The 54902-nt window shown below is 62.3% G+C and carries 58 protein-coding genes (2 of these 58 cut by a window edge); 22 read left to right on the forward strand and 36 right to left on the reverse strand.

From position 1 onward, the window contains the following. The 5 genes from ACX3M4_RS18220 to rph form a co-directional block, all read right to left on the reverse strand. A protein-coding gene (locus ACX3M4_RS18220) for a DUF2852 domain-containing protein (protein WP_459354404.1) crosses the window boundary here: on the reverse strand, window positions 1-288 show its 5' portion. Its footprint begins 135 nt before the window's first position; the window shows 288 of its 423 coding nt (coding positions 1-288); it begins with the start codon at window positions 286-288; its stop codon lies off the left edge, out of view. Between the two features lie 206 nt (window positions 289-494). Further along, window positions 495-2054 carry a polyhydroxyalkanoate depolymerase gene (gene phaZ, locus ACX3M4_RS18225; protein ID WP_459359457.1) on the reverse strand — a complete coding sequence of 520 codons (1560 nt, stop codon included), beginning with the start codon at window positions 2052-2054 and terminating at the stop codon, window positions 495-497. A 329-nt stretch (window positions 2055-2383) separates the two neighbouring features. Then, window positions 2384-3547, reverse strand: coding sequence for a radical SAM family heme chaperone HemW (hemW, locus tag ACX3M4_RS18230; RefSeq protein ID WP_459354405.1), 1164 nt, complete (start codon window positions 3545-3547; stop codon window positions 2384-2386). A gap of 3 nt (window positions 3548-3550) precedes the next feature. Further along, on the reverse strand, window positions 3551-4189 hold the full coding sequence (gene rdgB / locus ACX3M4_RS18235; RefSeq protein WP_459354406.1) for an RdgB/HAM1 family non-canonical purine NTP pyrophosphatase: 639 nt from the start codon (window positions 4187-4189) through the stop codon (window positions 3551-3553). Window positions 4190-4200: 11 nt separating this feature from the next. Beyond that, window positions 4201-4914, reverse strand: coding sequence for a ribonuclease PH (gene rph / locus ACX3M4_RS18240; RefSeq protein WP_459354407.1), 714 nt, complete (start codon window positions 4912-4914; stop codon window positions 4201-4203). Between the two features lie 175 nt (window positions 4915-5089). On the opposite strand from rph, the gene hrcA reads away from it, so the two are divergent. From hrcA to ACX3M4_RS18255, 3 genes are all read left to right on the forward strand, one after another. Then, window positions 5090-6172 (forward strand): heat-inducible transcriptional repressor HrcA, encoded by a 1083-nt coding sequence (gene hrcA, locus ACX3M4_RS18245; protein WP_459354408.1) that lies wholly within the window; start codon window positions 5090-5092, stop codon window positions 6170-6172. 63 nt (window positions 6173-6235) lie between these two features. Continuing rightward, the gene (locus ACX3M4_RS18250; protein ID WP_459354409.1) at window positions 6236-7039 is read left to right on the forward strand and encodes a HesA/MoeB/ThiF family protein; all 804 of its coding nucleotides are present in this window, start codon (window positions 6236-6238) and stop codon (window positions 7037-7039) included. Window positions 7040-7381: 342 nt separating this feature from the next. Then, window positions 7382-8332, forward strand: a complete 951-nt coding sequence (locus ACX3M4_RS18255) for an IS110 family RNA-guided transposase (protein ID WP_459354410.1) — start codon at window positions 7382-7384, stop codon at window positions 8330-8332. Between the two features lie 99 nt (window positions 8333-8431). Here the strand turns inward: ACX3M4_RS18255 and secB are convergent, their stop codons facing one another. Then, window positions 8432-8935, reverse strand: coding sequence for a protein-export chaperone SecB (gene secB, locus ACX3M4_RS18260; RefSeq protein WP_459354411.1), 504 nt, complete (start codon window positions 8933-8935; stop codon window positions 8432-8434). A 197-nt stretch (window positions 8936-9132) separates the two neighbouring features. On the opposite strand from secB, the gene ACX3M4_RS18265 reads away from it, so the two are divergent. The 4 genes from ACX3M4_RS18265 to ACX3M4_RS18280 all read left to right on the forward strand — a co-directional run bounded on the left by ACX3M4_RS18265 (window position 9133) and on the right by ACX3M4_RS18280 (window position 14957). Beyond that, entirely contained in the window at window positions 9133-10545 is a 1413-nt protein-coding gene (locus ACX3M4_RS18265; RefSeq protein WP_459359458.1) for an ActS/PrrB/RegB family redox-sensitive histidine kinase, read from the forward strand. A gap of 15 nt (window positions 10546-10560) precedes the next feature. Next, a complete protein-coding gene (locus ACX3M4_RS18270) occupies window positions 10561-11118 on the forward strand; it encodes an ActR/PrrA/RegA family redox response regulator transcription factor (RefSeq protein WP_459354412.1) in 558 nt (185 codons plus the stop codon). Window positions 11119-11217: 99 nt separating this feature from the next. Further along, window positions 11218-13083: a VHL beta domain-containing protein gene (locus ACX3M4_RS18275; RefSeq protein WP_459354413.1), complete on the forward strand. Its 1866-nt coding sequence runs from the start codon at window positions 11218-11220 to the stop codon at window positions 13081-13083. A 182-nt stretch (window positions 13084-13265) separates the two neighbouring features. Next, window positions 13266-14957, forward strand: coding sequence for a methyl-accepting chemotaxis protein (locus tag ACX3M4_RS18280; protein WP_459354414.1), 1692 nt, complete (start codon window positions 13266-13268; stop codon window positions 14955-14957). A 75-nt stretch (window positions 14958-15032) separates the two neighbouring features. Here the strand turns inward: ACX3M4_RS18280 and ACX3M4_RS18285 are convergent, their stop codons facing one another. Then, window positions 15033-15635: a TetR/AcrR family transcriptional regulator gene (locus ACX3M4_RS18285; protein ID WP_459354415.1), complete on the reverse strand. Its 603-nt coding sequence runs from the start codon at window positions 15633-15635 to the stop codon at window positions 15033-15035. A 146-nt stretch (window positions 15636-15781) separates the two neighbouring features. Here ACX3M4_RS18285 and ACX3M4_RS18290 point away from each other — a divergent pair, with 146 nt between their 5' ends. Further along, window positions 15782-16177: a RidA family protein gene (locus tag ACX3M4_RS18290; RefSeq protein WP_459354416.1), complete on the forward strand. Its 396-nt coding sequence runs from the start codon at window positions 15782-15784 to the stop codon at window positions 16175-16177. A 112-nt stretch (window positions 16178-16289) separates the two neighbouring features. Then, the gene (locus ACX3M4_RS18295) at window positions 16290-17114 is read left to right on the forward strand and encodes an alpha/beta fold hydrolase (protein ID WP_459354417.1); all 825 of its coding nucleotides are present in this window, start codon (window positions 16290-16292) and stop codon (window positions 17112-17114) included. A gap of 33 nt (window positions 17115-17147) precedes the next feature. Here the strand turns inward: ACX3M4_RS18295 and coaA are convergent, their stop codons facing one another. The 8 genes from coaA to hisB all read right to left on the reverse strand — a co-directional run bounded on the left by coaA (window position 17148) and on the right by hisB (window position 22127). Further along, window positions 17148-18113: a type I pantothenate kinase gene (gene coaA / locus ACX3M4_RS18300; RefSeq protein ID WP_459354418.1), complete on the reverse strand. Its 966-nt coding sequence runs from the start codon at window positions 18111-18113 to the stop codon at window positions 17148-17150. 62 nt (window positions 18114-18175) lie between these two features. Beyond that, window positions 18176-18499 carry a phosphoribosyl-ATP diphosphatase gene (locus ACX3M4_RS18305; RefSeq protein ID WP_459354419.1) on the reverse strand — a complete coding sequence of 108 codons (324 nt, stop codon included), beginning with the start codon at window positions 18497-18499 and terminating at the stop codon, window positions 18176-18178. 24 nt (window positions 18500-18523) lie between these two features. Then, window positions 18524-19303: an imidazole glycerol phosphate synthase subunit HisF gene (gene hisF, locus ACX3M4_RS18310; protein ID WP_023002419.1), complete on the reverse strand. Its 780-nt coding sequence runs from the start codon at window positions 19301-19303 to the stop codon at window positions 18524-18526. Then, a complete protein-coding gene (hisA, locus tag ACX3M4_RS18315; protein ID WP_459359459.1) occupies window positions 19300-20043 on the reverse strand; it encodes a 1-(5-phosphoribosyl)-5-[(5-phosphoribosylamino)methylideneamino]imidazole-4-carboxamide isomerase in 744 nt (247 codons plus the stop codon). The genes hisF and hisA overlap by 4 nt, the downstream gene beginning before the upstream one ends. Before the next feature lie 7 nt (window positions 20044-20050). Then, on the reverse strand, window positions 20051-20338 hold the full coding sequence (locus tag ACX3M4_RS18320; RefSeq protein WP_459354420.1) for a DUF1330 domain-containing protein: 288 nt from the start codon (window positions 20336-20338) through the stop codon (window positions 20051-20053). A 22-nt stretch (window positions 20339-20360) separates the two neighbouring features. Beyond that, window positions 20361-21014 carry an imidazole glycerol phosphate synthase subunit HisH gene (gene hisH, locus ACX3M4_RS18325; RefSeq protein WP_459354421.1) on the reverse strand — a complete coding sequence of 218 codons (654 nt, stop codon included), beginning with the start codon at window positions 21012-21014 and terminating at the stop codon, window positions 20361-20363. Continuing rightward, window positions 21011-21514 carry a DUF2628 domain-containing protein gene (locus tag ACX3M4_RS18330; RefSeq protein WP_459354422.1) on the reverse strand — a complete coding sequence of 168 codons (504 nt, stop codon included), beginning with the start codon at window positions 21512-21514 and terminating at the stop codon, window positions 21011-21013. The genes hisH and ACX3M4_RS18330 overlap by 4 nt, the downstream gene beginning before the upstream one ends. Window positions 21515-21533: 19 nt before the next feature. After that, complete coding sequence (gene hisB, locus ACX3M4_RS18335; RefSeq protein WP_459354423.1) at window positions 21534-22127, reverse strand: imidazoleglycerol-phosphate dehydratase HisB; 594 nt, start codon at window positions 22125-22127, stop codon at window positions 21534-21536. 171 nt (window positions 22128-22298) lie between these two features. Here hisB and ACX3M4_RS18340 point away from each other — a divergent pair, with 171 nt between their 5' ends. Then, the gene (locus ACX3M4_RS18340) at window positions 22299-23147 is read left to right on the forward strand and encodes an SDR family NAD(P)-dependent oxidoreductase (protein ID WP_459354424.1); all 849 of its coding nucleotides are present in this window, start codon (window positions 22299-22301) and stop codon (window positions 23145-23147) included. A gap of 66 nt (window positions 23148-23213) precedes the next feature. After that, window positions 23214-23960 (forward strand): orotidine-5'-phosphate decarboxylase, encoded by a 747-nt coding sequence (gene pyrF, locus ACX3M4_RS18345; protein WP_459354425.1) that lies wholly within the window; start codon window positions 23214-23216, stop codon window positions 23958-23960. Between the two features lie 271 nt (window positions 23961-24231). On the opposite strand, the gene ACX3M4_RS18350 is transcribed toward pyrF, so the two are convergent. Next, window positions 24232-25317, reverse strand: coding sequence for an ornithine cyclodeaminase (locus ACX3M4_RS18350; RefSeq protein ID WP_459354426.1), 1086 nt, complete (start codon window positions 25315-25317; stop codon window positions 24232-24234). Between the two features lie 111 nt (window positions 25318-25428). Continuing rightward, on the reverse strand, window positions 25429-26370 hold the full coding sequence (gene rocF, locus ACX3M4_RS18355; RefSeq protein WP_459354427.1) for an arginase: 942 nt from the start codon (window positions 26368-26370) through the stop codon (window positions 25429-25431). 129 nt (window positions 26371-26499) lie between these two features. On the opposite strand from rocF, the gene ACX3M4_RS18360 reads away from it, so the two are divergent. Further along, a complete protein-coding gene (locus ACX3M4_RS18360) occupies window positions 26500-26961 on the forward strand; it encodes an Lrp/AsnC family transcriptional regulator (RefSeq protein ID WP_459354428.1) in 462 nt (153 codons plus the stop codon). Window positions 26962-27105: 144 nt separating this feature from the next. After that, the gene (locus ACX3M4_RS18365) at window positions 27106-28023 is read left to right on the forward strand and encodes a methylated-DNA--[protein]-cysteine S-methyltransferase (RefSeq protein WP_459354429.1); all 918 of its coding nucleotides are present in this window, start codon (window positions 27106-27108) and stop codon (window positions 28021-28023) included. A 302-nt stretch (window positions 28024-28325) separates the two neighbouring features. On the opposite strand, the gene ACX3M4_RS18370 is transcribed toward ACX3M4_RS18365, so the two are convergent. The 6 genes from ACX3M4_RS18370 to ACX3M4_RS18395 form a co-directional block, all read right to left on the reverse strand. Further along, window positions 28326-28694, reverse strand: a complete 369-nt coding sequence (locus ACX3M4_RS18370; protein ID WP_459354430.1) for an endonuclease domain-containing protein — start codon at window positions 28692-28694, stop codon at window positions 28326-28328. A gap of 8 nt (window positions 28695-28702) precedes the next feature. Further along, window positions 28703-29965 (reverse strand): hypothetical protein, encoded by a 1263-nt coding sequence (locus ACX3M4_RS18375; protein ID WP_459354431.1) that lies wholly within the window; start codon window positions 29963-29965, stop codon window positions 28703-28705. Window positions 29966-29997: 32 nt separating this feature from the next. After that, window positions 29998-31314, reverse strand: a complete 1317-nt coding sequence (locus ACX3M4_RS18380; protein WP_459354432.1) for a bifunctional folylpolyglutamate synthase/dihydrofolate synthase — start codon at window positions 31312-31314, stop codon at window positions 29998-30000. Between the two features lie 139 nt (window positions 31315-31453). Further along, window positions 31454-32407: an acetyl-CoA carboxylase, carboxyltransferase subunit beta gene (gene accD, locus ACX3M4_RS18385; protein ID WP_459354433.1), complete on the reverse strand. Its 954-nt coding sequence runs from the start codon at window positions 32405-32407 to the stop codon at window positions 31454-31456. Window positions 32408-32491: 84 nt separating this feature from the next. After that, window positions 32492-33325, reverse strand: a complete 834-nt coding sequence (gene trpA / locus ACX3M4_RS18390; RefSeq protein ID WP_459354434.1) for a tryptophan synthase subunit alpha — start codon at window positions 33323-33325, stop codon at window positions 32492-32494. A 149-nt stretch (window positions 33326-33474) separates the two neighbouring features. After that, the gene (locus ACX3M4_RS18395; RefSeq protein WP_459354435.1) at window positions 33475-33657 is read right to left on the reverse strand and encodes a hypothetical protein; all 183 of its coding nucleotides are present in this window, start codon (window positions 33655-33657) and stop codon (window positions 33475-33477) included. A 222-nt stretch (window positions 33658-33879) separates the two neighbouring features. On the opposite strand from ACX3M4_RS18395, the gene ACX3M4_RS18400 reads away from it, so the two are divergent. Further along, window positions 33880-34131: a hypothetical protein gene (locus ACX3M4_RS18400; protein ID WP_459354436.1), complete on the forward strand. Its 252-nt coding sequence runs from the start codon at window positions 33880-33882 to the stop codon at window positions 34129-34131. A gap of 30 nt (window positions 34132-34161) precedes the next feature. Here the strand turns inward: ACX3M4_RS18400 and ACX3M4_RS18405 are convergent, their stop codons facing one another. The 5 genes from ACX3M4_RS18405 to ACX3M4_RS18425 all read right to left on the reverse strand — a co-directional run bounded on the left by ACX3M4_RS18405 (window position 34162) and on the right by ACX3M4_RS18425 (window position 39513). Beyond that, complete coding sequence (locus ACX3M4_RS18405) at window positions 34162-34332, reverse strand: hypothetical protein (RefSeq protein ID WP_459354437.1); 171 nt, start codon at window positions 34330-34332, stop codon at window positions 34162-34164. A 301-nt stretch (window positions 34333-34633) separates the two neighbouring features. Further along, window positions 34634-35839: a tryptophan synthase subunit beta gene (gene trpB / locus ACX3M4_RS18410; protein ID WP_459359460.1), complete on the reverse strand. Its 1206-nt coding sequence runs from the start codon at window positions 35837-35839 to the stop codon at window positions 34634-34636. Window positions 35840-35872: 33 nt separating this feature from the next. Continuing rightward, complete coding sequence (locus ACX3M4_RS18415; protein WP_459354438.1) at window positions 35873-36529, reverse strand: phosphoribosylanthranilate isomerase; 657 nt, start codon at window positions 36527-36529, stop codon at window positions 35873-35875. A gap of 232 nt (window positions 36530-36761) precedes the next feature. After that, window positions 36762-37049 (reverse strand): GIY-YIG nuclease family protein, encoded by a 288-nt coding sequence (locus ACX3M4_RS18420; RefSeq protein ID WP_459354439.1) that lies wholly within the window; start codon window positions 37047-37049, stop codon window positions 36762-36764. A gap of 181 nt (window positions 37050-37230) precedes the next feature. Further along, window positions 37231-39513 (reverse strand): NADP-dependent malic enzyme, encoded by a 2283-nt coding sequence (locus tag ACX3M4_RS18425; RefSeq protein ID WP_459354440.1) that lies wholly within the window; start codon window positions 39511-39513, stop codon window positions 37231-37233. A gap of 133 nt (window positions 39514-39646) precedes the next feature. Here ACX3M4_RS18425 and mutS point away from each other — a divergent pair, with 133 nt between their 5' ends. After that, entirely contained in the window at window positions 39647-42373 is a 2727-nt protein-coding gene (mutS, locus tag ACX3M4_RS18430; protein ID WP_459354441.1) for a DNA mismatch repair protein MutS, read from the forward strand. 255 nt (window positions 42374-42628) lie between these two features. Further along, entirely contained in the window at window positions 42629-43816 is a 1188-nt protein-coding gene (locus tag ACX3M4_RS18435; RefSeq protein ID WP_459354442.1) for an MFS transporter, read from the forward strand. Window positions 43817-43825: 9 nt separating this feature from the next. On the opposite strand, the gene ACX3M4_RS18440 is transcribed toward ACX3M4_RS18435, so the two are convergent. Beyond that, window positions 43826-44347, reverse strand: a complete 522-nt coding sequence (locus tag ACX3M4_RS18440) for a DUF2244 domain-containing protein (protein WP_459354443.1) — start codon at window positions 44345-44347, stop codon at window positions 43826-43828. A gap of 22 nt (window positions 44348-44369) precedes the next feature. Here ACX3M4_RS18440 and nth point away from each other — a divergent pair, with 22 nt between their 5' ends. Together nth and ACX3M4_RS18450 are read left to right on the forward strand one after the other, a co-directional pair. Continuing rightward, on the forward strand, window positions 44370-45185 hold the full coding sequence (nth, locus tag ACX3M4_RS18445; RefSeq protein ID WP_459354444.1) for an endonuclease III: 816 nt from the start codon (window positions 44370-44372) through the stop codon (window positions 45183-45185). After that, on the forward strand, window positions 45182-45730 hold the full coding sequence (locus tag ACX3M4_RS18450; RefSeq protein WP_459354445.1) for a GNAT family N-acetyltransferase: 549 nt from the start codon (window positions 45182-45184) through the stop codon (window positions 45728-45730). The genes nth and ACX3M4_RS18450 overlap by 4 nt, the downstream gene beginning before the upstream one ends. A 17-nt stretch (window positions 45731-45747) precedes the next feature. On the opposite strand, the gene irrA is transcribed toward ACX3M4_RS18450, so the two are convergent. Next, the gene (irrA, locus tag ACX3M4_RS18455; protein ID WP_459354446.1) at window positions 45748-46182 is read right to left on the reverse strand and encodes an iron response transcriptional regulator IrrA; all 435 of its coding nucleotides are present in this window, start codon (window positions 46180-46182) and stop codon (window positions 45748-45750) included. A 328-nt stretch (window positions 46183-46510) separates the two neighbouring features. Between irrA and fabA the strand changes: the two genes are divergently transcribed. The 3 genes from fabA to fabI all read left to right on the forward strand — a co-directional run bounded on the left by fabA (window position 46511) and on the right by fabI (window position 49199). Further along, window positions 46511-47017: a 3-hydroxyacyl-[acyl-carrier-protein] dehydratase FabA gene (gene fabA / locus ACX3M4_RS18460; protein ID WP_459354447.1), complete on the forward strand. Its 507-nt coding sequence runs from the start codon at window positions 46511-46513 to the stop codon at window positions 47015-47017. Between the two features lie 135 nt (window positions 47018-47152). Further along, window positions 47153-48376, forward strand: coding sequence for a beta-ketoacyl-ACP synthase I (gene fabB, locus ACX3M4_RS18465; protein ID WP_459354448.1), 1224 nt, complete (start codon window positions 47153-47155; stop codon window positions 48374-48376). A 10-nt stretch (window positions 48377-48386) separates the two neighbouring features. Then, a complete protein-coding gene (fabI, locus tag ACX3M4_RS18470; protein WP_459354449.1) occupies window positions 48387-49199 on the forward strand; it encodes an enoyl-ACP reductase FabI in 813 nt (270 codons plus the stop codon). A 154-nt stretch (window positions 49200-49353) separates the two neighbouring features. Here fabI and ACX3M4_RS18475 read toward each other — a convergent pair whose 3' ends face one another. Beyond that, entirely contained in the window at window positions 49354-49851 is a 498-nt protein-coding gene (locus ACX3M4_RS18475; protein WP_459354450.1) for an SH3 domain-containing protein, read from the reverse strand. 287 nt (window positions 49852-50138) lie between these two features. On the opposite strand from ACX3M4_RS18475, the gene ACX3M4_RS18480 reads away from it, so the two are divergent. Further along, entirely contained in the window at window positions 50139-51125 is a 987-nt protein-coding gene (locus ACX3M4_RS18480) for a 2-hydroxyacid dehydrogenase (RefSeq protein WP_459354451.1), read from the forward strand. A 71-nt stretch (window positions 51126-51196) separates the two neighbouring features. Here the strand turns inward: ACX3M4_RS18480 and dnaQ are convergent, their stop codons facing one another. From dnaQ to ACX3M4_RS18505, 5 genes are all read right to left on the reverse strand, one after another. Beyond that, window positions 51197-51910 carry a DNA polymerase III subunit epsilon gene (gene dnaQ / locus ACX3M4_RS18485; RefSeq protein ID WP_459354452.1) on the reverse strand — a complete coding sequence of 238 codons (714 nt, stop codon included), beginning with the start codon at window positions 51908-51910 and terminating at the stop codon, window positions 51197-51199. 97 nt (window positions 51911-52007) lie between these two features. Further along, window positions 52008-52721: a phosphatase PAP2 family protein gene (locus ACX3M4_RS18490; protein WP_459354453.1), complete on the reverse strand. Its 714-nt coding sequence runs from the start codon at window positions 52719-52721 to the stop codon at window positions 52008-52010. 649 nt (window positions 52722-53370) lie between these two features. Then, complete coding sequence (gene coaE, locus ACX3M4_RS18495) at window positions 53371-53958, reverse strand: dephospho-CoA kinase (protein WP_459354454.1); 588 nt, start codon at window positions 53956-53958, stop codon at window positions 53371-53373. Continuing rightward, entirely contained in the window at window positions 53955-54803 is an 849-nt protein-coding gene (locus tag ACX3M4_RS18500) for a shikimate dehydrogenase (RefSeq protein WP_459354455.1), read from the reverse strand. Before ACX3M4_RS18500 ends, coaE begins: the two co-directional genes overlap by 4 nt. Beyond that, on the reverse strand, window positions 54800-54902 hold the 3' portion of the coding sequence (locus tag ACX3M4_RS18505) for a Maf-like protein (protein WP_459354456.1). It continues 491 nt past the right edge of the window; 103 of the gene's 594 nt are visible here — the last part of the coding sequence; the start codon falls outside the window, past its right edge; the stop codon is at window positions 54800-54802. Before ACX3M4_RS18505 ends, ACX3M4_RS18500 begins: the two co-directional genes overlap by 4 nt.

Below are 54902 nucleotides of genomic sequence, written 5' to 3' on the forward strand. Positions count from 1 at the left end.
ACGTTCCTCTTCGAGGCGCTTCAGTTCGCGTTCGCGGTAGTCGTCGAAGGCGACGTTGCCCGTGCGGGCGTAGGCGGAAGTGTTCATCTGTTCGAAGGCTCCCTTCAGCGGGCTGCCCCGCCATTGGTCTTTCGCGTCGCGGAGCATGCCCTCAAAGCGATCGCCCCACAGAATATAGGCAAGCATGGCAAGGCCAAGCGGCCAGAATGCCACGAACCCCAGCACCATCAGGCCGATAGTCACCGGCGTCCAGGCAGGTTTGATCATGCAACTTTTGGTCGTTGTCATTGTCCTATCCATTTAGAGACATCCACGCATTCCAAGTGGGGATTACCGGGCTGACCTTCAAGGATTTGTGACCTTTGTCACAACCGCAGACAGCGAAAACCCGGCCCGCGAAGTCGCGGGCCGGGTCGATAGGTTTTTGATTTCAGCCGGTTAGAGCAGCAATCACATCTTGAGCGAAACCACCCTGTCAGCCGGCGCTGCCCGCGTCAGGACACCGTTTCGGACAGAGCGCGCGCCTGCCCGATCCAGTTGTCCCTGGCAATCCGGCCGCGGAAATCGAGCTTGGAATCGAGAGCCTCGATCTGCTCTGCCGTCAGGCCGGCAATCTGCCAGTAGTGGAAGATGCCGGCTTCGTTCAGGGCCGATTCCAGCTTCGGGCCGACGCCGCTGATCGCTTTCAGGTCGTCCGCGGCGCCGTCCGGCTTGGCAAGCAGGATGCTTTCCAGGGAACCGGCAGTACCGTTCACGGCAGCCATCGCCGGGGCCGCTGCAGGCACTGCTGCCGGTTTCGGGGCCGGTGCTGCAGCTGGCGCCGAAGCGGCGGCCTTGACCGGAGCCGGGCTGCTCTTGCGCAGATCCGTGCGGTTGGAGCGGATGAAGTCCATCACCCGCGGAGCGATTTCCGCCCGCCAGCGCGAACCGTTGAAGACGCCGTAGTGGCCGACATTAGGCTGCTCGTAATGGGCCTTCATGTCGCCGTCGAGGCTCGTGCAGAGCGCATGGGCGGCCTTGGTCTGGCCACGGCCGGTGATGTCGTCCTTCTCGCCTTCCACGGTCAAGAGGGCGCAGCGGGTAATCTTGCTGCAATCCACCAGGCGGCCGTTATGGGTCATGGTGCCGTTGGGCAGGGAATGGTCGATGAAGACGGTTTCCACGGTCTGCAGATAGAACTCGGCGGTCAGATCCATGACGGCGAGATATTCGTCATAGAAGTCGCGGTGCTTTTCGGCGTTGTCGCCGTCGCCTTCCACCAGATGCTGGAAGAATTCCCGGTGGGCCGTCACGTGCCGGTCGAGGTTCATGCTCATGAAGCCGGAGAGCTGCAGGAAGCCCGGATAGACGTCTCGCATGAAGCCCGGATGCGGGAAGGGCACCTTCATGACGACGTTGCTCTTGAACCAGTCGATGCCCTTGGAGACAGCCAGATCGTTGACGGCCGTCGGCGCGACGCGGGTGTCGATCGGGCCGCCCATCAGCGTCATGGTCGAGGGCACATAAGGGTCTTCCCGGTCTTCCATCACCGCGACGGCGGCCAGCACCGGCACGGAGGGCTGGCAGACACCGAGCACATGGGTGTCCGGACCCAGGAAATGCAGCATCGAGATGATATAATCGATATAATCGTCGAGATCGAACTTGCCTTCCTGGATCGGCACCATGCGGGCATCGATCCAGTCGGTGATGTAGACATCCGCGCTCGGCATCAGCGCCTCGACCGTGCCGCGCAGGAGCGTCGCATAGTGGCCGGACATCGGTGCGACGATCAGGATCTTTGGGTCGTTGCGATGCTTGGTGACGCCGCGCTCGAAATGGATCAGATCGCAGAAGGGGCGGTTCCAGACGCAGGTCTCGCGCACCGGCACCCGCACGCCGCCGACAGTCGTTTCCTTGAGACCGAATTCCGGCTTGCCGTAGCGGCGCGTCGTGCGTTCCAGAACTTCGCAGCCCGCGGCGATCGTGCGGCCGTAGCTTGTATGGGTCAGGGGATTGAGCGGGTTCTGGAAATAAAGCCGGGTCATGTCGGCCAAAGCCCTGAACGGCGCCATGGCGGCGTGATTCAGTTCGTAAAGGTGGTAAAACGGCAAAGTCGTTTCTCCTTTGTTGAACCAACCGCTGCCGGTCCCACTGGCATTGTTTTTGAACATTTTTTTCGGCTCGTTGTTGCGCAGCATCTATTGCATTGCAGCAGGATAGCTAGGCAGGATGCTGCCCGCAATACTGCTATTTGTTATGTGAATACGCGCTTAACTGCTCGGGATCGCGGCAGAAGATACTTTCGCGCCGAAGGAATGTGCATCGCAGCAAACGCAATAAAACATTTAAATCAACTTGGTAGCGTTATTTTTATGTCAAAATGTGCGGCACCCGGATGCGCTCAGGCAGCGAGGTCCGCGACCACCGCATCGAGCACAAAAAACCCTTCTCGCGTCGCGCGGATGCGGTTTTCCCCGACTTCTTCCACCATTCCGTGCTCCAGAAGCAGGCCGAGACGGCGCGGATCGATGGTCCGGTGGGCATAGCGCTCGTAGCGCTTGAGATCGATGCCTTCCGTCAGGCGCAGCCCCATCAGCAGGAATTCGTCGCCCTGCTCCTCTTCGGAGAGGCCGGTCTGTTCGACGGCGCTGTGACCGTGGCGCTCGACATTCTCCAGCCAGGTTTCCGGATGACGTTCGGTCGCGGTCGCAAGCCGGTTGACACCGACGCTGATGCGGCCGTGGGCGCCGGGGCCGACGCCGACATAGTCGCCATAGCGCCAATAGACGAGATTGTGCCGGCATTCCGCGCCCGGGCGGGCATGGTTGGAAACCTCGTAAGCCGGGAGCCCCGCCGCCGCCGTCACGTCCTGGGTCAGTTCATAGAATTCGGCCCCGAGATCCGGCTCCGGCATCTTCAGCTTGCCGGCATGATAGAGCGTGTGGAAGGGCGTGCCTTCCTCGATTGTCAGCTGGTAGAGCGACAGGTGATCGGCGGCCAGCGAGATCGCCTCCTTCAGTTCCTGCTCCCAGCCGGCCAGCGTCTGGTTGGGACGCGCATAGATGAGATCGAAGGAAAGGCGCGGGAAGGTTGCCCGTGCGGTCTCGATGGCGCGGCGGGCGGTGTCCACGTCGTGCAGGCGGCCGAGCAGCCTCAGTTCCGTGTCGATCAGCGACTGCACCCCGAGCGAGACCCGGTTGACGCCCGCGGCGCGGTAGCCGCGGAACCGTTCGGCCTCCACCGAGGACGGATTGGCCTCCAGCGAGATCTCGGCATTCTCGTCCATGGACCAGCGGTCGGAGACGGCATTCAGGATGCGTTCGACTGTGGCCGGCTCCATCAGCGACGGCGTGCCGCCACCCAGAAACACCGACTGCACGGTCTTGCCCCTGGTCAGCTCGGCGAAATGCTGAAGCTCGCGTTCAAAGGCCGCGGCAAAACGGGGCTGGTCCACCGGCTGATGGCGCACATGGGAGTTGAAGTCGCAATAGGGGCATTTGGCCGCGCAGAACGGCCAGTGGATATAAATGCCGAAACCCGGTTCGGCCGCCCCCTGAGACGTCATGTCCTATTTCTCCAGGCAGCCTGCCGAAAAGAGCTGGAACGCCCGCGCCCTGTGCGACAGGGCCGGCGTTTCCTTCGACCAGCCGTGTTTTTCTTCCGATGTCATTTCGCCGAAGGTCTTCTCGTGCCCGTCCGGCCGGAACACCGGATCGTAGCCGAAGCCTTGCGTGCCGCGCGGCGGCCAGACGATCTGGCCTTCGACCTCGCCGCGGAAATATTCGGCGTGGCCGTCCGGCCAGGCAAGGCACAGCACAGCCACGAACGAACCGCGGCGCTGCGCGTCTGACGTCGCACCAATGGCCTGGAGCTTTTCTTCAACGGTGCGCATCGCCATGGCGAAGTCCTTTTCGGGACCCGCCCAGCGCGCAGAGTAGATACCCGGATCGCCACCCAGGGCTGCGACGCAGAAGCCGCTGTCGTCGGCAAGCGACGGCAGGCCGGAGGCTTCGGCCGCCGCATGCGCCTTCAGAGCGGCGTTTTCCTCGAACGTGACGCCGGTTTCTTCCGGCTCCGGCAGGTTCAGCTCCCCGGCGGACACCACCTCGAAGCCATAGGGCTCGAGCAATTCATTGATCTCGCGGATCTTGCCCTTGTTGTGGCTGGCGACAACAAGACGGCCCGGTTGCAGCTTGCGGTGGCTCATGCGCAAGGTCCTTAGAGGATGGAAAGTTTCTGCAGGTCGACCAGGCGGCCGATGCCCTGTTTGGCAAGACCCAGCAGCTGCCCGAACTCGTCCTCGGAGAAAGGCGTGCCTTCCGCCGTGCCCTGGATCTCAACGATGCCGCCGGACCCGGTGATGACGAAATTGGCGTCGGTCTCGGCCGTGCTGTCCTCGGCATAGTCGAGATCGAGCACCGGCGTTCCCTGGTAGATGCCGCAGGAGATTGCCGCGATGTGGTCCTTCAACACGGTGCCCTTGACCATGTCGCGGGCCTTCATCCACTCGATGCAGTCCCGCAGCGCCACCCAGGCGCCGGTGATGGAGGCCGTGCGGGTGCCGCCGTCGGCCTGGATCACGTCGCAGTCGACGGTGATCTGGGCTTCGCCCAGCGCCTGCAGGTCGACCACCGCGCGGAGCGAGCGGCCGATGAGCCGCTGGATTTCCTGGGTGCGGCCGGACTGCTTGCCGGCGCTTGCCTCGCGGCGCATGCGCTCGCCCGTGGCACGCGGCAGCATGCCGTATTCCGCCGTTACCCAGCCGCGGTTCTGGCCGCGGAGCCACGGCGGCACCCGCTCTTCCAGGCTGGCGGTGCAAAGAACGTGAGTGTCACCGAACTTCACGAGGCAGGAGCCTTCAGCGTGTTTGGCAACGCCGCGTTCCAGAGTGACGGCGCGGAGCTCGTCGGCGGCGCGTTTGGACGGACGCATGCAAATCCCTTTCGACCTGAAGCTTTCGCGGAAACCGGAGTTTCCCCCGGAGTTTCCCAGCGTATTCGTTGAGGCCTTGTAGACCCCAATTTCGTCCGGCGTAAAGGCCCTGCATGGTGATACTTCACGCAAGCCCCCTTTTGCGCCTATATCATGCAGGAAATCCCCGTTTAACATGGGGCATGGTCAGTCCAACGGAGAAGCATCCTTGAGCCTCAGCGACCTCGACAAGAGATCCCGCGAAATCTTCCGTGCCATCGTCGAGACCTACCTGGAAACCGGCGAGCCTGTCGGATCCCGCAATGTCTCCCGCAATCTTACCATGTCCTTGTCGCCCGCTTCGGTGCGCAACGTGATGTCGGACCTGGAGCATCTGGGCCTGCTGCATTCGCCGCATACCAGCGCCGGCCGCCTGCCGACGGAGATCGGCCTGCGGTTCTTCGTCGACGCGCTCTTGGAAGTCGGCGACCTGACGCAGGACGAGCGGCGCGCCATCGATGCGCAGGTCCGCGCCTCGCAGCGTGCCCAGTCAGCCGAGCAGGTGCTGACCGAAGCCAGCCAGATGCTGTCGGGCCTTTCCATGGGCGCCGGCGTCGTGCTCACCCACAAGACCGACATGCGGCTGAAGCATGTGGAATTCGTGCGCATCGAGCCCCAGAAAGCCCTCGTCGTTCTGGTGAGCGAAGACGGCTCGGTCGAGAACCGGGTGATCGACCTGCCCGCAGACCTGCCGTCCTCGGCCCTGGTGGAAGCGTCGAATTACCTCAACGCCCAGATCAAGGGACGGACCCTCATCGAGATCCGGCGGGAGCTGGAAAAGGTGCGGGACGCGGACCAGGCCGAGCTCGACCAGCTCAGCCAGAAGGTGATCGACGCGGGCCTGGCGGTCTGGGGAGGAGACACCACTTCCGATCCCGGCACGCTTATCGTGCGCGGCCGCTCCAACCTGCTGACCGATCTCGACGCGGCAGGCGACCTGGAACGTATCCGCCTGCTCTTCGACGATCTGGAAACCAAGAAGGACCTGATCCAGCTGCTGGGCCTTGCGGAAAAGGGCGACGGCGTGCGCATCTTCATCGGTTCGGAGAATAATCTCTTTTCGCTCTCCGGCTCGTCGCTGGTGGTCTCGCCTTATCGGGACAGCAACCAGCGCATCGTCGGCGTGCTGGGCGTCATCGGTCCGACGCGGCTGAATTATGCCCGGGTGATCCCGATGGTGGATTACACCGCCCGGCTCGTCAGCCGGATCCTTGGATAGGGCTTGAACACGGGCGGCTTTCCGTCCCAACTACAGCCGACACCAGCCCGAACAGGACCTGACATGCTCTCTGCCGCCGAACTTGAACGCTACGCCCGCCACATCGTCCTCAGGGACATCGGCGGCGCCGGCCAGCAGAAGCTGAAGGCGGCCCGGGTGCTGGTGATCGGGGCCGGCGGGCTCGGTGCGCCGGTGCTGCAATATCTTGCCGCCGCCGGCATCGGCACGCTCGGCATTGTCGACGACGATACGGTGTCGCTCTCCAACCTGCAGCGGCAGGTGATCCACGACACGGAGAAGCTTGGCGAGCCGAAGGTCGCAAGCGCCGCCGAGGCGATCGCCCGGCTCAATCCGAACGTCACGGTCGAGCCGTACCCGACAAGGATTGCAGGCCAGAACGCCATGGCACTCGTCTCCGCCTTTGACCTTGTCGTGGACGGCTCGGACAATTTCGACACGCGGTATCTCGTTTCAGATGCCTGCTTCTTTGCCAAGAAGCCGCTGGTGACGGCGGCAGTGGGCCAATTCGACGGTTCGATCACGACGCTCCGGCCGTTCGAGGAGAACGAAGCTGGCGAGCAGAACCCGACCTATCGCTGCCTCTTCCCGCAAAAACCCCGCGCCGGCCTGCTGCCGACCTGCGCCGAAGCCGGGATCCTGGGGGCGCTCACCGGCATCATCGGCGCCATGCAGGCGATGGAAGTCCTGAAGGAGCTGACCGGGACGGGCGAAGGCCTCGTCGGCCGGATGATGCTCTTCGACGCGCGCACCTTCCGCATGGAAACGATCCGCTACAAACGGTCGCCGAAAAACCCGCTCAGCGGCGATGCCCCGAAGAGCTGGGCGGAGCTGCTGGAAGAGGGGTGAGGCCGCGCTCTCCCCTGTCATCCCCGCACCCGCTATCGCCGGCATAAACTCCAGCGGGACTCAGTAACCTTCATAAATTGCAATAGGTTAAACGCCAAACCCCGGGACTCCCGGGTCTGCGCCTCGCTCCGCCCGGGATTGTTTGTTTGTAGTGGTGTTATTGTGGGGTTGGTCTCCCGGACTGCATTCCGGGAGACCAGTGACAGTCGACCGAGCCGGGATAGGGTTTTCACCCGTTGTCATCAAGGTTCCCTGTCGCTTCCTTTTCCCGCTTGGAGAGTTGGATGGGCCGCTGTGAACACGCCCGCAAACAATCCGAAGCACGAACAAGGTACCACCGACATGACCGTTCTTGAAAGTGCTCCGTCCAATGTGGTCGGCATTGATGTTTCCAAAGACACTTTGGTTGTCTTTGATCAGACCCGCCAGGCGCTGGAGACCGTCAGCAATGAGCCTGAAGCCATCGCCAAACTGGTCGCCTCTTTTGATCCGGGCACACTGGTTGTGTGCGAGCCCACCGGCGGACATGAGGCACCCTTGATCAGTGAGCTGATGGCCCAGGGCGTTGCCTGCCACCGGGCTGACACCCTGAAGGTCCAGGCATTCATCAAATCGTTCGGCCGGCTGGCAAAAACCGATGCCATCGATGCCATGGCTCTTGCGCAATATGGCGAAGAACGCTGGAAACGGCTCCCCCTTTTCCAGCTCAAAGACAAGGCCTTGAGTGAACTGGCCGCACTGGTCGCTCGCCGGGACAGCCTTATGGCCTTCAAGATTGCGGAGACCAACCGCCTGAAGGCCCCTGGTGAGAACAAAATGCTTGCGAGATCCTTCAAGACCGTCATTGCCTGTGTGCAGCGGCAAATCGACCGGATCGACGAGGAGATCGAGAAGCTGATCGCCTCCTCACAAACCCTGACACGCCGCAAGCAGATCTGCTGTTCCTTGCCTGGCGTGGGGGAACGCACAGCCATTGCCTTGCTGGCAACGATGCCGGAACTAGGCAGCCTGACCCGCAAGCAAGCCGCGTCTCTCGCGGGACTGGCGCCGCACCCCAGAGACAGCGGGACGCTTAAAGGCTACCGCAAAATGCGTGGGGGGCGACCCGAAGTCCGAAAAAGCGTCTTTATGGCCGCCTTGGCAGGATCGAGAGCAAAAGGGCCATTAAGTGCTTTCTATCAGAGACTTATCGAAAACGGAAAGAAGCCTATCGTCGCCATTTCCGCTCTCATGAGAAAGATCATCGTCATCCTAAATGCGAGAATCAGAGATGAAATGCACGCAATGAGTTGATGACAGTCTTGCTCGGGCAGTCCATCCGCAAACTGGACAAACATAAAAACCCGCGCCGGTTACCCGGCACGGGTTCAAAACCAGTTATCCTGAAAAACCTCAGTTCGGCTTCTGCTCGCCTGCGGCCTGCTGGGTGGCGGCCTGCTGAGCCATGTTCTGGCGGTAGAGCTGGGCGAAGTCGATCGGGTCGAGCATCAGCGGCGGGAAGCCGCCGTTGCGGGTTGCTTCGGAGAGAATGTTGCGCGCGTAGGGGAAGATCATGCGCGGGCATTCGATCATCACGAAGGGGTGCATGTGCTCCTTCGGCACGCCGGTGATCTTGAAGAGGCCGGCATAGACCAGCTCGACGTTGAACATCACCATGTCCGGGCGCTCTGCCTTTGCATTGAGGGTGAGCATGACCTCGAACTGGTCTTCGCCGATCTGCTGTGCGCCGACATTGACGTTGATGTCGAGCTTGGGCTGATCGCCCTGGGTGAGGGAGCGCGGCGCATTCGGATTTTCGAAAGACAGGTCCTTGATGTACTGGCCAAGGATATGCATGCCCGGCGCAGTCGTGCCTTCCGCCTGCGGCTGTGCGCCGCCGTCATTGGTGTCGGTCATCGTCTCATTCCGTTGCGCGGTGCTGATCTGAAATGAAGAGTTCTTAAATTCCCTCCGGCTGGCCGCCGGCCCGCGTGATCCGGACAACCTTGTTAGCGGCTGGCTACCATTTACGCTCAACCGGCACAAGTGCCACGATCTTGCCAAGGCCGGGATTCCGCTCCAAAAGGGGCCGGGGAGATAACTCGCAAACCATGATGCCCGATCAACCGTCCTCCAATATCACCCTGCCCCACCGGCAGCTGAAACTCGACACGCTGGTGCGCCTGCGCTGGCTGGCCGTCGGCGGCCAGTCCGCCGCGCTGCTGGTGGTGCATGTAGGCCTCGGTTACCCCATGCCCGCCGGCCCGGCCTTCGCCATGGTGGCACTGTCGGCCTGGCTCAATATCTTCCTGAAGATCCGCTGGCCCTCGGCGATGCGCCTGTCGGAACGGGCGGCCACCCTGCAGCTTGCCTATGACATCCTGCAGATGAGCGGGCTCCTGTTCCTGACCGGCGGTCTCGGCAATCCCTTCGCCTTCCTGCTGATGGCGCCGGTGATGGTGTCGGCGACGGGCCTTTCGGCGCGCTATACAGTCATTCTCGGCATCCTGGCAACGACCTGCGCCACCCTGCTCGCCGTCTTCCACCTGCCGCTGCCCTGGCCGGTGGGCGACGACTTTTCGCTGCCCATCGTCTATTCCGTCGGCATCTGGATCGCGCTGGTCTCGACTCTCGGCTTTATGGCGATCTACGCCTTCCGCGTTGCCGAGGAAGCCCGCCAGCTCGCCGATGCGCTGGCCGCGACGGAGCTGGTGCTGGCGCGCGAACAGCATCTCAACGCGCTGGACGGACTGGCGACCGCCGCCGCGCACGAGCTCGGCACGCCGCTCGCCACCATCTATCTCGTCGCCAAGGAGCTTTCGGACGAATTCGACGAAAACGAAAACGGCCATTTGGCCGAGGACCTGGCCCTGATCCACTCCCAGGCCGAGCGCTGCCGCTCCATTCTGCGGCAGCTGACGAGCCTCTCCAGCGACGAGGACCGTACCTACCAGAGCATGCCCGTCTCCCTCTTGATCGAGGACGTCATCGATCCGCACCGGGGCACAGGTGTCGCCATCCACGCCACCGTGAACGGCACCGGCTCCGAGCCGGTCGGCACCCGCAACGCGGCGATCCGCTACGGTCTCGGCAACCTGGTGGAGAATGCCGTCGATTTTGCCAAGTCGCGGGTGGATGTCGCCGCCGTCTGGGACGAGGGCACGCTGTCGATCTCCATCCGGGACGACGGTCCGGGCTTTTCCGTCGATATTCTCGGCAAGATCGGCGATCCCTATGTGTCGATCCGGGGCGGCAAGTCGCCGCAACGGGGTACGGGCGGGGGCCTCGGTCTCGGCATCTTCATTGCCAAGACATTGCTGGAGCGCACCGGCGCGAAGCTGCATCTGGACAATCTTGCCCCGCCCCATACCGGTGCCCATATCCGCGTCAGCTGGCCGCGTGAGGTCTTCGAAGAAGACGGCAGAGTGGACGAACAGTCATTTTCGCCCCATAACGGCTCTACTGCGCAAACAATGCATCCTGATGCCGCGGAAACTTCTGCAGCAGCAGAGCATCAGCAAGAATAAAAACGGTAGAGCCACATGACGGACCAGACCCCCGCCCAGATCACCTCGGAGGACATGAGCCTTCTGATCGTCGACGACGACAAGCCGTTCCAGCAGCGCCTGGCACGCGCCATGGAGAAGCGCGGCTTTGAAACGGAAACCGCGGACGGGGTTCAGGACGCGGCCGCCAAGATCGCCCGTAACGCGCCGGCCTTCGCCATTGTCGACATGCGCCTGGAAGACGGCAACGGCCTTGATGTCATCGAACAGATCCGCGCCCGGCGGCCCGATGCAAGGGCGATCGTTCTGACCGGCTACGGCAACATCGCGACGGCGGTGACGGCCGTCAAACTCGGCGCCATCGACTACCTCGCCAAGCCCGCCGATCCGGACGACATCGTCGCAGCACTTGCCCGTTCGCACGACGACAAGGCGCAGCCGCCCGAGAACCCGATGTCGGCAGACCGGGTGCGCTGGGAACATATCCAGCGGGTCTACGAATTGTGCGACCGCAACGTCTCGGAAACCGCCCGCCGGCTCAACATGCACCGCCGCACGCTGCAGCGCATCCTGGCAAAACGCGCGCCGCGCTGACAAACCGGGGCTTTCTGCCATTGCGGGGTTGCCCTGACAGCGCCACTTTGCCTAAGTATGCCCGTTCGGTGATAACCCGCGCTCCCACGGAGATCGCTCATGCGGCTTGATGCTGCCCCTGTCCGTTTTGTTCCCGCCTTGAAAGCCGGCCTGATGGCTGCCTGCGCCCTGGTGTTCCTGTCTGCGGGAACGGCGGTCCGCGCCCAGTCGGTTCCGGAAACCATCCGCATCAATGTGGAGCCGCCGGAACCGGGCATCCGGTCCATCACCGTGAACAAGAAGTACCGGCCGATCATCAACCGGGACGACAAGGGCGTTGTCATCGATACGATGGGCAGCGACAACAAGCAGCCGCCCTGCGAGGTGAAGCTGGAAGTCACGCTGGAAAACAGCCGTGTCCTGCACCGCGACGCCAATATCTGCTCCGGCAGCACGCTGGTGGTGGATGTCTCCAGCGACGGCAAGCCCGGTGCGGTTGCACGGATCGTCGGCACCGGTACGGGAACCGCGGCCGGCCCGGTCACCCAAGCGACCGGCGACACGCCGTCCGCCCAGAACCAGTCCCAGTCCAACTCACAGACAGGGCAGCAAACCCAGACCGCGTCGACCGGTGAACAGCCGCAGAACTCCAATTCATCCATCACCGAAATCAAGCCGCCGGAAGACAATGGCGGTCTGGAACCGCTCGACCGGGTGGATACGCCCATTTCCGTACCCGGCACGGACGGCACCGAGACCGCATCCCTGCCGGCGGACAACGGCGTTACCGGCTCACCTGTGCTTGTGAGCGCGAACGAGGCGCGCGAATGGCTGGCCGAGCCCGGTTCGCAACCCGGCTCGCCGTCAGTGTTGCAGCACGGGGTACCGCAGACCGACGACCGGGATTTCCGCGCGGATTGCACGACCCAGTCCGGGTTTGCCAAGATCACGTTCCAACAGGCCCCCGGCGGCCTGCAGGAAGGCATGCCGCAGGCGGTGCGAATCACGGCCGGCGATTTCGAAAGCACCTACAACGCCTTCGGCTCTTCCGCCTATAACGAGGCCGGAGTCTCGCTGCCCGAAGTCAACATCGAGATGATCGACCCTCTCTGGGAAGCCATGATCCGTCAGTCCGAGCTGTCGATTTCGGTCGAGGGGCTGCCCGCTTACCAGGTCTCGCTCAAAGGCAGCGCCAATCCGGTCCGCCTGTTCGTGGCGACCTGTTCACAGCCGCAGCAGATCGTCACCGACGCCGCCTACGGCACCGGCGCGGAAGAGGCGAGTTCGGATCTGTCCTGCGGCGAACTCGGCCGTGTGCGTTCCCTCGAAGCGGTCCGGCCTGGCCAGATCGTCTTCCGCAACGCCAGCCGCCAGCCCGTCGAGGTCCACTGGATCGATTATCGCGGCGGCGAGCGGCCCTATGCCAGGCTCGAGCCGGGACAGATCCTGGAGCAGCAGACCTTTGTCTCCCATGCCTGGGCCCTGCGCGGCGCCGGGGGCGAGTGCCGCGGCATCTACGTCACCAAGACCCCCTACCGCGAAGTCGTCATCAACGGCCCTGCTGAAACATTCGGCCTGCCGGGCAATGACGGCTTTGGCAACAACAACGGCTTCGATAATAATTCCGGCTGGGGCTCGCCGAATGGCGGCGGCTTCGACAACCAACCCGGCGGCGGTTTTCCGGCAGGTCCCGTTCCTCCCGGCGCCATCGAAGGCAATAGCCAGCCGAATTTCCAGCAGCAGACTGCACAGGCCAATGTTGCCGACTACCTGTGCACTGCCGGTATCGATCTGAATGTGGTGTTCTCGCCCGACATGCTGTCGGCAACGGTTGCCGAAATGGGGTATGGCGCTGTCACCCTGCAGCGCCAGGGCGGGGCCAACACCTTCTATTTCGAATCACAGGGACATGTGCTCAAGGGCCAGCTGCAGAATGCCACCTGGTCCCGCCCGGGCCTCCGGGATGTCTTCTGCGCCCGCAGGTAGTTCCGATTCTCAGCTGCAGATAAATGAATATTCCTATTCCAGGTTGCATTTAAGTCACCTGACCTATTGTAAAATCAACCTAATTTTTCATTTTTCTTTTTGAGTTGATTCAAACCTTAAGCATTTGGTGAAAGATTAAGCTGAATTCTTGTCGGACCTTGTTCGAACGGATTCATAAAAACATGTCCTTCACCCGTTGGCCTCTCGGCTGGAAAATCACGACCCCCGTCATCATCTTCGCCGTTTTCACCGTCGCGCTCGCGGGGTTTTCCCTCAGCTCCCTGAAAGATGCGATGCTGCAGGAACGTCTGACAAAGATCGAGGATATTACCCAAACGGCGAGGATGATCGCCGCGCGGTACCACGAGCTTGAGAAGTCCGGGACGATGTCGCGCGAAGACGCTCAGAAAAATGCCGTAGAGGCAATTTCTGCAATGCGGTACGAAGGTGGTGAAAACTACATTTTCGTCTTCGACAACAAGTCGGTAACGATCTCGCATGTCAAAAAGGACATGATCGGCAAGGACCTCTCCGGCCTGAAGGATCCGAATGGCGTCCGCGTCATCGCGGAACTGGTGAAAATCGCTCAGAACGGCGGTGGAACACTTCTGTACCTCTGGCCGCGGGCTGCCAACGATACGCCCATTGAAAAATGGAGTTATGCGACCGGCTTCGAACCCTGGCAATGGATGTTGGGAACCGGTGTCTATATCGACGATCTCGAGGAAGCTTTCTGGAATCAGGCGCTTCTCATCATCTCCCTGACACTGACCGGGGCATTGATTGCCGGTTCGATCGCCTACATTGCCATTCGCAGCCTTGTGCGCCCGCTCATTCAATTGACCGCCAACATGAGCACACTGGCTGACGGCAACACCGACATCGTTATCGAAGGCACCGACCGGGGCGATGAAATCGGCCAGATGGCAACCGCCATGGAAATCTTCGTGCACAACGAAGCCGCCCGGCGCGAGTTGGAAGACCAGCAGAACGTCTCTCAGGAAGATGCGGCCCGCAAGGGTGCCGAGATCCAGCATCTCAGCAGCGATTTCGACCGTCAGATCATGGAAATGCTCAATATCATCGACGGCTCGGTGCGCAACCTGCAGGCGGCTTCTGCCGACATGACAGGCGTTGCCGCGCAGACCACCGAACAGAGCGGCCTGGTGTCCAACGCCTCCTCGCAGGCGTCCCACAACGTGGAGACCGTCGCAGCAGCTGCGGAAGAACTCTCCGCCTCCGTCAACGAAATCCGCCGCCAGGTGCAGTCCTCCAGTGAGATCGCTGCCCGTGCCGCCGGCGAGGCCCAGGCCACCAACCAGCGCATGCATGGCCTGTCCGAAAGCGCCAGCCGCATCGGCGAGGTGGTGACGCTGATCCAGGCGATTGCCGAACAGACCAACCTCTTGGCACTCAACGCCACCATCGAGGCAGCGCGTGCCGGGGAAGCCGGCAGGGGCTTCGCGGTCGTCGCGGCGGAAGTGAAGGAACTCGCCAACCAGACGTCAAAGGCAACGGAGGAAATCTCCAGCCAGATCACCGCGATCCAGGAAGAGACCGGCCATGCGGCCACCGCCATTTCCTCGGTGACCGAGATCATCAACCACATGAACGAGATTGCCTCCTCCATCGCGTCTTCCGTAGAGGAGCAGGGCGTCGCGACGCAGGAAATCGCTTCCAACGCCACCGAGGCCTCTCGCAGCACAGTGGAAGTGACAACCAATATCGAGACCGTTGCCGCGGCCGCCGAAAACACCCGTGACACGGCGGAAAAGGTCGACGTCTCCGCCCAGCAGTTGAAGGAAAACGCCTCCATGCTGCGCGACCAGGTCGGCACTTTCCTGCAGGAAGTCCGCAAGCGCTCTGTGGCATAAATCCCGCCAGCGAAATCAGCGCCCGCGACCTGGATGGATCGCGGGCGTTTTGCTGTCGTCTGCCGGCCACCGTCTTTAGGCCGGCGGCGCCTTCAGGAGACCTTCCGCCAGCAGCCTGAAGGCGTCGACCACTTTCTTCAGGTCTTCCTCCGGATTGTCGCTGGCCGCGATCCAGATTGCCGCGTTGAACGCCGCACCGTTCAATAACCGCGCCGCCGCCTCCGCATCCACCGGCTTCAGCATTCCTTGCTCCATAAGGCCCTCGAGTGCCTCGATCGTTGCCAGGAGGCACTGGTTCTGGCTGGGCCATTGCGACGGATCTCCAAGAACCGCCGGGCCGTCGAGCAGTACGATGCGCTGGACTTCCGGTTTCAGCGCCATCTCGATATAGGCGACGCCTTCCGCCATGAGCGCGTCCCACGCATCGCCGCCAAGGCGCCTGGCGGCGGCGCGGGCTTCGGCTGATATCTCGCCGTCGATCTGGTCTACGACAGCCTGAAGCAGGCCTTTCTTGTCCCCGAAATTGTGATAGAGCGCGCCGCGCGTCAGGCCGACGGACGCTGTCAACTCATCCATCGAGGCGGATGCATATCCCTGTTCTGCAAAGGCTTTTCGCGCCGCACCGATCAGCTTGGCACGCGTTTCTTCCATCATCTCGGATCGTTTTTTGCCGGTCATCTCCGCTTTCCGATTTCACATACGCAAGGTATGCCAATTGACATACGCTGCGTATGTCATTATTTCACATACGCAGCGTATCTTAAAAAATACGCTCCGTTAAGCCAGCACTCCGGCCGATTCCAGATATCAGACAAGGAATTCCCATGACCATCCGCCAACCCGTCTTCCCCGAAGGCCGCCACGCGCTCTATGACGCCCACAAATATTCCGCCGCCATCCGTTCGGGCGATCTTCTTTTCGTTTCCGGCCAGGTCGGCAGCCGCACGGACGGCACGCCGGAACCGGACTTCGAAGCCCAGGTGCACCTGGCCTTTGAAAACCTGAGAGCCGTGCTGAAGGCCGCCGGCTGCGGGTTCGAGGACATTGTCGACCTGACCTCCTTTCATACGGATCCGGAGAACCAGTTCGAAACCCTGATGAAGGTCAAGGACGAGGTCTTCAGCGAGGCTCCCTATCCCAACTGGACGGCAGTCGGCGTCAACTGGCTTGCCGGTTTCGATTTCGAGGTCAAGGTCATTGCCAGGATTCCGGACGCCTGAGGAATTGCCGGCACCGGTTGCAGACCGGACCCCGGCTCACTACGTCCTGATGGCGCAGGGCGGCCGGCCGGTTCTCCCCGTGCCTGCCGGCATTCGAATTGGAATGGAGAACATGAGCGACACAATGGACTGGCACCTTTCCGAGAAAACCCGGACATCTGCCGGTTTCGTCATGGCGGGCCAGACCGGTGACGGCCCGCCGCTGGTGCTTGCCCATGGCTGGCCGTGGTCGTCCTGGTCGTGGCACAAGATCATCCCCGAGCTGTCGCGGGTCTTCCGGGTCTACTGGTATGACATGCCAGGCTACGGCCAGTCGGAGAAGGCGGCCGATCAACCCACATCTCTTGACGTTCAGGGCAGGGTCTTTGCCGAAATGCTCGACCACTGGCAACTCGGCAACCCTTCGGTCCTGGCGCATGACTTCGGCGGTGCGACAACCTTGCGGGCGCATCTGTTGCATGGTTGCGATTTCGACAAATACATCTTGATGAACATCGTCGCACTCAGCCCCTGGGGGTCGGAGTTCTTCGATCATGTCGGCCGACACGTGGACGCATTCGTCGGGCTTCCGCCTCATATCCATCGTGCGGTCGTCGACGCCTATATCGGCGGTGCACTCGTCAACGATCTCGGCTCGGATATGCGTGAGAAGCTGGCCGAGCCCTGGCTGACGGAAGAAGGCCGTGGCAGCTTCTACCGGCAATTCGCCCAGGCGGACGAAGCCTTTACGAACGAGATCGAACCGCTCTATGGCGAAATTCGCTGTCCGGTAAAGATCCTTTGGGGCGAGGACGATCCCTGGATACCGGTCGATCGTGGCCGGGCTCTTCACGCCGCCATTCCCCAGTCGGCATTCGAAACCCTGCCTCATGCCGGTCACCTGCCGCAGCTTGAGGTTCCGGACGCGGTTCTGGAAAAGGTGCGCGCATTCCTGTGAGGGAATGCGCCAGGCCTCAGGCCGGCCACTGCATCAGATACGGCGCAGGGCGACCTTCGCGATCTGGTGGCTGGCATCCTTGGTGAGGATGAGGTCGGCGCGCGGGCGGGTCGGCAGGATGTTTTCGCGCAGGTTGACGAGGTTGATCTCGTTCCAGATCCGGTTTGCGGTCGCCACCGCTTCCTCGTCGGTGATGCGGGAATATTTATGGAAATAGGAGCCGGGGTCGCGGAAAGCGGTCTCGCGCAGGCGCATGAAGCGGTCGACATACCATTTCAGCAGCAGGTCCTCGTCCGCATCCATATAGACCGAGAAATCGAAGAAGTCCGAGACGAAGGGCACGGCGCGGCCGTCCTTGGGCAGTTCGCGCGTCTGCAAGACGTTGAGGCCTTCGACGATCAGGATGTCCGGCCGGTCGACCGTGACCGTGTGGCCCGGCATGACGTCGTAATAGAAATGCGAATAGACGGGCGCCCGCACGAAGCGCTTGCCGGCCTTGATGTCGGACAGGAACTTCAGCAGCCGCGGCCTGTCGAAGCTCTCCGGAAAGCCTTTCTTCGTCATCAGGCCTTCGGCTTCCAGCACCGCATTGGGATAAAGAAAGCCGTCGGTGGTGATCAGGTCCACCTTGGGGCTCGCCGGCCAGCGGGCCAGCAGTTCGCGCAGCACGCGCGAGGTGGTCGACTTGCCGACGGAGACCGATCCCGCGACACCGATGATGAAAGGCGTCTTGCCGTCGCGGGTGCCGAGAAAGTTCTGGGTCGCCTGATAGATGCTGATGGTCGCTTCCGCATAGAAGGCGAGCAGGCGGGAGAGCGGCAGATAGATCGTCTCGACCTGCTCGATGGAGACCGGCGCGTTGAGGCCCTGAAGCTGGGCCACCTCGTGGGCGTCCAGCGTCATCGGCGTATCGGCGCGAAGACGGGACCACTGGCGTTCGGTGAACACCTGGTAGGGGGACAGATCCATGTCCAGGGCCGTGGCGACTTTCTGATCCATGACTTCGCAGTTCCTGCTGCGCGGCTGAGTGCCGGATCCCGGTAGGGCGGGTGAGTCTCGCCCTAGTCCTTTGGCCGGGAGGCCTTTTCTTCCAGTCCGGTCTGACCCGTGCGGCTCGCCAGCTCCTTCATAACATCCCTTAAGGGGACATTGGAGACATTGAGCACCACAAGCAGATGATAAAGCACATCGGCGGCCTCGGCCGTCAACTCTTCCCGGTCCTGCTGCACGGCGGCGATCGCCGCCTCAACCGCTTCTTCCCCCAGTTTCTGGGCGCATTTGGCAACGCCCTTGTTCACGAGTTTGCGCGTATAGGACTTTTCGTCCGCGCTCTTCGCACGTGCAGCAACAATGGCGTCGAGATCTTCCAAAGTGAAGTCGGTCATTTGGCTAAGGTCCCCGGCCCGGCGTTATGCGTCGAGACGCATCGGCACGCCGGCGTCGTTCATGTAGTGCTTGGCTTCCTGGATGGTGTATTCGCCGAAATGGAAGATCGAGGCGGCGAGCACCGCCGTCGCATGGCCATCGCGGATGCCTTCCACCATGTGATCGAGATTGCCGACACCGCCGGAAGCGATGACCGGCACCGGCACCGCATCGGCGATCGCCCTGGTCAGGGCGATGTTGTAGCCCGATTTGGTGCCGTCCCGGTCCATGGAGGTCACCAGCAGCTCGCCAGCGCCAAGCTCAACAACCTTCCTGGCAAACTCGACCGCATCGATGCCGGTGGCATTGCGGCCGCCATGGGTGAAGATCTCGAACTTTTCCGGCTCCCCCGGCGCGTTGACCTGCTTGGCGTCGATGGAGACGACGATGCACTGCGCGCCGAACTTTTCCGCCGCTTCACGCACGAAATCAGGATTGGTGACGGCCGCCGTGTTGATCGAGACCTTGTCGGCCCCGGCAATCAGCAGCTTGCGGATATCTTCCACCGTGCGCACACCGCCGCCAACGGTCACCGGCATGAAACAGGCCTCTGCCGTGCGCCGGACGACGTCGTAGATCGTGTCCCGGCCCTCATGGCTGGCGGTGATGTCGAGAAAACAAAGCTCGTCCGCCCCGGCCGCATCATAGGCCTTCGCGGCCTCCACCGGATCGCCGGCATCGACCAGATCCACGAAGTTGACGCCCTTGACGACACGGCCGTCCTTGACGTCGAGACAGGGGATGACACGGGCCTTCAGGGTCATGATGCTGTGCTCCGCGCGGCCTTGATCAACTCCATGGCCTCCTTCGGGTCGAGGCGGCCGTCATAGAGCGCCCGGCCGGAAATCGCGCCTTCCAGGATCGCGCAGTCGGGTTCCAGGAGGCGGTGGATGTCGTCGATGGAGGCAAGTCCGCCGGAGGCGATCACCGGGATGGAGACTGCACGGGCAAGTTCCAGCGTCGAAGGAATGTTCAGGCCCTTGAGGACGCCGTCCCGGTCGATATCCGTATAGATGATCGCCGACACGCCGGCATCCTCAAAGCGTTTGGCGAGGTCAATCGCGGTGAGCTCGGACGTTTCCGCCCAGCCTTCCACCGCCACGTAGCCGCCCTTGGCGTCGATGCCGACGGCGACCTTGCCCGGAAATTTCCTGCATGCCTCTTTCACCAGCTCCGGATCGCGGACCGCAACCGTGCCGAGGATCACGCGGCTGATGCCTTTGGTGAGCCACGTCTCGATATGCTCCAGCGTCCGGATACCACCGCCGAGCTGAACCGGGTTCTTCGTCGCGGCCAGGATGGCATCGACCGCCGCGCCGTTGACGCTCTCGCCGGCGAAGGCGCCGTTGAGATCGACCACATGCAGCCATTCAAAGCCCTGGTCCTCGAAGGCTTTCGCCTGAGCGCCGGGATCGTCGTTGAAGACGGTTGCCTGGTCCATGTCGCCTAGTTTCAGGCGAACGCACTGACCGTCCTTCAGGTCGATGGCGGGAAAGAGGATCATGTTCTTTTCAAATTCCTTCGACGATGACGATTTCGCCATCGGCAACTTTCTGACGGATTTTCACCGCTTCCTGGTATTCGGGCGAATTGTAGCAATCGACCGCATGCTGGAAGCTCGGAAACTCGATGATAACGTTGCGGGCCCGGCCGGGACCTTCGATGGCATCGGTCTTGCCGCCACGAGCGAGGAAATTCGCTCCGAAGCGCTGGAAGGCCGGCTTTGCCGTCTCGACATAGGCCGGATATCCATCGGGGTCGCGCACGTCCACGCGGGCGATCCAGTAACCTTTGCTCATCAGTGCCTCCCAGGCTCTTTGTTTATGGGGTCCAGTCCAGGAAATTGGCGATCAGCTCAAGGCCGAGCCGCTGGCTCTTTTCCGGATGGAACTGGGTGCCGATCATGTTGTCCTTCGCCACCATGGCGGTGAAAGTGCCGGCATAGTCGAAGGTGGCCAGCCGGTCCATGTCATTGGCGCAGGCAAAGTGGAAGGAATGCACGAAATAGGCGTGCAGACCGTCCGGGCCGGTGTCGATGCTCTTGAAGACCGGATGGCTTTCGGGGCGCAGATCAATGGTGTTCCATCCCATATGCGGGATCTTCAGATCCGGATCGGCCGGTTTCATTTCCGAAACGTCGCCCTCAACCCAGCCGAGGCCTTCGACCGTTTCGAATTCCAGGCCGCGGCTTGCCATCAGCTGCATGCCGACGCAGATGCCGAAGAAGGGCTTGCCCTGCTTGCGAACAGTCTCCTCCAGCGCCTCCGGCATGCCGTCGACGGCCCAGAGGCCGCGCTTGCAGTCGGCAAAGGCACCGACGCCCGGCAACACGATCCGATCCGCCTTCCTGACCCGGTCCGGGTCGGAGGTGACTATCACGTCCGGCAGATGGGCGTGAGCGCGGGCCGCGCGCTCGAACGCCTTTTCCGCCGAGCGCAAGTTGCCCGAGCCGTAATCGATAATCGCAATCGTCATTGACGGGTCTCCGGACCGAGGGTCAGGCCCACCACCCGCTCGCTGCCGATCCTCGGGACGATCGGAGGGCTTGCGGGGCGCTGCAGACGGTCTTTCTGAAGTCTTGCCGGGGAGAGGTGATCCGCGGCCTTGTGAAGAAAACGAAGTTCGGCCTCCGCCTTGTTGCCCGCATCGACGATGCCGACGACACGCCAGCCCTTGCGTTCCAGCGACCAGCGCCGCAGCGCCTGGGCCTCGAAGCCGAAGAGAATGGCGATGACGAGCGCGACGACGCCCGCCGCGTCCGGATTGACTGCAAGCGCCAGCAGCTCGACAACCAGCGTCACGCCGAGATAACCGAGCAGCACCAGCCACATACGGTTGACCAGCAGCCAGATCACCGAAAAAACAAAGGCCAGGTACGAGAATGTGTCCGGCACGAATTCAAGCCGGTCCGTCTGGTGGGGATCGCCCGCCACGTCGTCGAATTCCGGCGGAGCCATCACAACATAGGTGCTCATGCGCCCATCCGTTCGTTAATCAGCCGCCAAGCTGGCCCTTGGTTGTCGGCACGCGGTTGGCCTGGCGGGGGTCGATCTCGACCGCCTTGCGCAGGGACCGCGCCACCGCCTTGAAGCAGGTCTCTGCAATGTGATGGCAATTGGAGCCGTAAAGATTGGCGATATGAAGGGTGATCCCGGCATTCATCGCAAAGGCGCGGAAAAACTCCTCGAAGAGCTCCGTATCGAAGTCGCCGACCTTGTCGCGGTCAAAGGCAACGTCCCAGACCAGGAACGGCCTGCCGGAAACGTCCAACGCGCAGCGGGTCAGCGCCTCGTCCATGGCAAGGTGGGTATCGGCATAGCGGGTGATGCCCGCCATGTCGCCGAGCGCCTTCGAAATCGCCTGGCCGAGCGCGATGCCGGTGTCTTCCACCGTGTGGTGGAAGTCGATATGCGTGTCGCCGTCAGCCCGCACCTTGATGTCGATCAGCGAATGCCGCGACAGTTGCTCCAGCATATGGTCGAAGAAGCCGACGCCGGTGGCAACGTCGTAGGCGCCGGTGCCGTCCAGGTTGATTTCGACCGAAATGCGGGTTTCCTTGGTGTCGCGCGAGACACTCGCTGTGCGCATGTGCTGATGCCCTGTAGGTTGGTGGAACCGGCGGTGTTGTAGCAGCCTGAACCGTCTAAGAAAATAGCGGTTTCGACGGGAATGGTTCGGCGCAGCGCATATGGGTGGCAGGATTGCTCCTGCGGTGAGGAAGCGACAGACTTGAATTCACGGATTTCCGGGAGGCACTCCATGTACGATCAGGCAATTTCAGAGGGCGGTCTGGCGGTTGTGACCGGGGCGGCCAGCGGTGTCGGGCTGGTGGCCGCGACCCGGTTTGCGCAGGCAGGGTTGGGCGTCATCCTTGCCGATCTGCCCGGCGCGGAACTGGACGCGGCGGTGGAGCACGTTCGCGCGGTTTCCGCGGTCGGTGTCGACGTGCTCGCCGTCCCGACCGATGTCAGCGACATTAGCCAGGTCGAGGCGCTGGCCGAGAGGGCCTTTGCCACCGGTCCGCTGGCAGTGCTGATGAACAATGCCGGCATCAGCCTGCCGACCTCCGCCTGGGACAAGCTGGACAATTGGACGCGGCTGATGGAGGTCAATTTCTTCGGTGTCCTGCGCGGCGTCCAGGCCTTTGCCCCGCGCATGATCGAGGCGGGCCGCCCGGCGGTGATCGTCAACACCGGCTCCAAGCAAGGCATTACAACACCGCCCGGCAATCCGGGCTACAACGCCACCAAGGCGGCGGTGAAGGTCTTGAGCGAACAGCTTGCGCACGAATTGCGCGAGGCGGGCGCCCCGATCTCGGTCCATCTCTTCGTGCCCGGCTTCACCTATACCGGCATGATCGCGAAGTTCATTCCGGAAAAGCCCGCCTCCGCCTGGACCAGCGAACAGACCGTCGACTATTTCCTGGAGCGGATGAAAGCGGGCGACTTCTATATCCTTTGCCCGGACAACGACGTTGACAGCACCCGCGACAAGCGCCGGGCCGAATGGGCGATTGGCGACATCATCGAGAACCGGCCGCCGCTGTCGCGCTGGCATCCCTCCTACAAGGACGCCTTCGCGGAGTTCGAACGCAACGGCAAGGGGTAGATCTGGCATAGGCCCGCCCTTGGTGTTATGGACTGGCACCTGCCCCGAAGCCAGAGGATCCCGCCCATGCCGATCAGCAAGTTCGCCCCGAAATCCGCCCTCGACCGCCTGATGCTGCCCGTTGACGTTCCGACCCTTGCGGAAGCCGAACAGCTGGTGAAGCGCACGGAGGGCAAGGTCGGGGTCTACAAGATCGGCATGGAGCTGCAATTTGCGGGCGGGCTGGAATTCGCCCGCGATCTCGCCCGGGACGGCAAGAAGATCTTCCTCGATGTCAAACTGCACGACATCGACAACACCATCGAAAAGGCGGTGCGCAACGTTGCCCGCATGGGTGTGACCTTCATGACCCTGCACGGCTATCCGAAGACCATGCGCGCGGCGGTGAAGGGCTTGCAGGAAGAAGGCAATCCGGATCTCTGCCTTCTCGGCGTCACCGTGCTGACTTCCATGGACGAACAGGACCTGATCGATGCCGGTTATCGCGGCCCGCTGGGCGAGTTGGTCGAGGCGCGGGCCCTGGACGCACGCGCGGCCGGCATGGGCGGCATCGTCTGCGCGGCGACGGAATCCACCAGAATGCGCGAACTGCTTGACGGCGAACTTGTCATCGTCACCCCCGGCATCCGTCCCTCGGGCAGCACCGCCGATGACCAGCGCCGGGTGATGACCCCCGCCGATGCCATTGCCGCCGGCAGTGACTACCTCGTCGTCGGCCGCCCGATCAGCAAGGCGGACGACCCGGGCGCTGCCGCAGATGCAGTGGTCGCGGAAATCGAGGCCGCGCTGAGCGGCATGACGTCGGCGGCTTGAGGCAGAGTTACCCCCACCCCTAACCCTTCCCCACAAGGGGGAGGGAACTACGCACCGAAATCTGGCAAGAGCAATCGGCGCGATAACCGCCGTTTAAAAGTGTCTCGCCAAAAACTCGGCCTGATCCCCTTCCCCCTTGTGGGGAAGGGTTAGGGATGGGGGTGTACGGCGCAGCCGTATCTGTTTGCGGCTCTATCGTTTCAAATTCCCCAAAACAAAAAACCACCGCCGAAGCGGTGGTCGAGTTGGGCAGGTGCGGGATTTCTTTTGATCACGCTGCCTGGTTGTCGCCATTGGCGCCGGAACGCAGCACCATGCCGTAAAGGTCGCGGGGGTCGTCCGGATCGGCCAGAAGATCCAGCTTCTCGAAATGACCGGTCTTCGGCAGAAGGTCGTGCACATAGCGCAGGGCCGCGAAGTCCTCGATGGCAAAGCCGACGCTGTCGAAGAGAGTGATCTGGTCACGGGACGTACGGCCCGGTGCCTTGCCGGCATAGACCTGCCACAGCTCGGTGACCGGATGATCGCCGTCGAGCTGCTGGCACTCGCCTTCGATGCGGGTCTGCTCGGGGAATTCGACGAAGATGTCGGACCGCAAAAGAATGTCCCGGTGCAGTTCGGTCTTGCCCGGGCAGTCGCCGCCGATGGCGTTGATGTGGACGCCCGAGCCGACCATGTTGTCGGTCAGGATCGTCGCCAGCTTCTTGTCCGCGGTGACCGTGGTGATGATCTGCGCACCTTCGATCGCTTCTTCCGGCGTCTTGCAGATGGTCACCTTGAGGCCGGAATTGGCAAGGTTGCGGGCAAGCCGGACGCTGGCCGCATGCTCGATGTCATAGGCGCGGATCTCGGTGATGCCGAGCATGTCCTTGAAGGCGAGCGACTGGAAGTCCGACTGGGCACCGTTGCCGATGACGGCCATGGTGGTGGAGCCTTCCGGCGCCAGGTATTTCGCCGCAAGTGCGGAGGTTGCCGCCGTGCGCAGGGCCGTCAGGATGGTCATCTCCGTCAAGAGAACCGGATAGCCGGTGGACAGTTTCGACAGGACGCCGAAGCCGGTCACCGTCTGCAGGCCGTCACGGGTGTTGCCCGGATGGCCGTTGACATATTTGAAGCCGAACAGCTCGCCGTCGTCGGTCGGCATCAGCTCGATCACGCCCTGGGGGGCATGAGCCGGAATGCGTGGCTTCTTGTCGAAGTTCTCCCAGCGCAGGAAGTCCTGCTCGATATAGTCGGCAATGCCGCGCATGACGGTCTCGACGCCGACGGCACGCACATTGCGCATCATGTTGTCGACGCTGACGAAGGGCACATAAGCCAGGTCCGACGGGCTCAGGTTGATGGGGCCGGTTTTCATTGATCTGTCCTCTAGATCAGCAGCGGGTCTATCGGAACCGATTGAACCGCTAAAAAGCTGATCGATTCCTAGTTTGTAGAGCATCCTGCGTTCTAACGAACGCAGGATGCTCTAGAAGCTTCGTGTCGGCCGGTCGAAGACGCGGCGGCCGAAGAGGCTGCCGGTCAGGTCGACCATGAGACGCGCGGTTTTTCCGCGGACGTCCAGGAAGGGATTGAGTTCGACGAGGTCGAGCGAGGTGACGAGACCGCTGTCATGCAGCATCTCCATCACCAGATGGGCTTCACGGAACGTGGCACCGCCCGGCACCGTCGTGCCGACCGCCGGTGCGATTTCCGGATCGAGGAAGTCGACATCGAGACTGACATGCAGCAGGCCGTTGGCGGCCCGCACCTTCTCCAGGAACGGTCTCAGCAGCGTGCCGATGCCTTCCTCGTCGATGCGGCGCATGTCGCTGACGCCGACACCGTGGCTCACCAGCAGGCTGCGCTCGGCATCGTCGATGGAGCGCACGCCGAGGATCTCGACGTTTTCCGGGTTCAACACGTGCTCAAGCGGTGCGCCGAGCAGGCTGTCGAAACCGGGAAGGCCGCAGAGGAACGCAAGCGGCGTGCCGTGCAGATTGCCGCTGGCGGTGCTGTCGAAGGTGTGAAAGTCGGAATGGGCGTCGAGCCAGAGCACGAAGAGCGGCCGGCCCAGCGCCGCTGCTGCCTTTGCCTGGCCTGAAACGGTGCCGGCGGCCAATGCATGGTCGCCGCCCATATAGATCGGCACGGCTGGCGTTTCGCCCAGGTCCGCAGCCTTGTCGTGCAGGGCTCGGGTCCAGGCCACATAGGCGGGGTAATTGCGCAGGATAGCGTTGGGAGGCGTTACGTTGCCGACGGCAGCGGGGGACAGGTTTCCATGGTCGCTGACCGAATGCCCCAACTCGCGCAGGGCTTCTGCAAGGCCCGCCGCGCGGTAGGCGTCCGGGCCCATGCGGCAGCCGCGCTGGCCCGCGCCTTCATCCACCGGTGCCCCCACCAGAGCGATCTGTTTCTTGACGACGTTCACGTCTCTCTCCGCCCGAAATCTGATGGGTTAGAGTTTGCGCAAACGCCGCGGCGGAGTAAATCCGGACACTTGATCAAAAGAGCAGCCGGATTTATCGTTTTGGCAAGCTCAATTGATCGAAGTGGAAAAATGGACGATCTGGATCTGCGGCTGATCTCACTTCTGCGCCACGACGGGCGCCGATCGGTTTCCGAATTGGCAGGTGATTTGAAAGTCTCCCGCGCCACCGTACGCTCCCGCATGGAGAAACTGGTGGAGAGCGGCGAGATTCTCGGTTTTACCGCCGTCCTGCGCGACGACTGGCGCGACCTGCCGATCCGCGCGGTGACGCTGGTGATGGTCGATGGCCACAACACCGTCCCCGTCATCCGCTCCCTGAGCGCCATGACGGAAGTTCGGGCGATCCATTCGACCAACGGCAAGTGGGATCTTGTCCTGGACGTCGCCACGCGTGACCTCGCCGCCTTCGACGACGCCCTCAACCGCATCCGCCTGATCGAGGGCATCTCCGGCACGGAAACCAGCATTCTGCTCTCGACGCGCAAGGGCCCGGCGGTCTCCGCAAGCGAATTCAAGGATGTGCGGGGATAGGAGATCCCCATCCTTGCCTTTCCGCTGTCATCCGAGACGAAGCGCGGCGGAGAGATTGGGAGGTAACAAGGATCGCAAATCGGGTCGCTCAGATGCAGTTAGGCGACTAAGATCGGGTCAGATCAAGAACGCGACGAGACTGCCATGACCAGAGCCATCGACCTTGCGAGCCTGACCTCCGATCCGAAGCCGATTTCCGTCGGCGCGGAGGCGGCGGAAAACTATGCCGTCGTGCGCCAGACGCTGAAGCGGATCACAGAGGACTGGCGCGACCAGCCGACGCTGGAACAGTTGGCGGCGGAAGCGGGGCTGCAACCGATCCAGCTGCAGCGGGTGTTTTCGCGCTGGGCCGGCCTGACGCCGAAACAGTTCCTGCAGGCAATCACGCTGGACCATGCCAAGGCGCTGCTGCGCAGCAGCGCCAGCGTCCTCGATGCCACTTACGAAGTCGGTCTTTCCGGGTCCGGGCGGCTGCACGACCTCTTCGTGACACACGAGGCCATGACCCCGGGCGACTACCGCAACCGCGGCGCCGGGCTCGCGATAACCTATGGATTTCATCCCTCGCCCTTCGGTCAGGTGCTGGTGATGGCGACCGACAAGGGCCTTGCCGGTCTCGGCTTTGCCGATCCGGGTGAAGAACAGGGTGCCCTCGACGACATGTGCGAGCGCTGGCCAGCGGCACGTTTCGTCCAGAACCAGGAGGCGACCGCAAGCTATGCCCAGCGCGTCTTCGATCCGAAGAAGTGGCAACAGGACCAGCCGCTGAACATCGTCATGATCGGCACGGACTTCGAAATCCGCGTCTGGCAGACGCTTCTGAAGATCCCGATGGGCGCGGCGACCACCTATTCCGACATTGCCGCCTGCCTCGGCAACCCGAAGGCGTCGCGCGCCGTCGGCACCGCCGTCGGCCGCAACCCGCTCTCCTTCGTCGTCCCCTGCCACCGCGTGCTCGCCAAAGGCGGCAAACTTGGCGGCTATCACTGGGGTCTCACCCGCAAACGGGCGATCCTCGGCTGGGAAAGCGGACTGGCGGGACCGGTGCTGGAGTGTGTGTGAAGCAAAACTCGCTGAAAATCGACACTCCCGTCATTTCGAACAAGCGCAGCAACTCTGCGCGCCGATCCGGAATCCGGATGTCAGCATCAGCGTAGCGAGTTCATCTTCTCTTTGAAGACCCCCACCCCTAGCCCCTCCCCACAAGGGGGAGGGGGACTATGCCTCGACAATTGGCAAGTGCGTTCAACATCACGACCGCCGTTCAAAGGTTAAATCTCGGCAAATTCGGCCTGATTCCCTTCCCCCTTGTGGGGAAGGGTTAGGGATGGGGGTAAACGGCGAAGCCGTCATCAGACCAACGTTCAGCTTATTTCCAGACCGAGGTGACTTCGGATGTGCAGATAGACGCTTTCCGCGTTTTCATAGACTTCGGAGGCCGCATAGCGGAGCACTTCAAATCCTTCTGAACGCAGCCAGGCGTCTCGCACCTGATCATGTTTCTGCTGTTCAGCTCGCGAATGCACATCACCATCGATTTCGATGACAAGCTTGCGCGAGAAGATCACGAAATCGGCTACGTAAGGCCCAATGGGTGCCTGGCGCCTTGCATGCAGGTCATCCGTCTTCAACTCGCGCAAGAGACGCCACAGCTTCCGTTCCCCACCGGTTAGATCCCGTCTCAGTCTTCTGGCATGGCCTCTGGTGGTATCGCTGATCCGGGTGGGACACATGCCGGCAACTAGAAAACCGGACCTTCCGGCATCGGGTAGTCGCCGGTGATGTTCCAGCCGAAGGAGGCGAGGCGTTCGGCGGCCATGGGGGTGAGGTCGCCGGTGATGAGGAAATCGACGCCGGTTGGCGGGAAGGGAAGCTGACCGAGGCCTTCATGCAGGGCGGAGAAGGTCCGGGCGACTGTCTGCGTCCAGGCGACATGGTCGAGCGGCAGGACCAGGGCGGCAACGCCGTCCTTGCGGATCGCGACCGGAATGCCGGAAACCAGCTTGATGTCGCCGAGCGGCGAGACCGTGCGATTATAGGTTTCCATCAGCACCACGCGGCGGAGCTGGAAATAGGCCAGGTCCCGGCTGTCCGCGTCCGCCGCCTTGGCGGCCAGATCGTCAAGCGACTGGACGCCCGGCATCGCCTGCAGCTGATAGGCGATCGCCGCCTTTTCGCTGATCGTGTAATGGGGATTGGCGGCCAGCCGGGAGAGGGTCGCCTGTGAGATCCCCGCATTGCGCAGCGTGGCCGCGGTCCGTTCCTCCAGTTCCGACGGCGTGCTGTCGACGATCAGGTTGCGGAAATTGTCGGCCTGGCGGGCGGAATTCACGATGATGCCGCCGGGAAGCAGGCTGGTGATGGCCGTGACCGTCCAGCTTCCTGCCGTGGTGACACTCGCGGTCTCGTCCAGCTTCTCCGATAGAGGCTTGTAGAAGGTGTAGGGATCGGCGCCGAGATCGACGGCGAGTTCGCGTCGCGCCTTGGCCTGACCGGTGATCGACTTGGCAAGTTCCGCCGGAGACCCGCCCTTGCCGCTGACAGCGGCTTCGACGCCCTTGGTCAGGCGACCGAACATGCGGCCAACACCGGAAACGGTGCTCTTGGCGGTACCAACCGGGTCGGTGACCGTGCTTTCCACGAATTCCACCGGCTTCATCGCAGCCTGCTTGAGGCCATCAACGAAGCTGGCATCGTTCTTCAGGCTGTCGAGCGCGACAAGAACCCTGACCTCGTGCAGGCGAAGTTTCAGAAGGCCGTCGCCTTCGACCTGTTCGACGCCTTGATCCGTCTGAAGCTGATAGATTCGCAGGAAGCCGTCGCCGCGCACCGGAGCCAGGACAGCATAACCGGGCCCGAGTGCATCGGCACCCATCAAGGCTGCGGGATCCTGCTCTGGCGGAGTTTCGTACTGTTCCGTCAAGGCGTTTGCCGGCAGGGCGAAGAGCGCTACTCCCAGCATCAGCGCCATTGTACGCCGCGTGAAACATTTCAATCCGACCATCTTCGCCCTCCTTAGGCGGAGCCGGCGGGATGTCAGACCGGCGCCATTCCACTGCGCGCCAGAACCTCACCGGCGAGATAGAGGGAACCGCAGATCAGGATCCGGGGCGGTTCGCCATCCTTGTGCGCACAAGCTGCCACATCTGCCAGCGCTGCGTCCAGCGATTGAAACGGTGTTGCCTCAAGACCGGCGCAGCGGGCGAGATCGGCCAGGTCTTCCGGTTCCCGCGCTGTGGTGGTGGTGCTGATCGGAACCGTACCGACATGGCGCGCCAGACCGTGGAACGGCCGGAAGAAGCCGATCGGGTCCTTGGTCGTCAGCATGCCCGAGATGAGATAAAGCGGACGCGGCGCGCGCTCCTCCTGCTCGCCCATGAATTCGGCGATCGAAATGCCGGCACCCGGATTGTGACCCCCGTCGAGCCAGATTTCCGCGCCCTCCGGGCAGAGGTCGAAAAGAGCCCCGTGGGTGACCGGCTGCAACCGGCCGGGCCAGTTGACCGATTTCAGACCCTGGGCGATTGCGGCCTCGCCCGGCAGCAGGCCCGCTGCTTTCAGCGCGGCGATGGCAAGGCCCGCATTGGCGAACTGGTGACGTCCACCCAGAACCGGCAAGGGCAGGTCGATCAACTCGTCCTCGTCCTGATAGGTCATGCGGCCCTGGTCTTCCTGGGCGATAAATTCCTGGCCGAAGATCTGCAGCGGTGCCCTGTTGCGGGCGGCCTGCCGGATAATCGTGTCGAGAGCGTCCGGTTCCTGGGCCGCGGAAACCACCGGCACGCCCGGCTTGATGATGCCGGCTTTTTCGGCGGCAATGGCCGCCAGGTCGTCCCCGAGGAACTTCTCGTGATCCATGGAGATATTGGTGATCACCGAAACGAGGGGCGTGTCGATGACATTGGTCGCGTCGAGACGCCCGCCGAGCCCCACTTCCAGGAGCAGATAATCCGCCGGATGTTCGGCATAGAGCAGGAGAGCGGCTGCCGTGGTGATCTCGAAGAAGGTGATTTCCTCGCCGCCGTTTGCTTCTTCGCAGCGGTGCAGGGCCTCGTAGAGCAGGGGATCGGAGACGAACCTGCCGTCGGTGCCGAGACGGATGCGTTCGTTGAAGGAGACCAGATGCGGCGACGTATAGACGTGGCAGCGCTTGCCGGAGGCTTCCAGGATTGCGCGGAGCGTTGCGGTGACAGAACCCTTGCCGTTGGTGCCTGCCACATGCAGCACCGGCGGCAAACGTTGTTCGGGATGGCCGAGATCCTTCAAAAGCCGGTACATGCGTCCGAGCGAAAGATCTATTTCCTTCGGATGAAGGGCCAACAGGCGATCCAGAATTTTCGTGATTTGATCCAAGGCGCCCTCCGCAGGGTCCCTTCAGTCCCGTCAGGTTTCAACTAACGCCTTTACGGGAAGGCCGCCCGCCAGACAAGCGGACAGCCCGGAAATGTCGTCTGAAGCCGCTTTCGCGACGGATTTTTGTGACCGGGAGAGCCTAGCTGGCCGCTTCGGTGTCCTTGGCTGGTCCCTCCGAAGATTCAGCCGGAGCCGCTGCTGCTTCAGCCGGTTCCTTCGGCGCCTCGAGCCTTGGCAGCTCGACTTCGCGCTTCATCAGGATGCCGCAGATGCGGGCCAGGGTTTCCTTCATCTTCAGGCGCGAGACAACCATGTCGACCATGCCGTGGTCGAGCAGGTATTCCGCGGTCTGGAAGTCGTCCGGCAGCTTCTCGCGCACGGTCTGTTCGATGACGCGGCGGCCGGCAAAGCCGATCTGGGCACCGGGTTCGGCGATATGAACGTCGCCGAGCATCGCATAGGAAGCCGAAACGCCGCCCGTCGTCGGGTTGGTGAGCACGACGATATAGGGCAGGCCCGCCTCGCGCAGCATCTGCACACCGACCGTGGTGCGCGGCATCTGCATCAGCGACAGGATGCCTTCCTGCATGCGGGCGCCGCCGGAGGCTGCGAACATCACGAAAGGTGTCTTGTCCTCGACCGCCTTCAGCATGCCGGCGAGGATCGCCTCGCCCGCAGCCATGCCGAGGGAACCCGCGATGAAATCGAAATTCTGGACGGCGACGGTCAGCGGCATGCCGTTGATCTTGCCCTGTGCAACGAGCACCGCCTCGTCCTCGCCGGACTTGGTCCGGGCTTCCTTCAGGCGATCGCTGTAGCGCTTGGAGTCACGGAACTTGTGCGGATCGGCATGCACTTCCGGGGTGTCGACCTCGGTGTAGGTGCCGCCATCGAACAGCGTCTCGACGCGCTTGCGTGCGGGCATGCGCATGTGGTGGCCGGAACTCGGGATCACCCAGAGATTGGCTTCCAGATCACGGTGAAACACCATTTCACCGGTTTCCGGGCACTTGATCCAGAGATTCTCCGGAACCTCGCGCTTTTTCCAAAGATCGCGGATCTTCGGACGTACGATAGAGTTGATCCAGTTCACGTCAGACGCGTCCCGTTGTTTTCGTTACTGTTGGGCGGAGATATGGGGTCCGCCGGAAATCCTTCAATTCGGCCGTTGCGCCTGTCAGGCGCTGCGCGCCCGGGCACATCCGGCAGCGAGATCGGCAACAACATCCGTTACCGCCTTCACGGTGCGGTCGGTCGCCTTGCCGGCCTCGTCGAGGCTCTCGCGGATGGCGTTGACCAGAACCGAACCGACCACGACGCCGTCGGCATCCTTGCCGATCACCGCGGCCTGTTCCGCCGTCTTGACGCCGAAGCCGACCGCAACCGGCAGGTCCGTATGACCCTTGATGCGGTTGACCGCAGCGGTCACCCGGCCGGTATCGGCGATGTTGGCACCGGTAATGCCCGTCACCGAGACGTAATAGACGAAACCGGACGTGTTGGCCAGAACGGCGGGCAGGCGCTTGTCGTCGGTGGTCGGCGTGGCAAGACGGATGAAGTTGAGGCCGGCATCCAGCGCCGGGATGCAGAGCTCGTCATCGGCTTCGGCCGGAATATCGACGATAATGAAGCCGTCGACACCGGCGTCCTTGGCAATCTCGACGAATTTCTTCGGATCGCGCACATAGATCGGATTGAAATAGCCCATCAGAACGATGGGCGTGTCCTGGTCCTGGCGGCGGAAGGCGCGGACCATGTCCAGCGTCTTGTCCATCGTGTGGCCGCCGGCCAATGCCCGCTGGTTGCCGAGCTGGATCGGAATACCTTCGGCCATCGGATCGGAAAAGGGCATGCCGAGCTCGATCAGATCGGCACCGGCTGCGGGAAGGGCGTTGAGGACGGCCTGGGAGGTTTCCAGATCCGGATCGCCGGCGGTGATAAAGGTGACCAAGGCCGGACGGCCGGCTTCCGCACAGGCTTTAAAACGGCGGTCGATACGCGTTTCCGTCATTCACTGCTACCCTCTTTGGCGCCGTCCGGGGTCTCCGGGGCGTTTCCCGTCTGAGCGATGTACGGGGGCAGTGCGGGCCCTGTCAATTGTCTGATGCAGATAATGGCCGTCCGGCAGCCTCAAAGGCCCGCCGGAAAGGATGGCTGCGCTTAGCGGCTCGGGTAGTCGATCAGGCCGATGGCGCGGAAGGCGGCGTCGGCACGATAGATGTGTTCGCTGCCCATCGGCTTCGACCGGCCGGCACGCTGAAACGGGCCGCCCGTGCCGCGAAACACGGTGGCAAGGGGCGCTGCCGATGGCGCGCTGATGTGAAGGGCCTGCACGGTACTCATCTTTCCAAACCAAAAAAGCCGACGGCCGCGAATCCTGATGTCCGCGACCGGTCGGCACCTTATGGTTTTTTTGCACTGCAGCAATATCGTTCCGCGCAGGTCAGACCCGCGCAGGACGCATGGCTGGTTTGTCAGATGCGCACAGGTTGCACCTGGATAAATGCACTCTGTGCGCTTATTGTAGGAGAAGAACGAAGCCGCCTAACCAATAAGGAGCTGCAATTGGCCCATTCCCTGTTCGAACCTGCCCCCGAACCCTTCGCCGAAAAGCTCTGGCGCCGGGTGAAGGACCTAAATCTCGGGTTCGCGCCGCGCCCGCTGCCGGCAGAGCACCGGCCCGTTCACACCGATCCGGCTCTCATGAGCCAGGCGGAACGGCTGGATGCGCGCGGACGGCAGCAGCTTCTGGAAGCGGCGCTGGCCGTCAAACCGATTGTTTGTCAAAGCCGTAGGGCCTTGAAACGCACAGCCTGAGCGCAGCCAGGGCGCTTGCCGGGATGCTGCTTAGCGCTGCTTGAAGTGTCGGCGGAAGGCGCGGCTGGTGATTTCGCTGCGCTCGATGCCGAGATCTTCCAGCTGTGCGTCGGACAGATGGGTCATGCGGGCAATTTCACCGGCAACACGGCGGGAGGCGCGCAGGTCACGGACAAAGCCGGTCAGAAGATCGAAGGACATTTCGGGGTTTCCTCAAAGGGCGGCATCTTCGGCCGGCCCTGTTTCATTCCCGCCTGATTTAATCCTCGGCAAAAGATTCACAATGCACAAGTTTGCATTGCAGCATTTCCAAAGTGAGGGAGCTGGTTAATTCGAGGAAACCAACTTCGCGGTAGCAGGGATGACATCCTCGAAAGCCTCTCCATCGTCATCCCGGCCAAGCGCAGCGCGAGCCGGGATGACGATGGAGAGGCATGGCCCCAAAGAAAAGCCGCGCACCTTTCGGCACGCGGCTCTCATGATTTCCCGACCGATCCGGCGCTTAAAGATCGAAGCCCAGCATCTGGCCGACTGTGAAGACGTCCTTGTCGCCGCGACCGCAAAGGTTCATGACAATGATCTGATCCTTGTCCATGGTCGGCGCCAGTTTCACCACATGGGCAAGCGCATGGGACGGCTCGAGCGCCGGGATGATGCCTTCGACACGGGTCAGCATCTGGAAGGCGTCGAGCGCCTCGTTGTCCATGATCGGCACGTATTCGACGCGGCCGATTTCCTTCAGCCAGGAATGTTCCGGACCGATGCCCGGATAGTCGAGACCGGCGGAAATGGAATGGCCTTCCAGGATCTGGCCGTCCTCGTCCTGCAGGAGATAGGTGCGGTTGCCGTGCAAAACGCCCGGCTTGCCGGCGGTGAGCGACGCGCAGTGCTCAACACCGTCCAGGCCGCGGCCACCGGCTTCGACGCCGTAGATCTTCACGTTCTTGTCGTCGAGGAACGGATGGAAGAGGCCGATGGCGTTGGAGCCGCCACCGACGGCGGCAACCAGCGCGTCCGGCAGGCGGCCTTCGGCCTCCATCATCTGCTCGCGCAGTTCCTTGCCGATCACCGACTGGAAGTCGCGCACCATTTCCGGATAGGGGTGCGGGCCGGCGGCAGTGCCGATGAGATAGTAGGTGTCCTCGACATTGGTCACCCAGTCGCGCAGCGCCTCGTTCATGGCGTCCTTCAGCGTGCCGGCACCGGCGGTGACCGGAACGATCTCGGCGCCGAGCAGCTTCATGCGGAAGACGTTGGGCTTCTGCCGCTCGACGTCGGTCTTGCCCATATAGACGACGCAGGGCAGGCCGAAGCGGGCGCAGACAGTTGCCGTCGCGACGCCATGCTGACCGGCGCCGGTCTCGGCGATGATGCGCGTCTTGCCCATGCGCTTGGCGAGAAGGATCTGGCCGAGGCAGTTGTTGATCTTGTGCGAGCCGGTGTGGTTCAGCTCGTCGCGCTTGAAATAGATCTTGGCGCCGCCGAGCTCGTTGGTCAGGCGCTCGGCGAAATAGAGCGGCGACGGACGGCCGGTATAGTGCTTGTTCAGCGTCTCGATCTCGGCATGGAACTCCGGATCGTTCTTGGCGTCCTTGTAGTGCTGTTCCAGGTCCAGGATCAGCGGCATCAGGGTCTCGGCAACGTAGCGGCCGCCGAAAATGCCAAAATGCCCGCGATCGTCCGGACCGGTCCGGATGCTGTTCGCCATGTCGTTCACGCTAAAACTCCTTCACCCGGTTCTTCAGACCGGAACCTTGACGCCCTTGGCCGCTGCCAGGAAGGCGCGAATAAGATCACTGTCCTTGACGCCCTTTTCCCGCTCGACGCCGGAGGAGACATCCACTTCCCTGACACCGCTCTGCCGGATCGCCTCGGTGACATTGTCCGGATCCAGTCCCCCGGAAAGCATGAAGGGCTTCTTGAGGTCAAGATCTTTCAGAAGCGTCCAGTCATAGGAAACGCCATTGCCGCCCGGCAACTCCGAGCCCTTGGGCGGCTTGGCGTCGAGAAGCAGGCGGTCGGCGACGATGGCATAATACTGTGCCTCTTCCAGATCCGCGCGCTCCGCGACCGATACGGCCTTGATCGCCTTGGTGCCCTGCATCACCTTGGCCGCAGCCAGCGCTTCCGGCGGCTCCTGCCCGTGAAACTGGAAGGTATCCGGCCGCACCAGCTCGTTGATGCGCGACAGGCCGTCGAGGTCCATGTTGACGGTGACCGCCACGATCTCCGCCCGGCCGCGGGCCATGTCCGCAAGCCGTGCCGCATTGCTCAGCGAGACGTGGCGCGGGCTCTTCGGGAAGAACATCAACCCGACCATATCCGCCCCGGCATCGAGCGCCGCCGCCATGGTGTCCTCGGTGGAGAGGCCGCAGATTTTGACTTTGATATCCGACATGGCTTCGAGGTATCGCCGCTGGGGCGGGGTTTGTCAAAAAGATTGGACGTTCTGAAGCAAGCGGACGGAAAAACCTCACCCTCGTCATCCCGGACGCAGCGCAGCGGAGATCCGGGACCGGGGAGCCTCGACCCCTGCTGTAGCCAACTGCTATCCCGATAGCTTTTTGCCTCCCCGATCCCGGGTCGCACTTCGTTTGCCCGGGATGACGATGGAGAGGCTGCGGTGCAAGTCACTGATTGAGAACGAGGTAGAGATCTTCCCAACCCGGATTCATCTTTTCGATCAGATCGAATTTCCATTGCCTGCGCCAGCGCTTGATCTGTTTTTCGCGCGTGATCGCGTTAGCAATCTCCTCGTGCACCTCATACCAGACCAGCGTCTTCGTGCCGTAGCGGTTGGAAAATCCTTCAATCAGCCCTTCGCGGTGTTCGTAAATACGCCGGGACAAATCCGTGGTTACGCCTGTGTAAAGGGTTTCAAAAGGTCGGGACGCGAGGATGTAGACCCAGGCGGTCAAATGTCAGGTACTCCAGACAGCTGGCGTTGGGGCTCCCCAGTCCCGGGTCGCGCTACGCTTGCCCGGGATGACGATGGAGGGGTGGGGCTTCTTCCTTTCCAACGTCATCCCGGACGCAGCGCAGCGGAGATCCGGGACCGGGGAGCCACAACGCTCTCGATTTCAAACGTGCTATGCCTCCTCACGTCACATTGAACGCCGCGATGGCGGCCATGTTGACGATGTCTGAGTCCTTGGCGCCCAGCGGGACGATCTGGATGGGCTTGTCGAAGCCGACCAGGAGCGGACCGATGACGGTCGCGCCGCCGAGTTCCTGCAGCATCTTGGTGGAGATGGAGGCCGAGTGGAATGCCGGCATCACCAACACGTTGGCCGGGCCGGACAGGCGGCAGAAGGGATAGGCGGCCATACGGTCCGGGTTGAGGGCGATGTCGGCTGCCATTTCGCCGTCATATTCGAAATCGACGCGGCGGCGGTCGAGGATCTTCACCGCCTCGATGACCTTTTCCGAGCGCTCGCTCTTCGGGTGACCGAAGGTGGAATAGGCCAGCATTGCCACGCGCGGTTCGTAGCCGAGCTTGCGGGCGACATGGGCGGCTTCCTCCGCGATATCGGCGAGTTCTTCCGACGTCGGCATATCGATGACGGCGGTGTCGGCGATCAGAACCGTGCGGCCTCGGGCCAGGGCCAGTGACACGCCGATGACCCGGTGGCCGGGTTTGGGGTCGATGGTGGAGGTGACTGTCTCGAGCGCGATGGAGTAGTTCCGGGTGACGCCGGTGACCATGGCATCGGCATCGCCGCGCGCCACCATGATGGCGCCCCAGTAGTTGCGGTCGTTGTTGACCATGCGCTGGCAGTCGCGCAGCAGGTAGCCCTTGCGTTGCAAGCGGCCGAACAGGTATTGCGCATAATCATTGTTGCGGTTGGAAAGCCGCGCATTCTGGATGGAGATGCCCGGCCGGTCGATATCGATGCCGGCCTGCTCGGCCATGGCGTGGATCTCGTCCTCGCGGCCGATCAGGATCGCCTCGCCCAGGCCTTGCGAAACGAAGCTGGCGGCGGCACGCATCACCGGCTCTTCCTCACCCTCGGCGAAGACCACGCGCTTGGGCTGCTGGCGCACCTTGGAGAAGATCCGCTGCAGCGTGCCGGCGACCGGATCGCGGCGGGCGGTGAGCTGGTTCTTGTAGGCCTGCATGTCGATGATCGGCTTGCGGGCGACGCCGGAATCCATTGCCGCCTGGGCAACCGCCGGCGGAATGGTGTGGATGAGGCGCGGGTCGAAAGGCACCGGAATGATATATTCCGGGCCGAATTTCGGCCGGTTGCCGCGATAGGCGGCGGCGACTTCGTCCGGCACCTCCTCGCGCGCCAGATCCGCCAGCGCCCGGGCGCAGGCAACCTTCATCTCGTCGTTGATGGTAACGGCCCTGACGTCCAGCGCGCCGCGGAAGATGTACGGGAAGCCGAGCACGTTGTTGACCTGGTTCGGATAGTCCGAGCGGCCGGTGGCAACGATGGCGTCGTCGCGCACGGCGGCGGCTTCTTCCGGCGTGATTTCCGGGTCCGGATTGGCCATGGCGAAGATGATCGGGTTGGGCGCCATCGCCCGCAGCATATCCGGCGTCAGCGCTCCCTTGGCCGAGACGCCGAAGAAGACGTCGGCGCCCTTCAGCGCGTCATAAAGCGAGCGGGCATTGGTTTCGATCGCATGGGCCGACTTCCACTGGTTCATGCCCTCTTCGCGGCCCTTGTAGATCACCCCCTTGGTGTCGCAAAGCGTCACGTTCTGATGCGGAATGCCCATGGCTTTCACCAGCTCGATACAGGCAATGCCGGCCGCGCCTGCGCCGTTGCAGACCACCTTGGCATCCTTCATGTCGCGGCCCGTCAGGTGCAGCGCGTTGATGAGGCCGGCGGCGGCAATGATCGCCGTGCCATGCTGGTCGTCGTGGAAGACGGGGATGTCCATCAGTTCGCGCAGGCGCTGCTCGATGATGAAACAGTCGGGCGCCTTGATGTCCTCCAGATTGATGCCGCCGAAGGAGGGGCCGAGATAGCGCACGGAGTTGATGAATTCCTCGACATCCTGGGTCTCGACTTCGAGGTCGATGCTGTCGACGTCGGCAAAGCGCTTGAAGAGAACCGATTTGCCTTCCATCACCGGTTTGGAGGCAAGGGCGCCCAGATTGCCGAGACCGAGAATGGCCGTACCGTTGGAGATCACCGCGACCATATTGCCCTTGGTCGTGTAGTCGTAGGCGCGGCTCGGATCGTCCGCGATCGCCTTGACCGGCACCGCCACACCCGGCGAATAGGCCAGCGACAGGTCGCGCTGGGTCGCCATCGGCTTGGTCGGCGCGATTTCCAGTTTGCCGGGGCGGCCTTCCTGGTGAAACTGCAGGGCTTCCTGGTCGGTGAAGCTGACATTGGTTCGGGTGGGTTTCTTGTCGGCGGACATGATCTGGACGTTTCCTCCTGGCGCTCTCTTTACGGGGCAGTTGCCCGACCTTATCCCCGGGAAAATGAAGCCTCAAGCCAAGATGGCTTAGGCCCTTGGTGGAATGGGCCGCACGATTTGCTAGGTATCTGTCATGAGTGGACAGAGCGCGCAAGAAATCGCCCCGGCGGATGCCAAGATCACGCCGATGATGGCCCAGTTCCTGGAGATCAAGGCTGCCAATCCCGACAGCCTGCTGTTCTACCGGATGGGCGACTTCTACGAGCTGTTTTTTAAGGATGCGGAAGTCGCCTCCGCCGCGCTCGGCATCACACTGACCAAGCGCGGCAAGCATCAGGGCGAGGACATCCCGATGTGCGGCGTGCCGGTTCACGCGGCCGACGATTACCTCAACAAGCTGATCGCCAAGGGACACCGGGTTTCCGTCTGCGAACAGACGGAAGATCCGGCCGAAGCCAAGAAGCGCGGCTCGAAGTCCGTCGTCCGGCGCGATGTGGTGCGGCTGGTCACGCCCGGCACCCTGACCGAGGAACGCCTGCTTGATGCAGGCGCGAACAACTTCCTGATGGCACTGACCCGGCTGAAGGGCGGCTCGCTGGAAGGCAATGCGGTTTATGGTCTTGCCTGGATCGACATGTCGACCGGATCCTTCCAGGTGTCGGAGACCGACCACCAGCGCCTTGCCGCCGATCTTGCGCAGGTCAGCCCGCGTGAGCTGATCCTCGCCGACAATCTGCTGCAGGAAAGCGAACTGCGCCTGATCGCCGAGCAGGCGGGCGGTGCGTTGTCGCCGGTGCCGCGGGCGTTTTTCGATTCATCCACTGCCACCGACCGGCTGGCGCATTATTTCGGCGTGAAGACCCTCGACGGCTTCGGCACCTTCAGCCGGGCAGAGCTGTCGGCGGCCGCCGGTATCCTCGCCTATGTCGAAAAGACCCAGCTCGGCGAACGCCCGCCGCTGGACCCGCCGGTGCGCGAGGCCGGTGCCGGGCGCATGCTGATCGACCCGGCCACCCGGGCGAACCTGGAACTGTCGCGCACGCTGTCGGGCGAAAAACAGGGGTCGCTGCTGGCAACCATCGACCGGACGGTGACCGGCGCAGGCTCGCGCCTGCTTGCAAGCCGTCTCGCCGGACCGCTGGTCAATGTCGACGCCATCCACCAACGCCACGACGCAGTCGCTTTCTTTCTCGAAAACGAAATCATGCGCGAGGCCCTGCGCCAGACGCTGAAGGGCGCGCCGGACATGGCCCGCGCCCTGTCTCGGATCGCGCTCAACCGCGGCGGTCCGCGCGATATCCTGGCCGTAGCGCAAGGACTGGAAGCCGCCCGCCTGGTTCTCGACCAGACCAGCGCCACCGCCGGCACCATTCCGGCGGAAATTGCGGCGGCCCGGGCAAGCCTCGAGGGCGCGCCGCATGACCTTGGCGGCGAGCTCGTCCTGGCCCTCAAGGACGAACCGCCGCTCCTGAAACGCGACGGCGGCTTCATCGCGGCCGGCTACAATGCCGATCTCGACGAATTGCGCTCGCTGCGCGATGAAAGCCGCAAGGTGATCGCGAAGCTGCAGGCGGAGTATTCGGAAGAGCTGGGCCTCAGATCGCTGAAGATCAAGCACAACAATGTGCTCGGCTGGTTCATCGAGGCACCCTCCGCCCAGACCGAGAAGCTGACGTCGGACCCCGGCCGCTTCATCCACCGCCAGACGATGGCGGGGGCGATGCGCTTCACCACGACCGAGCTGGCGGATCTGGAATCGAAAATCGCCAGTGCCGGCGAACGCTCGCTTGCCATCGAACTGGAGATCTTCGAGCGGCTGGCAGGTGCCATCATCTCGGCGGGCGAAGCGATCAAGGCCGCCGCCCACGGCCTCAGCATCCTCGATGTATCGGCGGCGCTGGCCAAGCTGGCCCAGGAAGAGAACTACACCCGCCCCGCAGTCGACGACAGCCGTGCCTTCGATATCCAAGGCGGCCGGCACCCCGTGGTCGAAAAGGCCTTGAAGAAATCCGGCGGCGACAGCTTCGTTGCCAACGATGCCAATCTCGGTCCCGACGCGGACGAGGATATCGGCCATATCTGGCTGATCACCGGTCCGAACATGGCCGGTAAATCAACCTTCCTGCGCCAGAACGCGCTGATTGCCGTCCTCGCCCAGATGGGCTCCTTCGTTCCTGCGGCCTCCGCCCATATCGGCGTCGTCGACCGGTTGTTCTCCCGCGTCGGCGCAGCGGACGACCTGGCACGCGGGCGCTCCACCTTCATGGTGGAAATGGTCGAGACCGCCGCCATTCTCAATCAGGCCGGTGACCGCTCTCTGGTGATCCTGGATGAAATCGGCCGCGGCACGGCAACCTTCGACGGTCTGTCGATCGCCTGGGCGACCATCGAGCACCTGCACGAGGTCAACCGCTCCCGCGCCCTCTTCGCCACCCATTATCACGAACTGACGGCGCTATCGGCCAAGCTCGAGCGGCTTTCCAACGCCACGGTCTCGGTGAAGGAATGGAAGGGAGACGTCATCTTCCTGCACGAGATCGTGCCGGGTGCCGCCGACCGGTCCTACGGCATTCAGGTGGCCAAGCTCGCCGGATTGCCGGCAACCGTGGTCGAGCGCTCGAAACAGGTGCTGAGCCAGCTGGAAGAGCAGGACCGGCGCTCGCCGGCGGAAAGCCTCATTGACGAGCTGCCGCTCTTTGCCAGCCTGACCCCGGCCAAGCCCAACGCGCCCTCCGGTTTTTCAGAACCTGACCCGCTGACCCTGGCACTGGAAGAGATCAATCCGGACGACATGACCCCGCGCGAGGCGCTGGAAGCGCTTTACCGGCTGAAGACGCTGAGTGTCGGCAGGGAAGACTAGGCACAGTCTAGCAAGGTGTTTGTGGCCGATCCTTCGAGACGCTTGGCAAAGCCAAGCTCCTCAGGATGAGTTGCGGGGTGGTGAAATGCCGTCGGTGGCTCTCCCGCCAGCCTCATCCTGAGGAGGTCCGTCAGGACCGTCTCGAAGGATGAGCCGCTTGCTCCTGAAGCGACACTCTTTCAGAAAGCCCGTGACGTCGCAGACCAGTCCGGCTAGGTTGTTGCTCCTGCCCGTTTCTTTTTTCCGGCGAATATCATGCGGTCCCTGCTGCAGCTGCCCCGTCAGGCACTGCTGATCCTGTTGCTTCAGTTCTTCAACAGCCTCGGCGTTTCCGCGCTGGTGCCGATGATGAGTTATTTCATCGTCGAGGGGCTGGGTGCCGCGCCCTGGCAGGTCGGGCTCTATACCGGACTGGCCATGCCGCTGACGCTTGCGGCCAACCGCTGGACGGGCGAGCGGCTCGATCATGGGTTTCCCGTCAGGCGCATGATGCTGATCTCCGTCTGTGCCTATGCGGCCGTGACGCTGGTCCTGACCCAGGTCACCAGCCTGCTGATGCTTATCCTGCTGGTCGCGCCTTTGATGGGTCTGAACAACACCGGCCCGGCCACGATCTTCACCTTCGGCCGTCTTTATGCGGAGCGCGAGGGGCTCGACATTGCCCGCTATAATTCCTGGTTGCGCATGACCGTTTCGCTCGCCTGGATGATCGGGCCGGCGGTGTCCTTCTCGCTCGTCGCCACTTCGGGGTTCACCACCGCCTATCTCAGTGCCTTCGGCATCGGCGTCTGCTATCTGCTGCTGTGGTACATGATTGTGCCGGCGGATTTCCGCTCGATGCGGGAGCGAAAGACATCCGGCGCCAGAGACCCGATCAACTGGCGCCTTGCCGTGGCCGGTGCCACATGCCTCGGTTTCGTCGTCACCAATTCGCTGTTCGTCTCGGTTATGCCGCTCTTCTTCGTCAAGGAAACCGGTCTGCCGGGCGCGACACCAGGGCTTGCCCTGTCGGTGAAATGCCTGCTGGAAGTCTTCGTGATCTTCGGCTCCGTCCGTCTTGCCGAGCGGATCGGCACAAGACAGGTGCTGATGCTCGCCGCATGCCTTGCGGCGGTGAGCATGGTTCTTTTCGCCCAGGTCACGGCTCTCTGGCAGGTTCTTGCCGTCGCTGTGCTGGAAGGGGCTTACTATGGCCTCTTTGCCGGAGTGGCGATCAGCTTTGTCCAGAGCTTTGCTCCGGACAGGCCCGGACGGGCGACTGCCGTCTACATGAACAGCCTGCTCCTCGGCGGCATGATCGGCAGCGTTTCCATGGGTTTCATCGCCAGCGCCGCGGATTTCCGCACCGTTCTTTATGTTGCGGCCGGCAGTTCGCTCGCCGCGCTGGTGACACTGCTCGCAACCCTCAGGATCCAGCCGGAGACCGCGGACAGCCGGACCTGACCGCGTCCGTCAAACCCCGCCGGCCTTGGCGACGGCCAGAGCATTGGCGATCGCGCCGGCAAAGCTCGTCCGGTCGTCCGGATTGAGGAAGTTGCCGAGATCGACTGTCTCGCCGCGGCTGGCAAGTGAAATCCCCACGACGCCCTCGTCCTCCAGCCGGTCGATCTTCAGCCGCACCCAGAAGGGATTGAAGCGGTATTCGTGATAGCGCCGGCCGGGCCCGACCTTGCGGATGGCGATTTCGCTGCGTGAGATGGAAATCTCTTCAAAGCTGTGGGCGGAGCGGTAATTGGCGCGGAACGCAAACCAGACCAGCGCCATGTCGAGGCCGAAGAAGCCGAAGACCGGCCAAGCGCCAATGCGCCAGAACAGAAATCCGGCGACAAAGCTGATGACGCCGAGACAGGCCATCAGCACCAGAAAGCCCTTTGGCCCGAGAGAGCGGTGGGGCGTCAACACGGCGGTGAAAAACGGCCGGTCCAGGTCCGGCAATTCGTCATTCCGCTCGGGTTTCGGATTGTTCTCGCTCATGAGGCATGATTATAGAGAGAACATGAGCCAAGCAAAGAGCCCCGCCTCCGGCAAGGGAACCAGAAAGTCATCGCCAAGGGCGAAGACGACCCGGAAAGCCCCTTCCGTCGACAATCCCGGCAAGGTCCTGAAACGCTCCCGCTATTCGAAGGCGGAGAGCTACGCGATCTTCCAGCGCTTCCATGCGGACAATCCCGAGCCGAAGGGCGAACTGGACTATACCAACGCCTTCACCCTGCTGGTGGCAGTCGTCCTGTCCGCCCAGGCGACGGATGTCGGCGTCAACCGGGCGACAAGGCACCTTTTCCAGATCGCCGATACGCCGCAAAAGATGGTCGCCCTCGGCGAGGATCTGGTGCGCGAGGAGATCAAGACCATCGGTCTTTACAAGAACAAGGCCAGGAACGTCATTCTTCTCTCCGAGCAGCTGATCCGCGACCATGGCGGCGAGGTGCCCGAGGACCGCGACGCGCTGGAAGCGCTGGCCGGCGTCGGCCGGAAAACCGCCAATGTGGTGCTGAACATCTTCTTCGGCCATCCGACCATCGCCGTCGACACCCACCTTTTCCGGCTGGGCAACCGCATCGGCATCGCGCCGGGCAAGACGCCGCTGGATGTCGAGAAGGCGATGGAAAAGGTTGTGCCGGCCGAATTCGCGCTCCATGCGCATCACTGGCTGATCCTGCATGGCCGCTATATCTGCAAGGCCCGCAAGCCCGAATGCAGGCGCTGCGTGATCTACGATCTGTGCAAGAGCCCGGAAAAGCTGCCTTTCGATGCCGTGCCGGAGATTGCCCTGCGAACCAAGGCCCTGATCGAAAAGGAAACTGCAGCGTGAGCTTTCCCCTCGGGCCATTCCCGGCAAGCGAGCGGCTGCGCTTCAGGCTGCCGTCCAGCAACGATGCCGGATTTTACCACCGGCTGATGAACGAGCCGGACTATATCCGCTTCATCGCCGACCACGGTATCCGCACCGAGGACGACGCGGTCAACTACATCAAGAACAAATCGCTGGCGCGCTTTGCCGCCCATGGCGTCGGTCTTTGGGTGGTCGAACCGAAGCAGGCACCGGAACCGATCGGTGTCTGTGGCCTGGTGGTGCGCAAGGAACTGAAGCATCCCGATCTCGGCTTTGCCTTCCTGGAACACCACCGCGGCAACGGGTTTGGCCGCGAAGCGGGCCAGGCAGTGCTGGAATTCGTGCAAAAGGAACTGAAGCTGCGCACGCTTTGCGCCATCACCGATCCGGGAAATGTCCGCTCGGCCAATCTGTTGAAGAAACTTGGCTTCGAGCCGGACGGACAGCGCCACTTGAGCGAAATCGGCTCGACATCCGACTATTACGAATGGAAGCTGCGCTACGTGGAAAGCGGTCTGGCGTAGGAATTATCCGGCAGGGGTCAGTGCTTCTTGCGCACCCGAACCACCACATCGACCCGCACGATCTCCATGCCGGCCGGGGCCTCTGGCAGGCGGCCGATGCCGACGCCTTCTCCCGGAATGTCGATCACCCGGTTTTCGCCTTCGATGAAGAAGTGGTGGTGATCGGAAACGTTCGTATCGAAATAGGTCTTGTTGCCGTCTATGGCGACTTCGCGCAGCAGGCCCGCCTCGGTGAACTGGTGCAGCGTGTTGTAGACCGTCGCCAGCGATACCGGCACGTCGGCGGCAACCGCTTCTTCGTGCAGCAGCTCGGCGGAGATGTGGCGGTCGCCCTTGGAATAGAGAAGCTCGGCAAGGGACACGCGCTGGCGCGTCGGCCGAAGCCCTGCCACCCGCAGCATGTCCGTCACATCCTTCATTCCGCTGGTTTCGTGCACCACAAGCCTTGCCATTCCGATCCGATCCAGGTCCGTATTTTCAGGTACCGCGTTGCAAGAGCAGCGCCGGACAACACCCGGCGTTTGCGGCAATTGGCCTATATCTGCCATTTCTTGCACCCAAGATGCAAGTTTTTAACGCCGGCGGCTTTTTCACCGGGCGGACACAGGGACCCCGGATTTGGCGCAAATCCCGGCCAAACCTCGGAAAAACCCGGAAACTTCGATCAAGTGACATCTTTCAGTCATGGTTCCCCTGTGTTAGGAAGGCGCCTCAAACGAACCGAAAACAAATCAATCCTGCCTTTGAAATTCAGGGGCGGACCACAAAAACGGAACCTGAATGACCGAGCGCCGCTCCAGCTACGATTACGAAGCACTTCTCGCCTGCGGCCGCGGCGAGCTGTTTGGCCCGGGCAATGCCCAGCTGCCTCTTCCCCCGATGCTGATGTTCGACCGGATCACGGATATTTCCGAAACCGGCGGTGAGTTCGACAAGGGTTACGCCCGCGCGGAATTCGACATCAAGCCGGATCTGTGGTTCTTCCCGTGCCATTTCCAGGGCAATCCGATCATGCCCGGATGCCTCGGCCTCGACGCCCTGTGGCAGCTGACCGGCTTCCACCTCGGCTGGCAGGGTCTGGAAGGCAAGGGGATGGCGCTTTCCACCGGTGAAATCAAGTTCAAGGGCATGGTCACGCCCGACGTGAAGCTGGTGGAATACGGCATCGACTTCAAACGGGTCATGAAAGGCCGGCTGGTCCTCGGCATCGCTGACGGCTGGCTGAAGGCCGATGGCGAGACCATTTACAAGGCGACCGACCTGCGCGTGGGCCTGGCCAAGTCCTGACCTTCGCACGCTCGATTTTGTTTGGCCGGCGCTTCTTTGTCATCAGAAGCGCCGGTTCGCATATTATCTAAGAGCCTGCAGGCACCAACCAACTCCTCTCAGACCTGCAGAGCCGACAGACATAGGGAGACCGCAATGAGACGCGTTGTCGTCACCGGTTTGGGTATCGTTTCCTCCATCGGATCGAACGCACAGGAAGTGCTGGCCAGCCTTCGCGAAGGCAAGTCCGGCATCAGCTTCGCTCCGGATTACGCCGAGCACGGCTTCCGCAGCCAGGTTCACGGCAAACCGGACGTCGATGTCGCCGAGCTCATCGACAAGCGCCAGCTGCGCTTCATGGGCGACGGTGCGGCCTACAACTTCATTGCCATGCAGCAGGCGATCGCCGACAGCGGCCTTGAAGAGGGCGACGTTTCCAACACCCGTACCGGCCTGATCATGGGCTCCGGCGGTCCTTCGACCAAGAACCTGTTCCAGGCACACCAGATCGTCATCGAAAAGGGTTCTCCCAAGCGCATGGGCCCGTTCATGGTGACCCGCGGCATGAGCTCCACCAACTCTGCCTGCCTTGCGACCCCGTTCAAGATCAAGGGCATCAACTATTCCATCACCTCGGCCTGCTCCACGTCGGCCCATTGCATTGGCGCTGCCACCGAGCAGATCCAGTTCGGCAAGCAGGACGTGATGTTCGCAGGCGGCGGCGAGGAACTCGACTGGACGCTGTCCTGCCTCTTCGACGCCATGGGCGCCATGTCCTCCAAGTACAACGATACGCCGCAGACCGCTTCGCGCGCCTATGATGCGACCCGTGACGGCTTCGTCATTGCCGGCGGCGGCGGTGTTGTCGTCCTGGAAGAGCTGGAGCATGCCAAGGCACGCGGCGCCAAGATCTACGCCGAAGTCACCGGCTACGCCGCCAATTCCGACGGCTACGACATGGTTGCGCCGTCCGGTGAAGGCGGAGAGCGCTGCATGCGCCTTGCCATCTCGACCCTCGGCGATCGCAAGGTCGACTATATCAACACCCACGGCACGTCCACGCCTGTCGGCGATATCGGCGAGATCGAGGCCATCCGCCGGGTCTTCGGCGAGAACCAGCCGCCGGCGTCTTCCACCAAGTCGCTCACCGGCCACAGCCTCGGTGCAACGGGCGTGCAGGAAGCGATCTACTGCCTCTTGATGCTGCAGAACGATTTCATCACCGCATCGGCCAATGTCGCCGAACTCGATCCGGCCCTGAAGCCGGGCGAGATCGTGACGGAGCGCCGCGACAATGCCGGTCTCGACACCGTCCTGTCCAACAGCTTCGGTTTTGGCGGCACCAACGCCTCGCTGGCGCTGTCGCGTTACCACGGCTGAGGAGTTTTGAATGTCTGATTTGATGAAGGGCAAACGCGGCCTGATCATGGGCGTTGCCAACGACCATTCGATCGCCTGGGGCATTGCCAAGACCCTTGCCGAGCATGGCGCTGAGCTTGCCTTTACCTACCAGGGCGAGGCCTTCGGCCGCCGCACCAAGCCGCTGGCGGAGTCCGTCGGCTCCAAGATCCTGCTGCCCTGCGACGTGGAAGACGTCGCCTCCGTCGACAGCGTCTTCGACGCCCTCCGGCAGGAATGGGGCAGCATCGACTTCCTGGTGCATGCGATCGCGTTCTCCGACAAGACGGAACTGCGCGGCAAATACGCCGACACCACGCGGGAGAACTTCACCCGCACCATGCTGATCTCCTGCTTCTCCTTTACCGAGATCGCCAAGCGCGCGGCAGACCTCATGACCAATGGCGGCTCCATGGTGACGCTAACCTATGGCGGCTCGACCAAGGTGATGCCGAACTACAACGTCATGGGCGTTGCCAAGGCAGCCCTGGAATCCTCCGTCCGCTACCTGGCGGTCGATTACGGCGAGCAGAATATCCGCGTCAACGCCATCTCCGCCGGCCCGGTGCGCACCCTGGCAGGCTCGGGCGTTTCCGACGCCCGGCTGATGTTCAACTTCCAGAAGCGCAACTCGCCGCTCTGCCGGACCGTGTCTCTGGACGAGATCGGCGGTACGGGCCTCTATCTCCTGTCGGATCTTTCCGGCGGCGTGACAGGCGAAGTCCACTTCGTCGACAGCGGCTACAACATCATGTCCATGCCGCGCCTTGAAGAACTTAAGGTTCAGGAAGTCACGGCGGATTGACGGATTTTCCGGGATCCTGGAAATGCGAAAGGCGGCCGCTTGGCCGCCTTTTTTATTGGGCGTTTTGAATAATTCGACCTCATCCTGAGGAGGGCCGGAGGCCCGTCTCGAAGGATGAGGTTGGAAGAGAGGCCACGCTCACAGCCTTAAGCCCTCAGTTCCCGATCAGTTCGTCCGGGTAGACCCCGAAAAGGCGGGTCTGGTCGAGCCAGCCGTCGTAATTCTCGCCGTTGACGCGGCACCAGCCGCCGGCGCATTCGGTGACAGTTGTCAGGACGAACGGGTCCAGCTCGGCGACGATGTCGGCATCGGAGCGGGAACGGGCGCGGAGCGGGGTGCGGTCGTTCTTCTCCCAGGGCGTCACCAGCGCGGTGCGGCGGCCGGAGAGGAGCGAATGGAACACCCAGCCCTGCTTGCCTTCCCAGTCGCGGATGCGGCGCCAGTTCTCGAACTCGCCGACGATTTCCACCGGCAGCCCCGACGTCACGAAAGTCCACGCGATGTCATGTTCGCGCGAAGGACCGATGCGCACATTGACGCGGTCCGACTTCAAACTGACGAATCGCGGCACGGGCAAGCCGCTGGCACCGGTCGACGTTCCCTGTGCCTGAAGCGGCGTCAGGGGGGCCAGCAGACCGAAAAGCAATGTCAACACACAAGTTAAGAGCCGGGGTCCCGGGATCGAACGCGCCATATTGTCCGGTTGTCCAATTGTTATGTTCTTCGTCGTGAGGCAAATCTCTACCGAAAAATCTGCGCGAAAACCAGCATGGCAGATTTGGCCGGTTGGCGAACCGCGGCGATTGAAACCCATCCCTTGTTTCTGCCGGACCATCTGGTAAGGAAAAGGGGTGGTCTCATCCGCTCGCGCAACGCGCAGCGTCAAGGTGGTACCGTTGAGGTTAACAAGTCCTCAACGCAGCGCGAAAGGCAATTGGTATGGCGAAAAAGAAGCCTGTCGTCGTGGTCACCCGGAAGCTTCCGGACGTGGTCGAAACCCGGATGCGGGAGCTGTTCGAGACGCGTCTCAACGAGCAGGACAGGCCCTTCAGCCAGGCGGAACTGGTGGAAGCGGTGCGCACCGCCGACGTTCTGGTGCCGACCGTCACCGACAGGATCGATTCCTCCGTCCTCTCCCAGGCCGGTGAGAACCTGAAGCTGATCGCCAATTTCGGCAATGGCGTCGACAATATCGACGTGGTGAGTGCCAACAACCGGGGAATCAACGTCACCAACACCCCGGGCGTCCTGACAGAAGACACCGCCGACATGACCATGGCGCTGATGCTGGCCGTGCCGCGGCGCCTTGCCGCAGGCATCAAGACGCTGGAAGCAGGCGACTGGGCCGGCTGGTCGCCGACCTGGATGCTGGGCCACCGCATCTGGGGCAAGCGCCTCGGCATCATCGGCATGGGCCGCATCGGCCAGGCCGTCGCCCGCCGCGCCAAGGCCTTCGGCATGTCGATCCACTATCACAACCGCCGGCGCCTCGCCGAAAGCGTCGAGGAAGAGCTGGAGGCAACCTACTGGGAAAGCCTCGACCAGATGCTGGCGCGCATGGACGTGGTGTCGATCCACTGCCCGCACACGCCCGGTACCTTCCATCTTCTCTCCGCCCGCCGGCTGAAGCTCCTGAAGAAGGATGCCTACGTGGTCAACACGGCCCGCGGCGAGGTGATCGACGAGAACGCCCTGATCCGCATGATCGAAGCCGGGGAACTTGCCGGTGCCGGCCTCGACGTCTTCGAGCACGAGCCGGCTGTCAATCCGAAGCTGGTGAAGCTGGAAAACGTGGTCCTGCTGCCGCATATGGGCTCTGCCACCATCGAAGGCCGTATCGAGATGGGCGAGAAGGTCATCATCAACATCAAGACCTTCATGGACGGCCACCGTCCGCCGGATCGCGTCCTGCCATCGATGCTGTAAGGCGTCACTAGCGCTTGCCGGCCATGTAACTGATTGAAAAGCGAAGGATTTCCGGATCCTTCGCTTTTTTGCTATCCGTTGTATTTCGTCCAGATTGCGCTGTCGCCCATGCCGGAGATAAAGGCCTTGTGCGCCTCCAGCTCGGTTTGCAGCAGCGGGCGTTCCAGGGGAACCGGGCGGGAACGGGCATTGAAGGTGCCGAGTTCGCCCGGCTCGAAGACAGGCCCGCCGGAGGCCGTCTCGTCTTCCTCGGTCAGGAGGCCGAGAGCGGTCTGGCGGCCGCCAATCAGCTCCAGATAGACTTCCGCGAGGATCTCGGCATCGAGAAGCGCGCCGTGCTTGATGCGCTTGGAATTGTCGATGCCATAGCGCGAGCAGAGCGCGTCGAGCGAGTTCGGCCCTGTCGGATGCTTGCGCCGTGCGATCTCCAGCGTGTCGAGCACCTGGGTCTTCGGGATCGTCCGCCGCCCGGCCCGCTCCAGCTCCATGTTGATGAAGCCCATGTCGAAGGCGGCGTTGTGAATGACCAGCGTCGCATCGCCGACAAATTCCAGGAATTCATCTGCCACATGCGCGAACAGGGGCTTGTCAGACAGGAACTCCGCCGACAGGCCATGCACCCGGAAAGCCTCTTCCGGCATGTCGCGCTGCGGGTTGATATAGACGTGATAGGAGTTGCCGGTGGCGATATGATTGATCAGCTCCACCCCGCCGATTTCCACCAGGCGGTCGCCGCCTCTCGGATTAAGTCCCGTGGTTTCCGTATCGAAGGAAATTTCGCGCATCTTCGCCGCCTTTGCCTGTTCCAGTCACTGTGCAGCTTGGTGAAGAAGAGGCAAGGCTTCGGGCAGGTTTTCCCCGGTGTTCCGGGCCGGTTACAGGCTAGAGTGCAGCATCTGGCGCTTTCCTGAGGACCCTGGCGCGTTGAAGAACAACGGTGACCAGCCAGCAGAATACGGCCCAGATCGATCCCACGGTCCAGCCGGCCAGAACATCGGTCGGCCAATGCACGCCGAGATAGACGCGGCTGATGCCAACGATAACCGCGATCAGCATCGCGCAGCCGAGAATGTAGACCTTTGCCACCCAAAAGGGGCTCAGCCGGATAATCATCACGGCGAGCGTGAGATAAACTACCGCCGCCATCATGGAGTGGCCGCTGGGAAAACTCGCCGTGAAGACCTGGGCACCGTGCGGCACAAGATCCGGCCGGTCCCTGTCGATGAGAAGTTTCACAACCGAACTCAGCACCTGGCCGCCACTGACCGCGGCGAAAACCGCAAGGCCCGCCCGCGGCTTGGAGATCACGAACAGATAGCCCACCACCATCAGCGTTATCATCGCCAGCACACCGACGCTGCCGAGCGCCGTGAAGTCCCGCATCATCTCCTCAAGCCACGCCGGGCCGAGCGGATCTGTCACATCAGTGGGGCTGCGAAGAGCGAGAAGCAGCGAGCGATCCAGCTCCCTGGTGCTGCCTTCGGAAACCTCATCTGCAAGTTCAAAAAAGCCCCAGAGCCCTCCCGCGGAGAACAACAAGGCCAAGATCAAGGGGAGTTCTTCGCGGCCGACGCGCTGAAACAAGTTGGCAATCATAGCTGGCTCCGATTGGGTCCCTTTGTTGTGAACCGGCTAACCCGTTGAATGTTCCAAAGAAACCCCGGTGTCGATCCGGTCGAGATACAAGAGACTATTGGGTTTCACATTATTTTCGTAATCTGGACGACAACTGCGCGGTATACGAGAAAAGGTCGTTGCGGACCTCTGAACAGACCGGCGATTTCAACCAGGCAATAGCCGCCGCAGGCTTCCCGCGCTCTTGCGCAATCATTTGCCGAGTTTTGCAATTAAGTTCGGGAATATCAAAGGGTTCAATAATGTCTTTGCCTCAATCGTTCGTAGTTGCCGTTACACTTAGTTGCATTTGCACCTCTGCAATTGCTGGTGGATGGCAAACAGAAATTGGGCCCGAATGTTTCTTGCGCAGCGAGAAAATTGAAATCGAGGGCGAGTGTGATTTGGATCTCAAAAAAAATAACAAAATTTCGGTTTTTACTTTCAAATGGAAAAATGGATTGACCACATTTATTTCTAGAAATGGGAATGAGGTTTTTCTTAACAATATACCCGCCAAATTCGAATACATAAATGGAGATCATGCATCAAAGTTCTTGGGTAATTGCTACAGAACAGAGAATTCAAAGACATTATTTTGTGCGTCAATATTAGGTTTATACTGACTACTTCACCCCACCGCTGCCAACGCCTTGAGGATCGCCCGGACCTGCCGTCTTGCAGACTCCATGCCCAATCCCGTATCGATCAGGAAATGCGCGCGGCGGCGTTTTTCCGCGTCCGGCATCTGCCGCGCGAGGATCGCCTCGAAGCGGTCCTCCGTCATGCCCGGCCGGGCGAGCACCCGCTGGCGCTGAACCTCTCCATCGGCGGTGACCACCACGATGGCATCGACCCGGTGTTCGCCACCGGTTTCAAAGAGCAGCGGGATATCCAGCATGACGATGCGGCGGTGCTCCGCCCGGACGCGCTCCAGAAAGAGCTGCTCTTCCTCCCGCACCAGGGGATGAACAATCGACTCAAGCCTTTTCATGGCCTCCGGCTTGCCAAGCACATGCGGCGAGAGCAGGGTCCGGTCGACCTTGCCGTCCCGGACCGTACCCGGAAAGACCGCCTCGATCAGCGGTGCGGCGCGGCCGGCATAGAGGGCGTGCACGGTGGCATCGGAATCTTGCACCGGCACGCCCGCGGCGGCGAACATCTTTGCCGTCGTCGACTTGCCCATGCCGATGGAGCCGGTAAGGCCGATGCGGATCACGCGGTCACTCCAAGATCTTCCAGGATCAGGTTGCGCAAGGCCTCGTCCACTTCCGGCCGGACGCCGAACCAGCGCTCGAAACCGGGCACGGCCTGGTGCAGGAGCATGCCGAGCCCGTCCACCGCCCGGTTTCCCCGGGACCTGGCCTGGCGCAGCAGGTCCGTTTCCAGCGGTACATAGACTGCATCGGTCACAAGCGCTGTTGTTGGCAATGGCGCGAGATCGATTTCCAGCGGCGCCTTGCCCGCCATGCCGAGGGACGTCGTGTTGACCAGAAGACCGGCTTTTTCCAGCACTGTCCCCAGATTGTCCCAGCCATGGGCAACCGTTCCGGAGCCAAATGCATCGGTAATTGCCTTTGCTTTTTCAAAGGTTCGGTTGACAATATGCACTGTTGTGAATTTCCGGGACAAAAGCGCCCATACCACGGCCCGGGCCGCGCCACCCGCGCCCAGAACCACCGCAGATTCACGTGAAACGTCCCAACCCGGCGCCAGTTGATCGAGGTTGCCGAGAAAACCGAGACCGTCGGTGTTGGCGCCGCAGAGCTTGCCGGCCGCGTCCAGCCACAACGTGTTGGCGGCCCCCATGGATCTGGCGGCATCGTCCAGCCAGTCACAGCTGGCTGCCGCCACTTCCTTGTGCGGCACCGTGACATTGGCGCCCGAAAGGCCCGAGCGGGCAAAATTCCGGTAAAAATCTTCAGCCTCTTCCGGGGCCACGTCGACCCGGCCGTATTCCCCGGCAAGGCCGTGCTTCTTCAGCCAGTAGCCATGCACCATCGGCGAGCGCGAATGGGTGACCGGATGTCCGGTGATCGCTGCTTTTTTCAAGGTGCCGCTCATGTCTCGATCACCTTCAGGGCGCGGAGCTCGCCGAGAAGCGGCAGGAGCGGCAGGCCGAGAATGGTGAAGTAGTCGCCATCAATCTTTTCAAACAGCTGC

The organism is Roseibium sp. M-1 (assembly GCF_054515675.1).

Bases quoted from the DNA above. Each gene is read 5' to 3' on its own strand.
- ACX3M4_RS18305 (WP_459354419.1), bottom strand. From the start codon at position 18,499: ATGACCGACTTCACTTTGGAAGATCTCGACGCCATTGTTGCTGCACGT.
- ACX3M4_RS18350 (WP_459354426.1), bottom strand. From the start codon at position 25,317: ATGAAAACCGGCCCCATCAACCTGAGCCCGTCGGACCTGGCTTATGTG.
- nth (WP_459354444.1), top strand. From the start codon at position 44,370: ATGAGCCAAGCAAAGAGCCCCGCCTCCGGCAAGGGAACCAGAAAGTCA.
- ACX3M4_RS18285 (WP_459354415.1), bottom strand. From the start codon at position 15,635: ATGACCGGCAAAAAACGATCCGAGATGATGGAAGAAACGCGTGCCAAG.
- irrA (WP_459354446.1), bottom strand. From the start codon at position 46,182: ATGGCAAGGCTTGTGGTGCACGAAACCAGCGGAATGAAGGATGTGACG.
- mutS (WP_459354441.1), top strand. From the start codon at position 39,647: ATGAGTGGACAGAGCGCGCAAGAAATCGCCCCGGCGGATGCCAAGATC.
- pyrF (WP_459354425.1), top strand. From the start codon at position 23,214: ATGCCGATCAGCAAGTTCGCCCCGAAATCCGCCCTCGACCGCCTGATG.
- ACX3M4_RS18250 (WP_459354409.1), top strand. From the start codon at position 6,236: ATGCTCTCTGCCGCCGAACTTGAACGCTACGCCCGCCACATCGTCCTC.
- ACX3M4_RS18280 (WP_459354414.1), top strand. From the start codon at position 13,266: ATGTCCTTCACCCGTTGGCCTCTCGGCTGGAAAATCACGACCCCCGTC.
- hisH (WP_459354421.1), bottom strand. From the start codon at position 21,014: ATGACGATTGCGATTATCGATTACGGCTCGGGCAACTTGCGCTCGGCG.
- fabB (WP_459354448.1), top strand. From the start codon at position 47,153: ATGAGACGCGTTGTCGTCACCGGTTTGGGTATCGTTTCCTCCATCGGA.
- coaA (WP_459354418.1), bottom strand. From the start codon at position 18,113: ATGGATCAGAAAGTCGCCACGGCCCTGGACATGGATCTGTCCCCCTAC.
- trpB (WP_459359460.1), bottom strand. From the start codon at position 35,839: ATGGCGAACAGCATCCGGACCGGTCCGGACGATCGCGGGCATTTTGGC.
- ACX3M4_RS18330 (WP_459354422.1), bottom strand. From the start codon at position 21,514: ATGAGCACCTATGTTGTGATGGCTCCGCCGGAATTCGACGACGTGGCG.
- ACX3M4_RS18415 (WP_459354438.1), bottom strand. From the start codon at position 36,529: ATGTCGGATATCAAAGTCAAAATCTGCGGCCTCTCCACCGAGGACACC.
- ACX3M4_RS18340 (WP_459354424.1), top strand. From the start codon at position 22,299: ATGTACGATCAGGCAATTTCAGAGGGCGGTCTGGCGGTTGTGACCGGG.
- ACX3M4_RS18435 (WP_459354442.1), top strand. From the start codon at position 42,629: ATGCGGTCCCTGCTGCAGCTGCCCCGTCAGGCACTGCTGATCCTGTTG.
- rdgB (WP_459354406.1), bottom strand. From the start codon at position 4,189: ATGAGCCACCGCAAGCTGCAACCGGGCCGTCTTGTTGTCGCCAGCCAC.
- ACX3M4_RS18425 (WP_459354440.1), bottom strand. From the start codon at position 39,513: ATGTCCGCCGACAAGAAACCCACCCGAACCAATGTCAGCTTCACCGAC.
- dnaQ (WP_459354452.1), bottom strand. From the start codon at position 51,910: ATGCGCGAAATTTCCTTCGATACGGAAACCACGGGACTTAATCCGAGA.
- fabA (WP_459354447.1), top strand. From the start codon at position 46,511: ATGACCGAGCGCCGCTCCAGCTACGATTACGAAGCACTTCTCGCCTGC.
- trpA (WP_459354434.1), bottom strand. From the start codon at position 33,325: ATGACGGAAACGCGTATCGACCGCCGTTTTAAAGCCTGTGCGGAAGCC.
- ACX3M4_RS18395 (WP_459354435.1), bottom strand. From the start codon at position 33,657: ATGAGTACCGTGCAGGCCCTTCACATCAGCGCGCCATCGGCAGCGCCC.
- ACX3M4_RS18375 (WP_459354431.1), bottom strand. From the start codon at position 29,965: ATGGTCGGATTGAAATGTTTCACGCGGCGTACAATGGCGCTGATGCTG.
- phaZ (WP_459359457.1), bottom strand. From the start codon at position 2,054: ATGGCGCCGTTCAGGGCTTTGGCCGACATGACCCGGCTTTATTTCCAG.
- ACX3M4_RS18255 (WP_459354410.1), top strand. From the start codon at position 7,382: ATGACCGTTCTTGAAAGTGCTCCGTCCAATGTGGTCGGCATTGATGTT.
- hisA (WP_459359459.1), bottom strand. From the start codon at position 20,043: ATGATCCTCTTTCCCGCCATCGACCTGAAGGACGGTCAGTGCGTTCGC.
- ACX3M4_RS18370 (WP_459354430.1), bottom strand. From the start codon at position 28,694: ATGTGTCCCACCCGGATCAGCGATACCACCAGAGGCCATGCCAGAAGA.
- ACX3M4_RS18500 (WP_459354455.1), bottom strand. From the start codon at position 54,803: ATGAGCGGCACCTTGAAAAAAGCAGCGATCACCGGACATCCGGTCACC.
- rph (WP_459354407.1), bottom strand. From the start codon at position 4,914: ATGCGTCCGTCCAAACGCGCCGCCGACGAGCTCCGCGCCGTCACTCTG.
- ACX3M4_RS18275 (WP_459354413.1), top strand. From the start codon at position 11,218: ATGCGGCTTGATGCTGCCCCTGTCCGTTTTGTTCCCGCCTTGAAAGCC.
- ACX3M4_RS18295 (WP_459354417.1), top strand. From the start codon at position 16,290: ATGAGCGACACAATGGACTGGCACCTTTCCGAGAAAACCCGGACATCT.
- hisF (WP_023002419.1), bottom strand. From the start codon at position 19,303: ATGACCCTGAAGGCCCGTGTCATCCCCTGTCTCGACGTCAAGGACGGC.
- ACX3M4_RS18360 (WP_459354428.1), top strand. From the start codon at position 26,500: ATGGACGATCTGGATCTGCGGCTGATCTCACTTCTGCGCCACGACGGG.
- ACX3M4_RS18270 (WP_459354412.1), top strand. From the start codon at position 10,561: ATGACGGACCAGACCCCCGCCCAGATCACCTCGGAGGACATGAGCCTT.
- fabI (WP_459354449.1), top strand. From the start codon at position 48,387: ATGTCTGATTTGATGAAGGGCAAACGCGGCCTGATCATGGGCGTTGCC.
- ACX3M4_RS18480 (WP_459354451.1), top strand. From the start codon at position 50,139: ATGGCGAAAAAGAAGCCTGTCGTCGTGGTCACCCGGAAGCTTCCGGAC.
- ACX3M4_RS18265 (WP_459359458.1), top strand. From the start codon at position 9,133: ATGCCCGATCAACCGTCCTCCAATATCACCCTGCCCCACCGGCAGCTG.
- ACX3M4_RS18405 (WP_459354437.1), bottom strand. From the start codon at position 34,332: ATGTCCTTCGATCTTCTGACCGGCTTTGTCCGTGACCTGCGCGCCTCC.
- ACX3M4_RS18320 (WP_459354420.1), bottom strand. From the start codon at position 20,338: ATGAGCAAAGGTTACTGGATCGCCCGCGTGGACGTGCGCGACCCCGAT.
- ACX3M4_RS18440 (WP_459354443.1), bottom strand. From the start codon at position 44,347: ATGAGCGAGAACAATCCGAAACCCGAGCGGAATGACGAATTGCCGGAC.
- secB (WP_459354411.1), bottom strand. From the start codon at position 8,935: ATGACCGACACCAATGACGGCGGCGCACAGCCGCAGGCGGAAGGCACG.
- hisB (WP_459354423.1), bottom strand. From the start codon at position 22,127: ATGCGCACAGCGAGTGTCTCGCGCGACACCAAGGAAACCCGCATTTCG.
- ACX3M4_RS18290 (WP_459354416.1), top strand. From the start codon at position 15,782: ATGACCATCCGCCAACCCGTCTTCCCCGAAGGCCGCCACGCGCTCTAT.
- hemW (WP_459354405.1), bottom strand. From the start codon at position 3,547: ATGACGTCTCAGGGGGCGGCCGAACCGGGTTTCGGCATTTATATCCAC.
- hrcA (WP_459354408.1), top strand. From the start codon at position 5,090: ATGGGGCATGGTCAGTCCAACGGAGAAGCATCCTTGAGCCTCAGCGAC.
- ACX3M4_RS18365 (WP_459354429.1), top strand. From the start codon at position 27,106: ATGACCAGAGCCATCGACCTTGCGAGCCTGACCTCCGATCCGAAGCCG.
- ACX3M4_RS18490 (WP_459354453.1), bottom strand. From the start codon at position 52,721: ATGATTGCCAACTTGTTTCAGCGCGTCGGCCGCGAAGAACTCCCCTTG.